Here is a 56,620-nt window from a genome sequence, read left to right as displayed (position 1 = left end):
TCCGTTGCCGACGTCGTCGCTCTCGTCGGTGTCCGTCGTGTCGTCCGTCGCCCCGTCGTCCTCGGGCGCGGTGTCGTCGTCTTCGTCGTTGCCGCTACAGCCGGCCACCACGGCTGCTGCACCCGTTGCACCAATTAGGAACTTTCTACGATCCATGAAATCAATGTATGTTCATAGATAAAAAATATACCGGTGACTAGATGAATAAATGGGATGGTTCGCCACTATCGGGGGTGTTCGTCGCTCGCGATCCGGATTTTCCGGCTTTCGGTTGGGGAACGACCGAACGCTGAAGCGGCCGACGGCGAGTCACGGTCCGATCTCCTCCCCGGTCAACGCAGTGCTTACGCCTCGATCTGCCGCAGTTAGGGATGCGAAGAGTGCGCCCAGGAGGCGTCCGGTACGAACCCGATTCCTCGCCGTCGTCCTCACGCACCTCGAGTTCGGCCTCCGTGCGAATCGCGAGCAGTCGGTCGGTCCCTTGCCCGTAGACGGTTCCCTCGACGAGAGTCGCGTCCAGCCGAGCGACCCGCTCCGGGGCGTCCGGAACGACGGATCACCTCACGGAGCCGTCCTCGTCGAACACGAACAGGCCGTGTTCGTCCTGCCCTTCTGTCTCCTGACTGCCGTCGATACCCACGTAGATGCCGTCGGCCGCGACGACCGGCTGCTGGGCGTGTTTGATCGGCTGGTCGGGATCCCACACCTGCTCGCCCGTCTCGCGGTCGAAACCGGCCGCGTCGTACGTCGGGTTCGTGTAGACCCGATCTTCGGTGATCGTCGCCGGCCTGTCTCCGTCGTACCACTCTCCTTCCTCGCCGGTTTCAGCGTCGTAGAGGACGACGTCGTCCGAATACGGCCCCTCACCGTCGTCCATGGCAACGGCAACGTGGCCCTCGGCTGCGATGATCGGGTCGTAGTCGACGAGCTGCTCCATCCCGTCGGGAATCTCAGTCGTCCAGCGTTCGGCCCCGATTTCGAGTTCGCGCGCAAAGACGTACGACTCGCTGCACGCGAACACCGCGCCGGCTGCGATGGGTGTGCCGCCGTTCGCGAGGAACTCCTCGAACAGTCGTACCGGGATGCGGACAAGACGGGAGGAGCTGACGGCGACGAACCGGTCGATCGGACCTGGACGGACCGGGCGGGGAGATCGCTCCTTCGCCGCCAGCAGCGCGCTCGGTGGCCGTTCTCTGCAACGGGACCGTCCCTACAACTCGTCGAACCGATCCACGGTCGGTCGTTCGAACGAACGTAAAACAATTGTCACGAACTCAGCCGAACGCTCACCGGACGATCGTCACCGGAACTGGCGATCGTCGGGCGACCGTCTCGGCAACGCTGCCCAGCAGGATTCGACTCGCACCGGTTCGGCCGTGGCTGCCGAGCACGACGTGATTCACGTCGCGGTCCTCGGCGAAGTCGACGATCGTCTCCGAGACGTCGCCGATAACGTACTCGGTCTCGAGTTCGACGCCGGCGTCTTCGGCCCGTCTCCGTGCGGTTTCGAGCAGGTTCTCCGCCTGCGTTTCGTGCTCGTTGCGGACCCGTTCGTAGTTCGACAGCGTCCCGGTCTCGAGTCCGGTCGCCGTGTAAACGTCGCCTGGATCGATCACGTGCAACGCCGTGAGCTTCGCCGAGGAGTGTTCCTCGAGGGCGAACTCGAGGGCGGCCGTCGATCGATCGGAGTCGTCGACGGGAATCAGTACGTGGGAGGCCATACCGCTGGTTCGGTGTGCGCAAAAATAAAACTCCATCCCGTTGTTTTGTCACCCGCACTCGGAGCTTTCGCCTCGACTACGGAACGCCGGCGATGACAGTCACGCTCGGCACGAAATGTGCTAAGTATTCTCGAGAGGTACGTCCAGACATACCATGGACACCATCATCATCGCAGTGGTGGTCATCCTGCTCGGCGCGTGGTGGGCCCGACTTCTGGTTCGCCAGCGCGACACCGAGAACGACGACACCGCTCCCGACTCCGGCGACGGCGAGAACTCCATCGACGGGCTCGCGTCCGGCGGGTACCAACCCGCCGGCGTGGAGTACTGGAGTCAGACCCACGAGCGACCGGTCGAGTCCCAACCGCTCGCACCGGGTATCTGTCCGACCTGCGAGACCGAGAACGACCCCTTCTACACGTACTGTCGGAACTGCGTCGGTCGGCTCCGTCCCGCCTAACTGTCGCCTTTCACTAAGTCAGTCTTTTATGCGGCGTGTCGGACTGACGGCTGCTGCGACGAGCGCAGTTGGCGTCGGCCAGGCGAGATCGAACAATAATGTAGATTTCTCGGTTAAGAAAGGTTCGTAGACGACCGCGTAGACTCTTCCCTACTCTTCTCCCTTACTTCGAGTCGCAGACCTATCACGAACGACGATACCTCATACGGATTGTTGTAGCGTTCTACCGGTGATCGCTCGGGCGGGGACAGCGATCACCGGTAAAGAACTACGATAGTCCGTATCAGAACGCGACACCGGATCGAACCGTTTCTCACCCGTCACGCGCCGGACCGCCCTCGGCGTCCTCGGCACCAGCGCGGTCGGCCTCGGCGCAGCCGGTACCGCTAGCGCGGACGATCACGAGGACGGATTCCCGTATCGAGGACGACGGATCGAACTCGGCCCCGATGGTCGCCGCGGACGGCGACGGCCGGTACACGCTCGAGGCCGTCGACCACCCCGACGAGCTGACCCTGCCGCCGGCCGAGAGCGGCGACGAGATCCCGATCACGCAGGCGCCGCTCCACGAGATTCCGAGCGAGTTCTTCTTCGTCGTCGCCTACCACTACGACAACCGGACCTGGGGCCCCAGCCGGGCCGTTCTGGGTTCCGCAGCTGGTCGTCAACCAGTTCGATCACTGAACGGTTCGTTCGCTCGACGACCCGTCGTGGGTCCCGCGGCGATCCAGCTCAGTCGTTCGAACGGTGGGACCGACTGCGAAACCCCGTTATACACACAGCGCGGAGGAGACGACGATGAATACCGGATCACCGTCACGACGAACACTTCTCCGTGCCACGGGCGCGGCCGCTACCGCGGCGATAGCCGGCTGTCTCAGCACGCTCCGCGAGGACGACCCGGAGAACTACGCGACCCCGGCGGCCGCCGAGTTCGAGGACGTCGTCGACAGCGGCTGGCTCGAGGACAACCTCGAATCCGTGAGGCTGCTCGACGTGCGAGACGAGTCCGCGTTTACCGAGGGTCACGTCGCGGGCGCCCACCGGCTCCCCGACACCGAGTTGATGCGGGATCACTACGAGGAGACCGACGACGGCTACGAGGCCTCGCCGGAGGTGATCGCCGAGATTGCGGCCGACGCCGGAATCGAGCCCGACGACGACGTCGTCGTCTACGGCGAGGGGTCGAACCTCTGGGAGACGTACGCGATCTACACGCTCCGGGCGATCGGCCACGACGGAACCGTCGCCCTGCTCGACGGCGGATACGCCGTCTGGGAGGCCGCCGACGGAGCGATCGAGACCGGAACCCCCGACGTCGAGTCCGCACGGTACGAACCCGAACTCGACACGGACGTCGTCGCAACGCGCGCACGCGTCGCGGAGCGGGTCCACGAGGACGGCGCCGACGTCCAGCTGGTCGACAACAGGAGCCCCGAGGAGTATCGCGGGAAGGACGACGACGACCGCGTGACCCGTCACGGCCACATCACCGGCGCGATCAACGTCGACTTCCCGCAGAACCTCGTCGACGACGGCGCGCGGCTGCGTTCGCCCGAGGAACTCGAACAGTTGTGGTTCGAGGACGCCGGCCTCGATCCCCGCGAGGAGACGATCAGCTACTGTACGACGGCCGTCCGGGGCTCGGTCGGCTGGTTCGTGATGCAACAGCTCGGCTGGGAGGAGTGTCGGAACTACGAGGGCAGCTGGCTCGACTGGGGGTTACTCTCGGAGGACGACGGCTACTACTACAGCTCCTGTTCGAATGCCGGAACCGTGGTCGACACGTTCGCCGACTGATACGGTTTACTGTAAGTCATTACCGGCGCAACCGCGACCCGTGCGGCGGTTGCGCCGGTAAATCGTTACAGCAATCCGTATGAACCACTCTCCGTTTGTTTCGAACGGAGAGCGACTGCAGCCCTCGAACGACGAACGTGGACGCGGTGTTTATAAGACGTGGGTCCGCTACGATCGAGAGTATCGAACCGCCGGAGTCGTCGTCTACACCAACTGGATGATGTTCCCGTTGTGGGTGACGTGGAGATCACGTCCCATCTTGTACCCCTGGTTGGCTGCGAGGTCGACGTACCCCGAAAAGCCGCTCATGTTCTGGTGAGCGGGGATGAGATGCTGAGGCTGCAGGGCGTCGAGCATCTCGTAGTGGCCCTCCCGACAGAGGTGACCCGAGACGTGGACGTCGTCGTAGATGCGGGCGCCCTGCATACCGAGTAACTTCTCGGCCTGGTAGCGCTGGCCCTCGTTCGTGGGCTCGGGGATGACTCGAGCCGAGAAAACGACCTTGTCGCCCTCCTCGAGGTCGTAGGGGGTCTCGCCGCGGGCCATCCGGGTGAGCAGCGCTCGCGGCTCGCCCTGGTGGCCGGTGACGACCGGCAGGAAGTTGCCCTTGCCGTCGTTCATGATTCGCTCCAGGGTCTGGTCGATGGACTGGCGGTAGCCGACCATCTCGACGTCCGAGGGGAAGTCGACGCCGATCCGCTTTGCGGTCCCGGAGTACTGCTCCATCGAGCGCCCGAGCAGGATCGGCTGACGGCCGATCTCCCGCGCGAACTCGATGATGGATTTGACCCGCGCGATGTGACTCGAGAACGTCGAGGCGACGATCCCGCCGTTGTAGTCCTCCATACTGTAGAGGACGTCCCGCAGGTGTTCGCGGGCGACGCTCTCGCTGGGGGTTCGGCCCTTCTTGTTCGCGTTGGTACAGTCCTCGATGTAACACAGCACGCCGTCGCCTTCGCGACCGATCTCGCGGAACCGTTCCATGTCGATCGGGTCGCCGATAACGGGCGTGTGGTCCATGCGCTTGTCCAGCCCGTAGACGATCGCTCCCTCGGGCGTGTGCAAGACCGGGTTGATCGCCTGGACGATCGAGTGGGTGACGTTGACGAACTCGAGTTCGCAGCCGTGGTCGCCGATCGACATCGTCTCGCCGGCGTCCATCTCGACGATATCGTTGTCGAAGCCGAACTTCTGTTCGTCCTCGACCTCCTCGCGGACCAGTTCGCAGGTAAACGGCGTCGCCACGACCGGCGCGTCGTAGCGGTGGGCCAGCTTCGAGATGGCGCCGATGTGGTCCAGGTGGCCGTGGCTCGGGACGATCGCCTGCACGTCGCCCTCGAGGTCGCTCATGATCCGATCGTCGGGAATGGCACCCATGTCGATCAGATCAAGACTGTGCATCCCCTCGGTCCGGAGGTTGTCGTGAATGAGGACCTTCGACAGGTTCAGCCCCATGTCGAAGATCACGATGTCGTCGCCGGCACGAACCGCGGTCATCTGTCGGCCGACTTCCTCGTATCCGCCAATCGTTGCAATTTCGATTTCCATTGGTAGACCCGATCAGAGCAGTCCCAGCGGACAGCCCCGCAGCGGAACGGCTGCGGTCGAGGAACGAAACGGCCGGTGACGTGAGAATTCACGTCCTTGGCGTTACCCTGTTCCCGACTGTGCCAAGGACAGCGCCTCTTTCGGTTACTCGGACGGTGACGCCCCAGACGTAAGTACCCCCTGGTTCGACAGAGAGAGACACGCAGCGACTCCCTCACTCGAGCCACGCGACGAACGGCCCGTCGGCCGTCGCCCGGCGGATGTACGCCCGTTGCATCCCCGTTACTGCGCTCTCGAAATCCGCCCCCTCCTCGAGCCGGCGTCGGACCTCGCGGCGTTTCCACCCGCTCGGGGACGTCCGGGCCGCCCACCGCGCCTCGATCGGCTCGAGCAGGGCGTCGACGCGGTCGGGATCGATGCCCCGGTCGTCGAGCCCGCGCCGGGTCAGCACGAACAGCTCCTCGTAGATCTCGGCCGGCTCGCCCGTTCGGATTCCGTCGCGGGTGATCCACTCGAGATCAGCCTCGAGCCCGTCCTCGGCGGCCGCGTAGAACGACTCGCGGGCGGCCGCCCAGGGCAGCGTCGCTACGGGGTGGTCGGTCGCGACGATGCCGTGGACGAGGCCGACGACCAGCGTCTGGAGGCCGATCGCGTCCGCGACGGTGGGTTGGGCCGCGAGGGGGCGGTACTCGAGGCGCGGCCCCTCGGGACCGAGGATCGGTCGGATCCACCGCCAGCAGGTGCCCTGCTTGTGCAACAGCTCCCAGTAGTCGTCGGCGAACCCGTCGCGGGGCTCCTCGACGAGCCACTCGCGCAGGGCCGGCACGCACGGCCGGTCCGCGACGATCCGATCGATCGCGTCGGCCGCCGTCTCGAGATCCCGAGGAAAGCGGACCTTCCCCGGATCGCGGACGTTCATCGACTCGAACACCGGTATCCGGAGTTCGACCGGACCCTCGAGGGCCGCCCCGACGTCGTCGTAGAGCTCCGCCGGCAGCAGCGGCGCGTTCGCCGCCAGCGCGAGCACCGGCCCCGCCGTGCGCAACGCGGCGTTGAAGTAGTCTGGAAAGCGCGGGGTCGGCACCTGGAGGTGGACCTGCATCGAGGCGGCGAGCGACTCGACGAGGATCGTCGGGAACGACCGCCGACAGCCGGCTACGTCGAGTTCGACCGGCCCGTGAGCGGTAATATCCGCATCGAGGGCGTAGTAGCGCGGCCTGGGTGCGACGTTCGTCGGAACGGGGGTCCCGTCCCGGTTGCGGTCGACCGCGCTCAGGTAGGCTCGAGCGCCCTCCGGCGAGGGGATCGTCCACACGCCGTCGGTGACGAACCGCAGCTCCTCGCGTTCGCACACCCGACCGACCGCGCCGACGCGATCGGCGAGTTCGACGGCCTGGGTCTCGAGCCCCGCCGAATCGAACCGGGAGGCGGGCGTGTTCACCTCCGCGTTGTGCCGCCCGAGTTCGCGCTCGCAGACGCCGTCGAACGCGGGCTCGGGAACCGCCGCGAGCCGTCCCGCGGAATCGACGGCGTATCCCTCGAGCTCGAGCCCGATGCGGAACCTACCCTCGAACGCGCCCGCGGCGAACTGCTCTCGAAGCGCGTCGGCCTGCTCGTCGACTCGGCGGACGAACTCGGCGCGGTTACGGTCCTGCCGGGTCGCACGGACGAACTCCCCCGGATCCATCCTCGTATATGATGCACGTTAACATATGAATCTGTTCCGTCCGGGTCGCCGACCGGAGAGATCTCGACGGTACGGACCATCGAGATCCACTTCGGTCCGGACGGCTACTGTCAGGACACGGAGGTCAACACGGTCCGCGACGAGGGCGGCCATGTCGACCTCGACGGCGAGGAGTGATCGCTCGAGGCGCTGCTTCGGACTCGAGAACTGAAAGCGGCGTTCGGCCGGAGACCGGATCCGAACTCGCCGAAAGCGACAGAGAGAGACGCGCTCATCGCCGTCCTCCGATGGAACGGCTGGAGAGTCTTAGTAACCGAAGTAGACGTCGAGCGCGAGACCGGTCGAAACGAGGAGCGCGAACGCGACGACGAACGCGAGCAGAGCGGTCTGGCGCTGGAGAAGCGGTTCGTACGGTTCTACATCAGGAGTGCCCGGAAGATAGGGTTTTGTCCTCATACACGGATAAGGGAACTGCAGGCATAAAGTACTATTTTGGGTTCCGTCACCAATAGTCATTTGCGAAGCAGTGTTTCGAGAAACGTCAACATAGATCAAACCCGGCGGTTAGTAATCGATCGAGGCGAACACGATCAGAAAGATTACGCCCGCGAGAGCGCCGATGCCGAGAAACGCCTCGTCGAAGTAACCGCGCTCGGCGACCGCGCCGAACGCGACCGGGCTCGCCGCACCGATCGCGAGGTAGACGGTTCGGAGCGCACCCAGGTTCGTTCCCTGCGTTCCGTCGGGCAGTCGCTGCGTGAGATCGGAGATCACGACCGTCTCGAATCCGAGGAGGCTACTCGCGAACACGGTTACGAGGACGAATCCTGGAACGGTCCCGACGAAGGGAAGCACGACGAGGGCTAGCCCGGCAGAACTCACGACCGCCAGCAGCGGGACTCGGACGCCCAGGCCGTCGTAGGCGCGGCCGGCGATCGGCTTCAACAGAATTCCGAGCGCGAAGAAAAAGCCGAACAGGGCGGCCGCCGTCTGCGCCGAGAACCCCCGTTCGTCGATCAGGTACGTCGGGTAGAACCCCATGAACGCCTGGATGATCACCCCCCACAGCACGAGCAACAGAGTTCCGCGAAGCACCACCGGCTGCGAGAGCGTCGGGGCGACGTCCTCAAGCGCGAACTGCTCGCGCAACGGCGTCGACGCGGTCGGCTGGCTCGGAAGCGTCCACCAGAGCCCGACCGCGGCGACCGCAAAGAGGGGGACGGCGAACCCGAACCCGTACTGCCAGCCGGCCGTGACCGCAAGCAACCCCGCGAGCGGCGGCATCACCGCGTTTCCGACGTCGCCGGCGGCCATCGTCGCGCCCGTCGCCGTACCGAGCTGGTCCGGGTACACCTTGTCGAGAATCGTAAAGCGGGAGACGCCGTACAGGGCGGTTCCGGCCCCGAACAGGGCCGTCGCAGCAAAGAGGACGAACGCCGAGTCCGCGAGGACGACGAGGGCGAGCATCGTCGCCGCGAGCACGGAACTGACGATCAGCAGGATGCGCTCCCCGGCCCAGTCGGCGAGGATGCCGCCGGGAAGCTGTCCGAACGCGTACGCGATCCACAGCACCGTCAGGAGGAAGCCGGCGGTCGTGAGCGTGAGCCCGTAGGACCCGCGGATGTGTGGCAACAGCGTGGGGTAGATCATCCGAACGCTGATCGACAGGAACCAGCCGAAGGCGACGGCGAGCAGGATCTTCCCGCGTCCGTCGCTTCGGAGGTCGGCGATCGCGTCCGTCACCGTCGATCGATAATCCACGAGCGGTGAACGCTCGGTTGCGGTATTGAGTCTTGCGACCTCCGTCGGCCACCGGCGGACGAGCCGGCACCGCGTTCGCTCAGTGTCCGCTTCGGCGCATCGTCCAAAGGTCGTCGAAGTCGATCACTTCGACGTCGTCGCCCTTCCCGTCGATGTACTCGAGCAGTTCCTCGTACTCCGATTCGGACACCGTGTTGTGCTGATCGAAGGCGTGGAAGTTCAGGATCGTACACTGACGGTGGGCCGCGGCGCGGTCGATACACCGCTTGGCGATCCCCAGGTCGTGGCCGATCGTCCGGGGCATCGCCAGCGGATCGAAGCCGGCGACGCCGGTGAGGTTGACGTCGCCGGCCTGGTTGAACCCGCCCGCGTAGTAGTAGTTCGAGACGATATCGAGCACCCGATCGTCGAAGTCGTTGTGCGGGAAGACGATGTAGTGGCCGCCCTCGAGTTCGGCGTTGACGGCCCAGTTCTTGTCCGTGCGCAGTCTGTCCTCGAGGTTCTCGTCGCTGAGGTCGGTAAACTCGGTGTGGGTTCCGTGCGCGACGATCTGGTCGCCGGCCTCCTGGCGCTCCCTGAGTTGGTCGATCGTCATGATCCCGTCGCGCTGGCCTCTCGTCCACTGACGAACGGCGGCCTGAACCGCATTGACGCCGTACTCGTCGTGCATCGGACTCGCCGTCTCGTAGAAATCCTCGAACCCGTCGTCCCAGCACAGCACCACGTACCCCTTCTCGGGTTTCGGGTGGGTGCGCACGTCGTCGACCCAGACCTCCGCGTCGCCGGTGTTGTGGACGGTGATCCGGACCGTATCGATGGCGTCGCGCTCGAGCGGGGTCGAACTCTGTTCGAAGAGGCCGGGGCAGGTTCGAAACCAGCCGACGTCCGACGTGCGGTACGTGACCGAGCGGAGCTGGTGGCTGGCGTACCCGCCGTAGAGATCCAGGAGCTGGATATCGATCGCGACGTTGCCCGGCGTCGACGTTCGAACGGCCATCGAGAGGTCGAGGTCGGTCATGTCCGTCGTCTCGATCTCGGTTTCCACGACGGCGTTTCCTCCGTCTTCGGCCGTCAGCCTGAGACTCTGGGAGCCGTCGAAGTACGTTCCCTCGTCCGGTTCGGCCGTCCCGTCGACGACCTCCCAGTCGTCCATCGCTTCGAAATCCACGAGCTGTTCGCCCGGTTGGTGGAACTCCTCGCGGCTGTCGTACTCCGTTTCGACCGCGAGTTCGGGCGATTCGACGTCGTCTTCGGTTCCCGGTTCGGTACCGTTCGTCTCCTCGCCGTTACCGTCGTCGTCGTCGTCGCCGTTGCCGTCCCCGCCGTTCGGAAGCGCGGAGTTCATCTGGTCCATGCACCCGGCCACAGCCGCGAACGCCGTCGCACTGGAGGCGGCGAGGAACCGTCGTCGGCCGTTGGATTTCTCGGTCATCGATACTGGTAAGATCCTCGAACAGTTTCTTTGTTATACAGTAATTAGCCGGTAGTGATACGTTCCTTAAATATCACTAATCAAAATCGGGAAAAGTGGACTCGTGAAACATCTCGCGGAAGATACCCGGGACAGTGAGTTCGAGTTTAACAGACACTACTGGCGTTAATTCTTCTCTAAGTATGTGTAGCTTCGAACTCACCGAGGCCGTGGAAGTCGGTACGCTCTCGCTCCGAACATCACCCGACCGGTGACCACGAGCGTGTGCCGGATCGTGGCGAACCCGCCGAAGCGTCTATCCGAAGGGGCGTGACCACACCGGTCGTCGTCTCGAACGTCGGCGAGCAGGAACGCTCGAGACGCGTCCCCCGTTCCCGGCTCGAGTTCGGTGTAGACGCCGCGCTGGTCGAGGACGCCGACGGCGTCGGCTCCCGCCTCGAGCGCGGCGATCCGTGCGGGACCCTCGTAGCGCCACCGCTCGGACCGATCGGCGCCGTACGCGGTTACGGTCCCGTTCAGGTCGCCGACGTACAACGCGTCGTCGGTGCCCTGGACTGCCTGCACGAAGCCGTCGGTCTCGTCGTCCCGGACGTCGTCCGTCCGGTCGCTGGAAATCCGGCCCCGAATCGATCCGCTTTCCGGATCGAACGCGACCAGCGTCCCGTCTTCGCGGGGGAGCCACGCGTTCCCGGCGAACGAAACCGGCCTGGAGCCCCAGCCCAGAGTTCCCTCGAGGTCGGTCTCCCACTGTCGGCCGCCCGTCGCGGGATCGACACCGATCACGGTTCCCTCCCGCGTGGCGACGACAACCGTTCCCTCGAGCAGCGCGAGCCCGTTCGAGACTGGCGCCTCGAGCTCGATTGCCCACCGGGGTTCGCCACCGTTCGCCAAGACGCCGACGACGGCGTTCGATCCCTCGAGCGCGTCGTGATTCGGGTCGTTGACGGAGGCGACGACGACGTCATCGTGGACGAGCGTCGCGACGCCCATGTGGCCCTCGACGTTGCCACCCGCGTCGAATACCCACTCGAGTTGTCCGGTCACGCGGTCGAACGCGAGCAGCCTGTTCGCGCCGGTCGATGCGAACACGCGGTCGTCGGTCGGTCGGGGGCGTCCGATCCCGCCCGCGAGTTCGCGCCTGGTAACCCACTTCGGCTCCCCGCTCGGCTCGAGCGCGAGCAGTCGAAACATTCGGGACCCGGAGCTCCTCCGCGTGATTCCCGCCCCGCCGCCGACGAAGACCGTCCCGTCGTCGACGACCGATTCCGACCAGGCGTCGAACGTCGACTCCCGGAACTCCCGGGCCGGCTCGAGATACTCCGGGCAGTCCAGCGCGCCGGAGTCGCGAACGAACCAGTATCCGCCTCCGGCAAGTCCCGCAGCGCCGGCACCGAGGGCGCCGAGGAGCTGCCGTCTGCTGAGCGACTCCATGCGCCCGGAACCATTCGATCACATGAATATCTTCTGAAGGAACTGGTGAGCAGGTGGATGAAACGGGAGGGCGCACGCTGAACCCCGCCCGCCACGAAACGCCGGCGAACGTTTAAGCCACTCATTCGTGATTGATCACGCATGCTCCGTGCGAAGGGTCCATTGCTGACCGTCGACGTCGGCGAGCGAACCGCGACCGAGACGACCATCGACGAACAGCTCGAGGCGTGCGTCGGCGGCCGGGCCGTCGCGACGGCGCTGGCTCACGACCGCATCCCGTTCGAGGCGGATCCGTTCGGACCGGAAAACCGGCTCTACCTCTCGACCGGCCCCCTCCAGCAGTCGAAGATGTCGTTTACCGGTCGGATGAACATGACGGGGCTGTCGCCGCTGACCGACGGGCTCGTCTCGACGAACGCCGGCGGCTACCTCTCGCGGAACTTCGTCGAGACGGGATACAGCGTCCTCGAGATCGTCGGCGAGAGCGACGAGCTGCTGGCCGTCCACGTCACCGAGGACGGCGTCGAGTTCGAGGCGGTACCGGAACTCGAGGGGGCGACGGTCCCGGAAACCTCCGACTACCTGGAAGAGCGCCACGACCTCGGCTCCGACCACTGCATCGCCGTCGGTCCGGCCGGCGAGAACCGGGTTCGGTTCGCCTCCGTGATGACGTACGATCACCGCGCGTTCGGCCGCGGCGGGCTGGGGGCGGTTCTGGGCTCGAAGAACGTCAAGTGCGTCACGTTCGCGGGCGACGCGGCCCCGCCGGTCGAGATTCCGGACCCCCCGGAGATGGATATCCACAGCGAGGCGGCCCAGTCCGAGGACCTGATGCGCCGACAGGGGACGACCGGTAACACCGAGATGATCAACGAGGCCTTCTCGCTGCCGACCCGGTACTTCGAGGCGTACAAGTTCGAACACGCCGACGCGATCGGCGGCGACGCCGTCGAAGACAAGAAGTACAAGAAAGGCGCCTGTTCGGCCTGTGCGTACGCCTGCAAACTGCCGACTCGAGACGAGGAGAGCGGACTCGAGACGGAAGGCCCGGAGTTCGAGACGGTCTACGCCTTTGGCTCCCTGCAAGGCGTCGGCGACATCGTCGACGTCATGAAGAGCAACGACCTCTGTGACACCCTCGGGATGGACACTATCTCCGCGGGCGTCACCGTCGCGGCCTACCTCGCGAGCCAGGACGAGTTCGGCAACGCGGAACTCGCCCACGACGTAACCGAGCGGATCGCCTCCCGGGAGGGGATCGGCGACCTGCTCGCCGAGGGCGTCGAGCGCTGTCACGACGAACTGGGCGTCGACAGCTACGCCGTCAAGGGCCTCGAGCTTGCCGCACACGACGGGCGCGTGCTCAACGGACAGGGCCTCTCCTACGCCGTCGCGAACCGCGGCGGCGATCACATGTACGAGTCCCGCGTGATGTCCGCCGAGTACGGCGGCCGAATCGATCCCGAGGGAACGCTCGGCAAGGCCGAGGCGCTCGTCGAGGGCGAGAACGAAGCCGCGTTTCGGGATACGGGAATCGTCTGTGCGTTCGGCAGCGGGTACGTCACCGACGAGCGCCTGGGGGCGCTGTTCGACGCCGACCACGAGGACCTCCTCGAGATCGGTGCGCGAACGGTCGAACTCGAGCGCCACTTCAACAACCAGCGCGGCTTCGACCGAGACGACGACCGGCTGCCCTACGACCTCCCCGACCTCGAGGCGGCTATCTCGGAGTACTACGAGGCTCGCGGCTGGAACGACGACGGAACGGTTCCGTCCTCGGCGATCGATTCGGTGACGGCGGCCGACGACTGACAATTAGCCGTCGATTCCGCTACCGAATCACCATACGAAGTATGTGATCTATGGCGATAGTATTGTGTGTATAATGAATACCATCGCGCTTCCGGTAACGAAGCAGTCGATCGGTTCGTTCAACGTGTATTCCGCTCTTCTGTCGCCTTACTCCCTCAAACCGTCGGTCGTGGTAGCGCCCGACTCGGGTGGGGATTCCCCGTCCCTTTACTCGAGGAAAAACCGATCCGGAACATCGATCTCTACGGGTTTGAGACTCCGACCGGAGTGATCGTCCACGAACCACTTCACATCGGCTGTCGTGTTTTATACGCCCTTTACTAGAAACAACCATCTTAAAATAGAATGTATATTGATATATAGGGGCGCTATCGAACCGTCGAACGTTCGTGGTCCTCGAGGTGAACCGTTTTGTACGCGGGAGCGAGAGACGTGGCCATGAGCAGCGTACTCGTCCTCGCCGACGACTTCACGGGCGCGATGGACACCGGACACGGGTTCGCCGCACGGGGCCGTGCCGTTCGGGTCGTCGTCACGAAGCCGAACGCCGACGACACCGACCGACCGTCCGCGAGTGACCCGGACGTCCTCGCGGTCGATCTCGACAGCCGCGACCTCGAGCCCGAGACCGCCGCCGCGGCCGTTTCCTCGTTTCTCGAGGGCGGCCCCGTTCCGGAGGTCGTCTACAAGAAGATCGACTCGACGCTGCGGGGAAACGTCGTCAGGGAGGTCGACGCCGCCCTCGCGGCCACCGGGCGGGAGCTGGCGGTCGTCGCGCCCGCCTTCCCCGGAACCGGCCGTGTGACGGTGAACGGTCGCCACCTCGTCGACGGACGGCCGCTCGAGGACGCCGGCTACGGCACCGACTCCGACCTTCCAGCGCTGTTCGAGAGTTCCGAGTACGACGTCGCGACCTTCTCCCTGGAGACGATCCTCGAGGGGGCCGACGCCGTCGCGACCGCGCTCGCCGATCGCGGCCGTGACGGACCGGAGATCGTCGTCTGCGACGCGGTCCACGATCGCCACCTCGAGGCCATCGCGATGGGCGCCCGACGCTGCGATCGCGAGGTCCTCTACGTCGGCAGCGGCGGGCTGGCGAGTGCGGTGTCGGTACCGGATTCGTCGCGGTCGCCCCCGAAGGCGACCCCCGAAGGCGAGAGCGTGCTCGGGATCGTCGGCAGCGTCAACGAGCGCACGCTCGAGCAGCTCGAGGCCGTCCCCGACGACTGGCTCGTCGAACTCGATCCCGCCGCGGCCGTCGCGGATCCCCGCGAAACGGGTCGGGAGGCCGCGACGGAACTCGAGTCGATCCGTCGGAAGCACGGGCGGGCCGTCCTCACGGGGGCGACCTCTCGAACCGACGTAGATCGCGCGAGCGAGGCCGCAGTCGAGCACGACGTCGAGGCGGGCCCGCGGGTCGCGCGGGCGCTGGGCGTTGCGGCCGCGGAGACCACCAGGAGTGCTCCACCTAGGGGACTGCTGCTGACGGGCGGAGCGATCGCTCGAGCCGCCCTCGAGGAGCTCTCCGCGAGCGCGATCGAGCTCACCGGCGAGGCGGTCGTCGACGGTATTCCGGAAGGCGTGATCGAAAATGGCCCCGCCGCGGGAACCCCGATCGTGACGAAGGCGGGTGGGTTCGGCGACCGGAGGAGTATCGTTAACTGTCTGAACTTCCTTGATCGAGTCGATGAGCGAGAGTGAGCGACCAGTCGTCGCTGTAACGATGGGCGACCCCGCCGGCATCGGAAGCGAGATCATCGCCGCCGCCTACCCGGCGTTGCTCGAGCACGCGAACCCGATCGTCGTCGGCGACGCGAGCGTGATGCGCGCTGGCGTCGACGTCTCGGACGCCGACCTGGAGATCGAGGCCGTCGACGCCGTCGCGGACGCGACGTTTTCCGAGAGCGCGGTTCCCGTTCTCGATCTCGACGCCGTCGACGACCTCGAGTACGGCGTCGTCCGCGAGGACTACGGCGAGGCCAGCCTCGCGTACATCGAACGCGCGATCGAGCTGGCCGTCGACGGCGAGATCGACGCGATCGCGACGGCGCCGATCAACAAGCAGTCGACCCGGCTGGCCGGCAGCGAGTACGCCGGCCACACCGGGATGCTCGCCGACTACACCGACACCGAGAACTACTCGATGATGCTCGTCGAGGACGACCTCGTCGTCACCCACGTCAGCACCCACGTCCCGCTGCGGGAGGCCTGCGACCTGGTAACGACCGAGAACGTCCTTGAGACGATCCGGGTCACCGACGAGGGGCTGCGCGATCTGGGGATCGAGGAGCCGACGATCGCCGTCGCGGGCCTCAACCCCCACGCCAGCGACGGCGGCCTGCTGGGTTCGGCGGACGACGCCGAGATCCGCCCCGCCGTCGAGCGCGCCGCCGCGGAGGGGATCGACGTCCACGGGCCCGAGTCGCCCGACACCGTCTACGTCCAGGCCGCCCGCGGGAGCTACGACTGCGTCGTCTCGATGTACCACGACCAGGGTCACATCCCCATCAAGACGCTGGGCTTCTCGAGCGACGCCGCCGTCTCCGGGGTCAACGTCACGATCGGGCTGCCGATCGTTCGGACCAGCGTCGACCACGGCACCGCCTTCGATATCGCCGGCGAAGGGATCGCCAGCGAGGCCAGTCTGATCGACGCGGTCGAGGTCGCCGCCGACATGGCCGAGCGACGACGCGAGCGGGGCGGGGCGCCGCCCAGGGGTGAGGGATGAACCTCGAGTTCCCCGACGCCGACGTCCTGCAGGCGACCAACGACCACACCGTTGCGGACCTGCCGCGGTTCGCCGTCGCCCGCCGAAAACGCGATCTCGAGTCCGTCGACGACGTCGAGGCCGCCGCCAGGGCCGCGGTGGACGAGATCGATGCCTTCGACTCGCTTCCGAAGGGTTCAGAAGTCGCCGTCACGGCCGGCAGCCGCGGGATCCACGACATGCCCGCGACGCTTTCCGCCGCCGTCGACGAACTCCAGAAGCGGGGATTCGACCCCTTCATTATCCCCGCGATGGGGAGCCACGGCGGCGCGACCGCCGAGGGCCAACGCGAGACCCTCGAGGCGCTCGGCGTCACGCCCGATCGAATGGGGTGTGAAATCCGCTCGTCGATGGCCGTCGAGGCCGTCGGCGAGGACGAACTCGGTCGTCCCGTCTACGCCGCGAAGGACGCCCTCGAGGCCGACGCCGTCCTCCTCGCGAACCGCGTGAAAGTCCACACCGACTTCAACGGCGCCGTCGAGAGCGGGCTCTCGAAGATCGCAGTCATCGGCCTGGGGAAACACCGCGGGGCCGAATCGCTGCACAACGCGGCGATCGCCACCGAGTTCGCCGACGTGATCCAGGACCGGGCCGGGATCCTGCTCGAGGAGACGCCGATCGTCGGCGGCATCGCCCTGCTCGAGAACGCCGCCGACCGCGCGGCCCACATCGAGGGCGTACCCGCCGCCGAGATCCCCGAGCGCGAACCCGAACTGCTCGAGAAGGCGCGGGGCTACTTCGCACAGCTCCCCGTCGACGATCTCGACCTGCTCGTCGTCGACGAGGCCGGGAAGGAGAAATCCGGCACCGGGATGGACACGAACGTCCTCGGGCGCTACTCCTTCCACGGCGAGGACGAACCCGAGTCCCCCTCGATCACGCGGGTGTACGTCCGCTCGCTGACCGAGCCGTCCCACGGGAACGCCCTCGGGGTCGGACTCGCAGACTTCGTCCACCGAGAGTACGTCGCGGACATCGACTTCGAGGACACGTACGTCAACATCGTCACGAGCGGCGAGACGGATCGGGCGAAGATCCCCTTCGTCGTCCCCGACGACGCGACCGCGTTCGTCGTCGCCTGCTCGACGACCGGGATCGCGGGACCGGAGGAGCTTCGAGCCGCCCGGATCCCGAGTACGATGGAGCCCGACTCGCTGGTCGTCTCCGAACCCATCGCCCGCGAACTCGCCGAGCGCGAGGACGTCGAGGTCGGCCCGCTCGAGCCGCTCGAGTTCGAGAACGGACGGCTGCCGCCGGACCCGTATTTCTAGACGTTGCCGACGTCGACCGACGACACACCGAACTATCATCGTCCCACTGACCCGCTCTCTCCGGAGACGTACGTCGAGACCGGACGACTTCACACGAGGTGTGCGGTCTTCAACAAAAGGGCCCGAAAAACGGTGTTCGACCTTCGCTCACGCCAGCGGCACGAGTAGCTGGAGGACGAACACCAGGATCAGACCGCTGACCGACATCACGGTACAGACCGCCGAGTACGTCTTGAACGTCTCGAGCTGGGTGATGCCGGCGACCTCGCTGACGACCCAGAAGCCGCTGTCGTTGTACCAGGGGGCGATCATGCCGCCGAAGCCGATCGCCATCATCAGGTAGACGGCGTTCGCGTCGAAGTCACCCGCTAGCGGTGCCATAATTCCCGCACCAGTAAGGATGGCCACGGTACCGGAGCCCTGCGCGACCCGGATGACCGCGGCGATGGCCCAGCCGGTGAACAGCAGGCCGAGACCGACCTCCTCCAAGCCGCCCGCGATCCACTCGCCGACGCCCGCGATGGCGAGCATCGCCCCGAACGTCCCACCGGCGGCGGTGATGGCGATGATGTTACCGCCGCTCTTGATCGCCTCGGTGAGTTCGTTGTTGAACAGATTGCGGTCGCCCTGCATCTCCATGCGGTAGTAGGTGTACGCCGCGAGAATCGCCGCGGCGGTGAGTGCGAAGTTCGGGTCGCCGAGGAACGAGGCGGCCGCGTCGATCGCGCCGCCTTCCGCGATGATACCCTGGTCGGCGAGGACGTCCGCAGTGGTGTTTCCGGCGATCAGCACGACCGGCGCCGCGATCGGCAACGAGGACTCGAGCAGTCCCGGCAGCTCCGAGGTGGGTCGGTCGGTACGCTCCTGGAGGTCTTCCGGATCGGAGCCCATCGCCTCTCGCAGGGGGAACTCCTCGCGACTGTTCAAGAATCGGCCGTAAACGATTCCACCGAGCATCGAGGTCGGGAACGCGACGGCCGCGCCGACGAGGATCGCGAGCCCGAGGTCGACGTCGAGCTCGGCGGCCATCGCCAGCGGTCCCGGCGTCGGCGGCACCAACATGTGCGTCGCGAGCGCACCCGCGGCCAGCACCGAGATGTACAGCGAGAACTTCACGCCCGTTCGAGCCTTCATCGATCGCCCGAGCGGAGCGAGCAGGTAGAACACGTTGTCGAAGAACACCGGGATGGACAGTACGTAACTGCTGCCCATCAGCGCGTACTCCGAGCGCTTCTCCCCCGTCCAGGAGAGGAAGCCGCGGACGACCCGGTCCGCGGCCCCGCTGTCCATCAGACACTTCCCGATGATCGCAGCCATCAGGATGGGGATCCCGATACTGACCATCACGCCACCGAACTCCTCGGCCGTCTGTGCGGCGACCTCCCCCGTCGCTAACTCCGGCGTGGTCAGGCCGATCGCCATCGCGGCGATGATCAGACCGACGAACGCCGGCAGTTTCAGCCACACCAGTAAGGCCACCACGACGACGAGACCAACCACGAACGGCACGATTGGGCTTTCCAGTACCATCGTGCTAGGCAGTAACAACTATCTATAATAAAGATTGTGTGTAGCGTGAGTGTCACTATCCACGATCATCCGTGGCGGGCGAGGAGCGACGACACCAGCCGAGCGCGGTCCCCTCGAGCGCGAGACGCCTACTCGAGACCCAGACTCCGTAACTGTAGCCGGACTTCGTTTGCAGTCCCGACGGTCAGGTCGGGCAGCGTCTCCGTGAAGTACTCCCCCTGAAGGCGGTTCTCCGGACCGGCGACCGCAATCGCACCGTACAGCCCGTCCTCGAGGACGACCGGGCTGGCGACGGCGCGCCAGCCGTCGATGTTCTCGCCGTCGTTGAGCGCGTACCCCCGCTCGCGGATTCGGTTGCGGGCGTCCTCGAGTTCGTCTCTGGTCGTAATCGTTCGCTCCGTCTGGCGCTCGAGCCCGTGCTCGGCGACGATCTCGTCGACGCGGTCGTCCGGTAGCGCCGCGAGGATCGCCTTCCCGCCCGCGATGGTGTGGAGGGCGCTTCGCGTGCCGATCGAGGCGTAGGGCTGGAGCGCGTCGGTGCCGATCCCCTTCCCCGCGTAGACGCCCTTGCCGCGCTCCTCGACGATGTACCAAACGATCTCGCCCGTCTCGTCGGCGAGTCGCTCGAGGGCGGGCTCGACGCGATCCGCGTAGGCGACGCCGTTTCTCGCGTAGGTTCCGTGCGTGAGAAACGCGAGGCTGAGATCGTACTCCCCGCCGTCGTTCGTCAGATACCCCAACCGGGTGAGCGTCGTCACGTAGTCGTGGACTGTACTCTTCGGTAGCTCGAGCGCGTCGGTTAGCTCGCTCACGCTGGCCCCGCCCGCCTCGCGGATGTGCTCGAGTATTTCGAACGCCCTGGCGGCAGTTGTCAGCGGCACATCGGCGGTCATTGCGCGGTTCTGGCTTGCTCGAGTCAATAAGCGTTCCGTCTTTGGAGGGACCATTTATCCGGATATTCCGGACAGTATCTTCGCTCTGCTCGGTTCGCCGTCGAGCGTGCTACAATCCGAGGATCGAAGCTTACACCCATATGAACGTAAACTATCCGTCCCGGTTCCGGAACTGGCGAACGTGCACCCTTACGAACGCCGTCCTGCGCCGGATTCTCGATCCGTCGGCCCGTTCGAGAACCGCGGACGGAGCCACCAAAATGGGCGCGTCGCTGGCATCCCCTCAATCGCCCGAGCTTCCGTCCGGCCATTCCGGACGCTCCGTGACGGCGATCTCCGCGAGACGCACACGGGCGCCCACTGCGTGGCGAGGCGTCGTGACTCCTACGTTTCCTCCTGGGCGTCGACCGTTGCGACCGCCGCCAGGTTCACGATATCCCGAACGTCGTCCTCGCGCTGGAGGACGTGGACGGGCCGATCCATGCCGGCGAGCATCGGCCCGACCGCTTCGGCGCCGCCCAACCGCTGGAGTAGCTTGTAGGCGATGTTGCCCGCCTCGAGGTTCGGAAGGACCAGCACGTTCGCGGGCTCGTCGAGGTCGGAGAACTCGAAGGTGCCCTCGAGGAGATCCTCGACGACGGCGGTGTCGGCCTGCATCTCGCCGTCGACCGGGAACTCGATCGCCGGGTCCTCGCGGAGCTGGCGGGCCGCCCGCCGGGGTTTGCGAGTCCCCTCGTTGTCGACGCTGCCGAAGTCGGAGTACGACAGCAGGGCGGCCCGCGGCTCGACGTCGAACCGCCGGGCGATGGCGGCGGCGTGGCGAGTGACCTCCGCGAGCGTTGCGGCGTCGGGGTCCTGGTTGACCGTCGCGTCCGCGAGGAAGACGACGCGGTTCTTGAAGGTGAGCATGTAGACGCCCGCGGCGTACTCGACGTCCTCGGCGGTGCCGATTACCTGCAGCGGCGGGCGAAGCGCCGACGGGTAGTGGTTGGTCAGCCCCGTCAGCATCCCGTCGACGTCACCCTGCTGGACCATCACCGAGGCGAAGTAGTTGCTGTCGCCGACGAGTTCGGTCGCCTCGCGTCGGATGACCCCCTTGCGCCGTCGCTGCTCGTAGAGCGCCTCGGCGTACTCGCCGTTCGTCCCGTCGTCGGGGTCGACGACCTCGGGGTCGAACGCAAGGCCGAGGTTCGCCGCGGTGCGGTCGATCTCGGCCTCGTCGCCGATCAACACCGGCTCGGCGAGCCCCCGCTCCTCGAGCTGGTAGGCCGCGCGGATGATCTTCTCGTTGTGGCCCTCGGCGAGCGCGATCCGCTTGGGGTCGCTCTTGGCTTTGTTCCGGACGATCCGGGTCATTTCGCGGGATTTCCCGAGGCGGGCCTCGAGCTCCTCGACGTAGGGCTCGCGCTCGATCTCGACGCGGGCGGCCCCCGACTCCATCGCGGCCTCGGCGACCGCGGGCGCGAGTTCGAACAGCACGCGGGGGTCCATCGGCTTCGGCAGGATGTACTCGGGGCCGAACTGCAGCGGTTGGTCGCCGTAGGCCTCCCGAACGCTGTCGGGGACGTCCTCGCGGGCGAGCGCGGCCAGCGCCTCGGCCGCGGCGACCTTCATCGGCTCGTTGATCTCGGTCGCGCGGACGTCGAGCGCACCGCGGAAGATGAACGGAAACCCGAGCACGTTGTTGACCTGGTTCGGGTAGTCCGACCGGCCAGTGGCCATGATGACCGTGTCGTCGCGGGCGGCCTTGGCCGTCTCGTAGTCGATCTCGGGGTCGGGGTTGGCCATCGCGAAGATGATCGGATCCTCGGCCATGGACCGCACCATCTCCGCGTCGACGATTCCACCCGCCGAGAGCCCGACGAAGACGTCGGCACCCGCCATCGCCTCGGCGACGCCGCCCGCGGGGACGTCGCGGGAGAACTCCCGGCTGTGGGGGTCGAGATCGCCCGACTCCGCCCGCTCGGTCGTGAGGATGCCGTCGATGTCGGCCATCGTGATGTTGTCGCGCCGAACGCCAAGCGAGACGTAGAAACGGGCGGTCGCGACCGCCGCCGCACCGGCGCCCGCGAACGCCACCTCGAGCTCCTCGAGTTCTTTCCCCGCGATCTCGGCGGCATTCAACAGCGCGGCGCCGCTGATGATCGCCGTGCCGTGCTGGTCGTCGTGAAAGACCGGAACGTCCATCCGCTCGCGCAGGCGCTGCTCGATCGTGAAACACTCCGGGGCCTTGATGTCCTCCAGATTGATCCCGCCGAACGTCGGTCCCATGCCGGCGACCGACTCGATGAAGGCGTCGGGGTCGTCGTGCTCGAGCTCGAGGTCGAAGACGTCGATGTCGGCGAAGCGCTTGAAGAGGACGCCCTTCCCCTCCATCACGGGTTTCGAGGCCTCCGGGCCGATATCGCCCAGCCCCAGCACGGCGGAGCCGTTCGAGACGACGCCGACGAGGTTACCCCGCGCGGTGTAGCGGTAGGAGTCGTCGGGATCCTCGTCGATCGCGCGACACGGACCGGCGACGCCGGGCGAGTACGCCAGGCTCAGCTCCCGCTGGGTGTTGGTCGGTTTGGTCGTCTCCACCGCGATCTTTCCGGGCGGGTCGGCCTCGTGATACTCGAGCGAGTCGTCTTCTAGTGACATGGGCAGTCGTTTCCCGTAGACCGACAAAAACGTACGGTTGATCTCGTCGTCGCTCGACGGCTGTCGGCGAATACTGCGTGTATGTGGGCATTCAACACGCCCGTAGTGGCGACAACGAGAGCGGGAGTGATCGATCCGATCCGCCTCATCGACTCCGTATCGGTCATCGTCTCTGAACGGAAGATAATCCCACATTCACACACTCCCAAATCGGAATTTGGGAACGGAATACTCGTTCGGAGCTACCAGTTTGATACGAACTCGCTAATCTGAGAGCCTGTTATACCGGCCATTTGTGGGACCTAAACGGATTTCACAAGCGAGAAGCGGATCGGTTGTCGGCTTTCTGTCCGAGAAGGTCGCGACCTCCGGACGACCATTATTATTGTATTATTCGCCCACACCTACGTCGATCTGCGAAGGTACAATTTATCGCCGCTGGTTCGACTGCGCTACTGCGAGCGCGTCTAGGCGAGACGCATCAAACTGGTCCGCCTCGAGCACACCCGCACTCGAGAACCGACCCGTTACTCCTCGCTCTCGTAGGGCTCGCCGACCGACGACGGCATTCGCGTCTTCCCCCAGACGGTCAGGACGACGATGACGCCGACGTAGGGCAACAGCCCCATCAGCCGGCCCGAGACCGCGATGTCGACGGTCTGGAACTGGACCTGCAGTCCCTCGAGCCCGCCGAACAGCAGGGCGGCCAGGGCGGCCCCGATCGGGTTGTAGTTCCCGAACAGGTAGGCGACGATCGCGATCCAGCCGCGGCCGTCGACCATCGTGTCGCCGGTGCCGATGAACGTTCCCGCGTGGGCGAGCAACACCGCGCCGCCGAGGCCGGCCATCGCTCCCGAGAACAGGACGGTGGCGTACCGAACCCGGTTGACGTCGATCCCGGCGGTGTCGAGCGCCGTCGGATTCTCGCCGGCGGCCTGGATCCAGTAGCCGTACCGGGTGCGGTAGAGGACGACCCAGGCGGCGACGACCACGACGAGCGTCAGCACCACGAGCGGCGACTGATCGAAAACGATCGGCCCGACGACGGGAATCTCGGCGAGGTACGGCACCGAGTAGCGGTTCATACTCGCCAGTCCCGGGCTTCGGACGGTCCCCCACAGCAGCGAGGCGAGGAAGGGCGCGAACCCGAGGCCGATGAACCACACTGCGAGTCCCGCGACGATCTGGTCGGCCTTGTACCGGATCAGCAGGACGGCGTACCCCCCCGTCAGCGCCACCGAGACGCCGACGGCCGCGACGATGGCGAGCCAGACGTGGAGCTGGCTCGAGGCGCCGACCAGCGACAGCGTCGCCGCGGCGGTGATCGCCCCGAAGATCATGAACCCCTCGAGTCCGATGTTGAAGACGCCGCTCTTCTCGGCGTACAGCCCGCCGACGGCCGCCAGTGCGATCGGCGACGCCAGCATCAGCGTCCGGTTGAGAAAGCCGACCGTGAGGATCCGCTCGAGGGGGACGTCGAACCGGACGACGAGCACCGCGGCGAGCGCGACGGCCGCGAGAGCCGCGAGCCCGCCCAGCTGGAGTCGCCGTCGGCTCATCGCCGTCGCGAGACTCACCGCTTCTCACCTCCCAGGCCCGTTCGCTTCGCGAGCATCCGGAACAGCTCCGGCGCGGCGACGAACAGCACGACGATCCCGACGATCCCGTCGATCAGCTGGACGGGGACGTCGCTGTGGATCTGGACGTGCGAGCCCGAGGACTCGAGCGCGCCGAACAGCAGCGACGCGGGAACGACGCCGACGGGGTTGTTCGCCGCGAGCAGACTGACGGCGATCGCGTCGAACCCGTACGTGCCGATCCCCGAGGGGTCGATGAAGTAGCCCTGGATCATGATCGCGAACACCGCGCCGACGAGGCCGGCGACCATCCCCGACAGCGTCATCGTCGCGACGATCGTTCGCTTGGGATCGACCCCGGAGAACGTCGCCGCGCTGGCCTGGTAGCCGCTGGTGACCATGTCGTAGCCGAAACTGGTCCGGGTCATCCCGACGGCGACGACGCCGACGACGGCCAGCGCCAGCCCCAGTCCGAGGACCGAGAAGTTCGGATCCGAAAAGACGAGCGGCGGCAGTCCGACGCCCTCCGGGAGGTACTCGGTTCGAACCGACCGGGCGTCGTCGGGACGGAGGGGGCCGTCGACTGCCCAGCCGACGATCCCGATCGCGATGAAGTTGAGCATGATCGTCGTGATGATCTCGTTGGCGCCGTAGTAGGCCTTCAACACGCCCGGAAGCGCCGCGTACAGCCCGCCGGCGACGACCGCCGCGAGCAGCCCGACGACCGTCAGCCCGACGCCGCCGACCGCCCCGCTCGGGACGAACGGCGCGAGCCAGAGGATCGAGAGCACGCAGGCGATCCCCCCGACGATCAGCTGCCCCTGAACGCCGATGTTGAAGACGCCCGCCCGGAAGGCGATGGCGACGGCGACCCCGGCCAGAATGAACAGCGTCGTAAAGCGCAGCGTGCGGGTGAACGCGCCCGTGCTCCCGACCGAGCCGACGACCAGCTGCTGGGCGAACAGCAACGGGTTGTGTCCGGCCACCGCAACGAACATCAGGCCGATCAGCAGCGCCAGCCCGGTCGAGCCGACGGCGATGCCGACCCGCTCGTACACCGACGCGTCGAGCAGTCGGGCCGCGACGCGGTCCAGCCCCGTTCGGAGCCGACCCGTGTCGTCGCTCATCGCTCGCGGTCACCTCCCGACCGTCGGTCGACCGTCGCCTCCGCGTCGGGCTCCGAGTTCGCCCGCTCGCGGCTCGAGCGGTCCCCTTCGGAGTCGAGGTGCTGGCCGGCCATCAGGAGCCCGAGTTCGGCGTCGCTCGCCCCGGTGGGGTCGACCTCGTCGATAAACGTTCCCTCGTACATGACGACGATGCGGTCGGCCAGCGCGCGAAGCTCGTCGAGCTTCGAGGAGATCAGGACGATCGCGAGCCCCTCCTCGCGGAGTTCGAGCAGGCGGTCGTGGATGAACTCGAGCGAGCCGACGTCGACCCCACGGGTCGGATGGGCGGCGATCAGCGCGTCCGGATCGTGGCCGATCTCGCGGCCGACGACGAACTTCTGCTGGTTCCCGCCCGACAGCGAGCCCGCCGTCGCCGACGGATCCGGCGGGTGGACGTCGAACTCCTCGATGATCTCCTCGGCGTGGGCCTCGACCGCCGACCAGTCGAGCCAGCCGTCGTTCGCGTACGGTGGGACCGTCTGGTTGCCCAGCAGCGCGTTCTTCACGAGGTCGTACTCCTGGACCAGCCCCTCGGCGTTGCGGTCCTCGGGGATGGCGGCGATCCCGGCCTCGAGGTCGGCCGGTGCCTCGGCGCGCAGGCGGTCGCGTAGACCGTCCATCCCTCGGCGAGAAACGCGTGGGCGGCCGAGCGGCCGATACCGGAGCAGCCGGTGATGAGGACCGCGTTCGTCATGCCGAACGGACGGCGGGGCGAGACAGAACCCGGGTCGACTACCGCAACCGCCCACGGTCTACCCGAACTCGAGGACGTCGCGGATCCCGGCCTCGATGCGCTCGGCGTCGGGCAGGTAGTCGTCCTCGCGGGCGAACATCGGCATCGGCACGTCGTACCCGGTCACCCGCTCGATCGGCGCCTCGAGGTAGAGAAACGCCTCCTCGTTGAGCCGTGCGATGATCTCGCCGGCCATCCCCGCGGTCTTGGGGGCCTCGTGGACGATCGCACAGCGCCCGGTTTTCTTCACGGAATCGACGATCGTCTCGGCGTCGAGCGGGTACAGCGTCCGCGGGTCGATCACCTCGACGCTCGCGTCGATATCGTCGACGGCGTCGAGCGTCTCCCGCAGCATCGACCCCCAGGCGATCACCGTGACGTCCTCGCCGGGCTCGACCACCCGGGCCTCGCCGAGCGGGATCTCGTGGTCGTCGGGGACCTCCTCGCGGAACGAACGGTAGAGTCGCGTCGGTTCCATGAAGATAACGGGATCGGAACTCCGGATCGACGAGGTGAGCAGCCCCCTCGTCTCGGCGGGCGAGGAGGGGAAGACGACCTTCAGGCCGGGGATGTGGGCGAACCCCGCCTCGAAGCTCTCGGAGTGAAGCTCCAGGGCGTGGATCCCGCCGCCGTAGGGCGTCCGGATCGTCATCGGACAGGTGATCGTCCCGCGGGTTCGACTCCGCATGCGCGCGACGTGCTGGGCCAACTGGTGGAACCCCTGGTAGAGGAAGCTCTGGAACTGGATCTCCGCGACGGGACGCATCCCGGTCGCCGCCAGACCGACGCCCGCTCCGACGATGCCCGCTTCGGCGACCGGCGCGTCGAACACCCGGTCGGGATGGTCGTCGATCAGCCCCTGGGTCGCCCGGAACACGCCGCCGGCCTCGCCGACGTCCTCGCCGTAGACGACGACGTCGTCGTCGCGTGCCAGTTCCGCACCGAGCGTGTCGCGGACGGCCTCGACCATCCGGAGTCGCTCGCTCATTCGCCCTCACCTCCCTTTTCGGCCTCGAACGCCGCGAGCTGTCGCTCGAGTTCGGGCGGCAGGTCCTCGTAGACGTGCCGGAACATGTCCGCGGGATCGAGCTCCTCGCGCCGTTCGTTCGCCTCGTCGATCGCCGACGCGAGCTCCTCCTCGATCCGCTCGGCGATCGCCTCTTTCGTCTCCTCGTCTAGGATCCCTCGGTCCTCGAGGTACCGCTGGAACCGAAGGATGGGATCGCGGGCCTCCCACTCGGACTCCTCCTCGCTCTCGCGGTAGGCGGAGGGATCGTCGGAGGTCGTGTGCATCGATCGGCGGTAGGTCAGCGCCTCGATGAGGACCGGCTCGCCGTTGCGGGCCTTCTCGACGGCCTCCCGCGCGACGCGGTAGACCCCGAGCACGTCGTTGCCGTCGACCTGCACGCAGTCGATCCCCGCCGCGATCGCCTTCTGGGCGAACGTCTCCGTCGCGGTTTGCTTCTCGATCCCCGTCGAGATGGCGTACCGGTTGTTCTGACAGACAAAGACCGTCTGGGCGCCGTAGACGCCGGCGAAGTTCATCGCCTCGTAGACGTCGCCCTCGCTGGTCGCGCCGTCGCCGAAGTAGGTGATCGCGACGTTCTCCCGATCCTGGAGCGCCTCGCCCCAGCCGATGCCGGCAGCGTGCAGCGGCTGCGAGCCGACGGGGATCGCCGGCGGAAGCGCGCCTTCGCCGTCCGGAATCTCCGTGCCCTCCTCCATCCCCTTCGCGTACTGGAGGATCGCGTCCGGTGCCGTGCCGTGAACCAGGAGTGCAGGCTGTTCGCGAAACGACGGGACGAGCCAGTCATCCTCGCCGAGGGCGAACGCGGTGCCGACCGGCGAGTCGGCGGTCAGTGGCGATCCCGTCGTCGTCATCGAACGGTGGTCCCGAAACCGGTCGATCGGCCGTCCGAAGCTCGCTCGCTCCGCGTTCGCGACCTTATATTGTCCATATCTGTAGGTATACGTCCGACCTTCTCGATGGAGGAATGAAAAGTAACGAATCGTAAACGATCACTGTTTAGTGCCTTCATACGCACTCTGTTCGTATGAATCACTTCGAAATGCGGACGGACAGTCTCGTTTTACTTTCCGTTTGTAAACTCATGTATGTGGGTTCGAGCGGTGGAGGGGAGCGACCGTGACCGATCTCGTTCCGACGACCTGCATGCGGTGTGCGGTCGGCTGCGGCCACGTCCAGCGGGCCGTCGATCGGGGGTACGGCCTCGAGAGCGTCCGCGGCGACGCCGCCCACCCGGTCTCGAACGGGCTCGCCTGCCAGCGCGGGATCAGCGAGAGCGCCGATCCCGACGGCGAGTGGCTGACCCGCCCGCTCGTTCGCCGGGACGGGGAACTGGTGGCGACCACCTGGGAGACCGCCCTCGAGCGGGCCGCCGAGGGACTCGATACGGCCCTCGAGGGCGGCCGCGACCGCGTCGCGGTGCTCGGCAGCGGCCAGCAGACCAACGAGGCCGCCTACGCCCTGGGTAAGCTCGCCCGCGGCGGGATCGGCACGCGGTACTACGATGCCAACACGACGCTGTGTATGGCCTCGGCGGTGACCGCGTACTACGACGCGTTCGGCAGCGACGCCCCGCCGCCGACCTACGACGATGTCCCCGAAGCCGAGACCCACCTCGTCTGGGGGGCGAACCCGGCCGCGGCCCATCCCGTCCTATTCCGGTGGATCAACCGGTCGGCCGACGCCGAGGACTCGGAACTGATCGTCGTCGATCCGATCGACAGCGAGACCGCCGAGGTCGCCGACCACCGCGTCCCGCTCGAGCCCGGGGGCGACCTCGCGCTGGCCCGCGCGGTCCTGGCTCGAATCGTCGAGACCGAGCGGGTCGACGAGGCGTTCGTCGCCGAGGCGACGGCGGGATTCGACGAACTCCGCGAGGAGTTGCCGGACCCCGCTCGAGCGGCCGAGCGCGCGGGCGTCTCGATGGCCGACGTCGACCGCCTCGCTGCAGCACTCGAGAACCGAACCCTCGTCTACTGGGGGATGGGGATCAACCAGAGCGTCAACGGCACCGACGCCGCGGGCGCGCTGATCGATCTCTGTCTGGCGACGGGCAACCTCCGTCCGGGCTCGGGACCGTTCTCGCTGACCGGGCAGGCGAACTCGATGGGGACCCGGGTCTGTTCCTCGAAGGGGACCTGGCCCGGCCAGCGACCGTTCGACGACCCCGGGGCCCGCAACCTCGCCGCGGAGACCTGGGGCGTGCCGGCCTCGCGGCTGCCGGCCGACCCCGGGCCGGGACCGGTCGGGATCGTCGACGCCATCGACGAGGAGGTCGACGCGGTCTACGCCGTCGCGACGAACCCCGTCGCGGGGATGCCCGACGCGACGACCGTCCGCGAGCGCCTCGAGGACGCCTTCCTCGTCGTCCAGGACGCCTTCCGCAGCGAGACGGTCGAGCACGCTGACGTCGTCCTGCCCGCCGCAACCTGGGGGGAGTCCGAGGGAACGGCGACCAACATGGAACGGACCGTTTCGCGGGTCCGGGCCGCGACGGAAACGCCCTCGGGCGTGCGGACCGACCTCGAGCTGATCGGTGCGCTGGCCGACCGGCTCGCGCCGGGGCTGTTCGACGAGCCGCCCGAACCGGAACCCGTCTTCGAGGAGCTCGCGGCGATGACCGAGGGGACCCCCGCGGATCTCTCGGGGCTCTCGTACGACCGCCTCGAGGCCGAGTTGGCGGTGCGGTGGCCCGCGCCCGAGCCCGACGCCGCGGGCGGGTATCGGTACCACGAGGGGTCGGAAACGGGGGCGGAGGACGGCGAAGCGGAGACGTGGTCGTTCCCGACGCCGTCGGGCCGCGCCCGCTTCTCGGACGGACAGGCCGAGCCGCTGCCCGAGCCGACCGACGACGACTACCCGTTCACGCTGACGACCGCGCGCCGTCCCGACGCGTACAACACCGGCGTTCGGACCCGCGAGGACGACCCGCCGACCGCGCGCGTGAGCCCGGCGACGGCCGTCGCCGTCGCGGACGACCTCGAGCAGGGTACGGACGGCCGGTACGGACGCGTCGTCTCGAGGCGGGCGTCGATCACCGCCCGCGTCGAGGCCGACGAGTCGATCCCCGACGGCGTCGTCTGGTTGCCGATCCACCACCCCGCCGTCAACGACCTCACGCTCCCCGCGGTCGATCCGCGCTCGAGGGAGCCGAACGTCAAGCAGTGTGCGGTCCGGCTCGCCCCGCCCCGCGACCGGGAACTCGAGGCCGTCGTCGAGGCGAGCGCCTGATTCGTCTGCGGTTTCCGTTCAGAGCAACTCGACGGTCTCGAGGGCGTCGATGCGACCGGCACCGGTTTCGGGGTCCCCGCGGCCGTCGCCCGTCGCGCCGCGCTCGATAGCGTTCTCGACCTGGTTGGGGTTGGCGTCCGGCTCGAGTTCGCGCACGAGCGCGCTGAGTCCGGCGACCTGCGGTGCGGACATCGAGGTTCCCGAGACGCTCGCGTACTGGACACCGGGGAGCGCCTCGTTGTCGGGATCGAACGTCGAGAGGATCTCGGCGCCCGGCGCGCCGACCGAGATCTCGTTCGCCCCGTAGTTCGAGAACTCGGCGAGTTCGTCGTCCTCGGTGGTCGCGCTGATCGAGGAGGCCCGGGGAAGACTCCCCCAGAGACTGATCCAGCCGCCCTGCTGGAGGTTTTGACTGTCATTACCTGCACTCGTCACGACCGACGTCCCGCGTTGAGTGACGCTCCGGACTACCTGCTGACGGGCGATCCGGTATCCCTCCTGGTTGTCCTCGGGCGGTTGCGGCGGGCTCCCGATGCTCATGTTTACGACGTCGAGACCCTGCTCAGCCGCATAGTCGAGCGCGAGGAACGTGTCGCCGACGCCGGCCAGAAGCGGCCCCTCGGACGGGAAGTTTCGAAGCGAGACGATTTCGGCGTCCGGAGCGACGCCGGTCACGCCCGCGTCGCCGGTCGCCGCCGCGATGCCGGCGACGTGTGTGCCGTGATAGTGGACGTCGCCCGTGTGTTCGCCCTCTTCCCAGCCGACGAACGCCCGGCTGGCGTCCGTGTTGACGTTTCCGAGGTCGGGATGGTCGTCGGCGACGCCGGTGTCGATGATCCCGATTCGAGTTCCCTCGCCGGTCGCGCGCTCGTGGGCGTCGAACGCGTTGATCAGGTGCTTGTCCCACTGCTCGTCCTCGAGTTCGCCCTCCGCGCTCTCGTCGGCCGGCTCCGCGGGTTCGTCGAGCCCGTACGTAAAGTCCTCGAAGGCAGCGTTCACGCCGTTTACGCTCGACGGGTCCTCGCCTGCGGGACCGTACACGAGGTAGACGTTCGCGCCCGTGATCTCGTGGGCCACCGTGTAGCCCGCCCGCTCGAGCCGTCTCGGATTCCCGCCGGTGACGATGTACTGCGCCTGCTCGTCCGCGCTGACCCCGACCGCGCCGACCGTCGCCAGTCCGATCCCCGCCAGTACTGATCGCCGTTCGATATTGTCTACCATACAATTACCGAAATTAGAGAGATCATAGATAATTATTTCCACTGGTTTCGATAATTGATCGAGAGCTGTACTTTTACGCACCTCCAAAACCTTTGTTAACAATAGGCAAGGATCGCAAGGGGCGGAACGCGAACGGCTCGAGCGACGGCTACCGCCCGTCCGTTCGATCGCGGAGCGCACTCAGTTCCTCGCCAGCCCCGACGACCGCCGGGAGGCGAGCCGTCGCGTCGACGGTTCCGCGTTCGGCGTCCCACGAGACGAGTCCGCGGTCCGCCAGCTCCGGTAGCTGGGCGTGGACCAGCTCGAGGCGGACCGATTCCGTCGGCTCGCCCTCGAGCGCGGCGATGCGAGCGGCGAGCGTCTCGACCCCGATCGGCTCGTCGGCGTCGAGTACCGCCTGGAGCGCGTCCCAGGCGTACGGGCTCGTCGCGACCGACGCGAGCGACCGGGCCTCCGGGGAGAGGGCCTCGAGTTCGAACTCCCGGGCGAACTGCCCCGTCTCGTCTTCGAACGCCGGAATCGACTGCCGAGTTGCCATTGCCCCGAGCAAGCCGACCACGCCGCCAGTCGAGAGCCCGATCAGGAACAGCAGCGAGCCGTCCGCGACGGCGTCGCCGGTGACCGACTCGCCGAACAGGAACCCGCTGACGAGCGCCCCGCCGATCAGCCCGCCGACGAGACACCACGTCGCGACCGTCCACCGCTCCGCCGCCGAAAACCGGCGTGACGCGGTCCAGTATCCGCCGTAGACGATGAGCGCGGCGGGAACGCTCACCAGCAGGAGTTCGAGTATCTGGACGGCGGTCGGTTCGGGATCGGTGTACACGTGTACGAGCCCGCCGAGGCCGAGCGCGATCCCGGCAACGACGATCGTTCGGGTTGCATCGTCGGGCCTATTCTTGGGTTCCGGATAGCTGTTGGTCATGGAGACACGTTCTGGGAGACCGTTCGCGGCCGAGGCTGAGAAAGCTTTCTCGAGCGGCCGCGAGATCGCCTCGCGGAGCGAAACCGAAACGCGGACTCGACCCCCTGCTCGTAGCGGCCCGAGCGTATTTCGGGCTTCGATTCGACGGGTCGGATATGCCCGGGCTCGTCGTCTTTCTCGTTACCGCCGCGATCGTCTCGTAGGTGCCCGCTAGCGTGGTGATCTCCCTCGATGCCAAGCGACGAAACGTCAGGTATTCTCGAGGCGCTCGGAACTCCCTCGAGAGTCGGAAGCGGAGACGGGGTGAAGCGCTAGTCGTCGCTCGAGACGACGGCTCCGTCCGCTGGCGTCTCCGTGTCGACGAGCCAGCCGTCCTCGGTCGCGCGCTCGGCGACGGCGGGCTGGAACACCCAGGCGGCCAGCGCGACGATCGGCAGCATCGTGACGGCGACGACGGCGTAGCCGAGGTGGAGGTTCGGGAGGAACGGCGCGGCAAACACCAGCGGGTAGACGGTGCCGCCGATCGTGCCGATTCCGCCGACGACGCCGGCGACGCTGCCGGAGCTGTCGGGGAACATCGCGGGCACCTGCGCGAAAATCGCACCCTCGGAGAACGCACAGCCGACGCCGACGAGGAAGCCGGCGGCGACCGCGAGGTAGATGTTCCCGGAGAGGCCGGCGACGGTCATCCCGACCATCGCGACGACGACGAAGACGAGCGTCGCGAACGTCCACTGCTCGCGGTAGCGGCCCTCGAACCAGGGCAGGATGTCGCGTTCCCGGCGCGCGACGACGTCGCTGGTGTAACCGCCGAGCGGCCGGAGCAGGCCGGCCGCGATCGAGAACGTCGCCGCGAACGTGGCCGCGATGACGATGTCGCCCTGGCCGAATCCCTCGCGGTAGTACGTGCCCAGCCAGCCGTTCATCGCGACCTCGAGGCCGAAGGTCATCACGTACGCCGCCGCGAGCACGACCGCGCCGTGGCGCGTCCCGACGTAGAGGAACTGTTTGAAGCTCGCCTTCTCCCTGGTCGCCCGCCGCTTGGCCTCGCTCTTGGCGGCGTCGCCGAAGGCGTAGTAGACGACTCCGAGGACGACCGCGAGCACGCCGGTGTAGAAGAAGGCGGCGCGCCAGTTCGTCGCGAACAGGGGTCCCGCGTACCCCTCGCCGAAGATCCGGGGGAGGGTGAAGTACGCCCCCAGCCCCGCGCCGGCGTTGCCGACGCCGGCGAAGACGCCCTCCGCCAGTCCGAGGTTCTCCTCCTCGAACCACTCGGCGACGTGCTGGATCCCGATGACGAACGTGATTCCGGCCAGCGAGGCGATCACTCGCGAGGCGGTAAACACCTCGTAGGTCGTCGCGAACGCGCTGACGATCGAGAAGATCCCGACGATTACGAGGGTCACGCTGGCGGTCACCGGCGCGCCGTACTTGTCGGTCAGCGGCCCGATCAGGATCCGACCGGCCGGGACGGCGATCACGGCCGCGCTCGAGACGAGCCCCAGCTGGGCGACCGAGAGGCCGAACTCGTCGGCGATCCCGCCCGTAAACGGCGCGAACGAGAACCAGATGACGAACCCCAGGTTGAACATCGCCGTCGCCAGCAGGAGGTTCTTCCACTTCCCGTGGATCACGGCCGACCGCCTCCGCTCTCACCTGCGGACGTGTGTCCGAATCTGCTACGTTCAGGTTTACAATTCGATTCCAGAACCGGACCAGGAGTTACGTTCGGACTCACGTATCTACGCTATCTGGACGTACGACACCGTATAAGCCTACTTATTACCCAGATCAAACAATCATATTGCCACCGGTGACCAGTAGTAAGTATATATTCCCCTATGGATTCGACGTTCGGCGAAAATTCGGAGGGCGTATTCCAATACCGGAAGCGAAACGGCTGCGATCGGAGTCGATCGGCAGTTCTCGTCGATCGTCCGGCTCAGTCGCCGTCCGTCCCCTCGTCGTCGGTTCCCCACCTGTCGTCGGGGTCGACGGGTTCGACCGCGCGAGCCAGCTCCGCCTCGGTGTACTCCCGGTCCTCGAGGCGCATACTCTGGAGACGCCACTGTCGACTCAGTTCGGGCTCGCCCTCGGGACCGACGCGGGCGCCGTGGGTCCGGAAGAACCGACCGCCCCGACCGAGCGCTTTCCCCTCGTAGGTGTGCTGGTCGAACGCGACGTCGTAGCGCCCGCCGGGCTCGAGTTCCTCGACGGGGTGGTCGTACCGCGGCTCCCGTCCGTCCTCGCGGGCGGCCGCACGTTCGGCCGAGAGTTCGCCGAAGTAGTCGTCGGCGTGGGAGGCCTCGCGGCTCGAGGGCGCCCGGGCGGCCGCCAGCGCGGCGTGGACCGCACAGAGCCGTCCCTCCCAGGAGGCCTCCGACCAGCGCTCACGAGCCAGCTCCTCGTAGCGGGCGATAAGCAGCGCGACCTCGTGGCCCGCCCGAAGGTCCTCGACGACGTAGAGGTTGATCCGGTCCCAGAAGTTCCAGGCGAACCCCGATCGGACCAGCTCCCAGGCGGCCCACGCCGCGACCTCCTCGTCGGATCGCCGGACGGCCTTCTGGAGCAGGCTCGAGACGTCGTAGCGGTTCGCGCCCGACTTCGTCTCGTTGTCGCCGCGCTCCTCGCCGAAGTCGTTTGGCTCCGAGGCCGCGTCTTCGCTCTCGGAACGATCCTCGTCGTTGTCGGTTCGAAGCTCCCCTTCGGAGCCGAACGTGGCCTGTTTCCCGTCGTCGTCCATACACCACTCTCGTGACGGTCGAGGGAAATAGCTGACTCCGTACGATGCACCGCCCGACTCGAGGAGCGCAGCCTTCGAACCGGAACGGACCTCAACGATCGCGTGTTCTTCTCGAGACTGTTATAATCGAAAGACAGTTTACCGATCTCCCCGTTCCTCCGGGTAGCATGCGAACGACAGCGCGGTTCGGCGTTGTGGGTCTCGTGGCGGTGCTCGCGATCGGACTGCTCTCGGCGGGCGCGGTCGCCGGCGGCGGCGGTGCCGGCGACGTGACCCAGGTCGGTAGCATCGACGCCACGATCGAGAACGAACACGTCGAACTCGACGGACTCGAGCTCTCAGCAGACGGGCTCCCGTCCTACGAGATCGACGAGCGGACGTACGACCTCGAGTCGGCCGGCATCCAGAGCGACGGCGTCACCGTCGACGTCAACGACCGAACCTACGAGATCTGTTCGGTCGATATCTCGCTCGAGAACGTCTCGGTGACGGTGTCGGACGTCTCGATCAACGGCGACGAGTAGGCGGCATCGGGCGGCTTCGCCTCGAATTTTCCGCGGGAACCGATCCTCGAGTAGCCCGGCGTCGGGTCGATCGTCCTGCCCGACGAGACGGTCGCGTTCGACAACGGTCGGGGCGAACGCGTCGAGCTGGGAGGCCGAACGTTCTGGCGCTCGACGGTCGAACCCGGCTGGCGGTTCTCGAGGGACAACGCCCCCGAACTGGAGACGGATCGCTGTCCGAGCCCGCATCGCCTCTACGTGGTCGCCGGGCGCGTGGACATCGAGATGGACGACGGTGCCCGCGAGACCCTGCAACAGGGGGACGTCGCGCTGATCGCGCCGGGACACGACGCGTGGGTCGACGGGGACGAACGGGTCTCTCGAGCAGCCGGAACGGGTTCTCACTCGCAGAAGTACCAGTACTGTCGGGCGCCGATACCGTTAAGATATGTCGTGACCATTGATAGCATGTGACGTGATCTGAGATGCCAACCTGCCACAACTGCGACACCCCGATTTCGGCGAACTTCGTCCGCGTTTTCGGCGACAACGACGGCTACCTCGAGGGCTGCATTCACTGTCTGAGTTCGGCGGAACTCACCGGCGCCGACGAGGAGCACGACTCGCCGGCGCTGTTCGCCTGACCGTCGGGCTCGAGCGAAGGGGCGTTGTTCGATCGCCGGTCGACGCCGAGAGCGGACGGTCCTGAACCCCGCTGAACGATAGTAATTTCTATGGACGAGTACCGAGACGGCCCCGGTATGGGCACCGTCTACGAGTGGCCGTCGCCGACCCGCGATCGACTTGGAATCCTCCTGGTCGTCGTCTCCGCGGTCGGGTTCGGAACGCTCGGTATCTTCGGGCTCTACGCCCAGCAGGCCGCGCTCTCGATCCCGACCGTGCTCGCGTTCCGGTTCCTGCTCGCGGCGGTCCTCGTCTGGGCGCTGCTCGCGGTACAGGGACGGCTGACGGTGCTTCGCGGACGAACGCTGGCGATCGCGCTCGGGCTCGGCGCGTTCGGCTACGCGACCCAGAGCGGGCTCTACTTCCTGGGTCTCGAGTACATGACGGCGGGGCTCGTCGCGATCGTGCTCTACACGTACCCGGCGTTCGTCGTCGTGCTCGCGATCACGGTGATCGGCGAGCGCGCGACCCCCGTGATGGTCGTCGCGCTCTGTCTGGCCATCGGCGGCGTCGCGCTCGTGACCGGAGCCGACCCCGACGGCGCCTCGCTGATCGGCGTCGCCATCGTCCTCGGCGCCGCGACGGCTTATGCCGTCTACATCACGGTCTCGCGGGCGCTGCTCGATCGGGTCGATCCGCTGGTGTTGACCGCCTACGTGCTCCCCGCCGCGGGCGGAACGTTCCTCGCGATCGGGACGGCTACCGGCGAGTTCGCGATTCCGACCGCGCCGTCGGCCTGGCTGATCCTGCTGTGTATCGCCGTAATCGCGACGGCGTTGCCGGTGGTCACCTTCTTCGCCGGCATCAAGTACGTCGGCGCGAGCCGTGCGGGGATCATCAGCACCGTCGAGCCGCCGGTCACGGTCGCGCTCGGCGCCGCGCTCTTCGCCGAACCCGTCACGACCGCGACGCTCGTCGGCGGCGCCTTGATACTGCTCGGCGTCGTCCTCCTCGAGCGCGAGTAGCGCAAGATGCGCATCGGTCACAACATCAATACGGTACCGCTTCGTAACGGAAGTATGGACACTGAGAGCAGGACGCAGGTTCGGGAGATAATGTCGACACCGCTCGAGACCGTTTCGAAGGACGCGACGCTGACCGAGGCCGCAACGGCGATGCGCGACAACGAGATCAGCGCGCTGGTCGTCCGGACGGACCCGCCCTCGATCGTGACGAGCACCGATCTGGTCGCGGCCGCCGCGGAGGGCCACGATCCGACGACGATCGACGTCGAGGCGGTGATGACCGAATCCGTCGAGACCGTGCCGCCGGATCTCTACCTCGAGGAGATCGCCGCCATGATGACCGGACTGGGCATCACCCACCTCCCGGTCGTCGACGGTAACGACTACGTCGGCATGATCTCATCGACCGACGTGACGGCACAGCTCTCCTGAGACGGATCGTTGTCGCGTTTCACCGGTGAGCGCTCCGGCGGGACAGCGATCACCGGTACGGACCGGACGAGCAGTCGGACGATAACTATTGTGTGCTGGCCCTCGAACTACCGTCCATGACCGATCAGTTCTCCCTCCTCGGCGTGTACGTCAGCCGACCCGTCGCCGACGCGCTCTCCGAAACCGCCTACGAGTCGGCCGGCGTTCTCGACCTCGAGGACTACTTCGCGGACACGACGGGCCCGATCCCGGCGGGCGATCCCGGTGCCGAAGCGACCGACGAGGTCGTCGCCGACGTCCTCGCCCGGTTCCCCGGACTGTACGACGCCGCCGAGTTCGACGCGGCCGAGCGGCTCGAGCCCGACGCCTTCGACCTCGTCCAGCTCGCGGCCGCACCCGACCGGGTCGCGAACGTCCGAGAGCGGTTTCGGGCGGCAGCGACGGTTCGGGACACGGATCTCAGAACGGTCCAGACGGCGATCCTCGCGGCTGCGCTCGAGGTCGACCCCGCTCCCACGCAACGCGACGGAAACTGAGTTCGGCGGATGCCGGGAGTCGATCCGTGGCGCTCAGGTCGGGGAGCGATGCCGTCGTATTGTCTCGACAAACGCGCAGGTAGCGGGTCGAGTGCTCCAAAAGGGTGGGGAACGGAGCGGGATCGCGCTGGGGAACGCGACCCCGGCAGACGACAGGGGTATCACGCGGCGTGGGAGCGGGGCACCGCGTTCGTGGTGGGTGGATGGGTGGTGGGTGCGTGTGAACGACGGTACTGAAGTCGTTCGGCTGGCAGGGTAGCCATCGGTGGGTGGTGGGTGGGTGTGGGTAGGTGGTGGGGAGTGGCGTCCTGCCGATTACGGGTAGGAGCGGGATCGTAAAAACGCTCATTCCAAACTGTGTTGGTACTCCACTACGTCGGATCCCGACGTATTCGATTTCGAATCCGAGAGCGGTAGCACCGCGCGTGTTCGCCGTCGCTCGAGTTTGTCGCCTCGAGGGAACCCGACCGCACAGTCATCTCTGCGAATAGGAACGTATATAGCGAAAACAGTAAATCAGCTGGTTCTTACGATATAACTACAAAAACTATTATAATTAATTCTGTTGTATGGATACTGGCATGCAAGAGAATCCGAGTATGCTGAACAGGCGGCGGTTTCTGGCCGGAACGGGCGCGGCCGCGGTCGGCGCAGCCGCCGCATCGGGCAGCGCCAGCGCACGAACGGGAGACGAGGCCGAACGCGACGACGGCCGGAAGGATCGAGCGACGGTGATCGCTCATCGCGGGTTCGCCGACACGTATCCGGAGAACACCGTCGCCGCGTTCGAGCAGGCGGTTCGGGGCAGTTCGAACGATGCGGCCGATCGGCGCGGCGCCGACTGGATCGAACTCGACGTCTTCCCGACCTGCGACGGCGAGATCGCCGTCTTCCACGATACGGAACTCGGCGATCTGACCGACACCGACGGTGTACTGTACGAGACGCCCGCCAGCGAGGTGTTCGCCGCCGAGGTGCTCGAGAGCGGCCAGACCGTCCCCTCGCTGACCGAGGCGATGGAGGCGATCCCGCCCAACGTCGGCGTGAACATCGACATCAAGGAGGGGTCGCCCGACGTCGAGTTCGGCCGGGTCGACGACCCCGAGGCCGAACGCGAGGAGTGGGAGTGGCTCGAGACGGTCGTCGACGTCGCGACCGACTACGACAACGAACTCCTCCTGTCGACGTTCTGGGAGGGCGCGCTCGCGACGGTCCGCGATATCGCCCCCGACGTTCCGGCGGCCTACCTGCTCTACGACTCCATCCAGGAGGGGCTCGACGTCACCGACGAGTACGATACCGACGGCGTCAACCCGCCGCTGGAGATGATCTACGGCACGCCGTTTTTCGACGACGAGACCTACGAGGAGATCGACGTCGTCGCCGAAGCCCACGCCCGCGACCTGCCGGTCAACGTCTGGACGATCAACACCTGGTACGAGGTCGAGCAGCTGATTGAGGCCGGCGTCGACGGGCTGTTCCTCGATTACTCCGAGATCGTTCGGTGGGGTGGACTGCAGAGCTAGGCTCGGTAGTCGCTTCCGTTCGGCTCGAGTCGGCTTCGGTCCGGAGGGGAACGACTGTCCTATATTTCGAGTATCGGAGTCGATACCGCTCCTCTCCGATCAGCTAGGTCTTCACCGGGGTACCCCTGACGTTCGCGTGAGATCCCGTCTATCGACGCTGCCAGCGTCTTCTCGAGGTCATAGCGGCTCTGTCTTCGGCCCGGTCCGCGATCGTTTCGAATACGTCCCAGGGACGACCGTCGATACTACGAAGCGGGGTTTCGGGGCTCGTACAACCGATTAAACCCGTTGTAGGAAGACGAGGGCTACTCGAGCGCTCGCTACCGAAGGTCTCGGTCGTACAGGGTAGTATCAAAAAGCCCGTCTGTACTGATCGCTGTTAAGGAGGGAGTAGCTCGAGTTCGGCGTTCCGTTCGCACGGTCGGACTCTCGAGCGTGGCTCGAGTCGGAAGAAGGGATCGATGCGGGGGTTAGCTCACCTTCTTTCGCAGGTAGGCCGAGACGACCTCGCTGATGATCACGATTCCGAGGATCGCGATCAGGATCGTGAGGACGTTCGACCACTGGAAGAAGTTGATCGCCGTATCGAGGTAGACGCCGATCCCGCCGGCGCCGACGAAGCCGATCACCGTCGCCTCGCGGACGTTGATGTCCCAGCGGTAGGTCGCGACGCCGACGAACGCCGGTTTGATCTGCGGGACGATCCCGTAGACGACGACGTCGAGCGGCGAGCCCCCCATCGCGCGGATCGCCTCGACTTGCCCGGCGTCGATCTCCTCGATCCCCTCCGCGATCAGCTTCGAGACGAAGCCGATCGAGCGGAACGCGACGGCGAGCACGCCCGACAGCGCGCCGGTACCGAAGATCACGACGAAGAACAGCGCCCAGATGATCACGTTCACCGAGCGGGTGCCGACGATGAGGAACTTCCCGAGCGCGTAGGTGGCGGCGTTCGGCGTCGTGTTCTCGGCGCCGATGTAGGCGATCGGCAGGGAGATCAGGATCGCCAGCCCGGTCCCCAGGATCGCGATGTTGACGGTCTCGACCAGCGGTGGGAGGATCTCCGCGCCGTAGGCGAGGTTCGGCGGGTACATCCGCAGCAGCAGGTCGCCGAGGTTCCGCGGCGCGTCGACGACGAACGTGTACTGGATGTCGAGCGCGCGCCAGGACAGCGCCGTGATCGCGATCGCGACGACGATCGCGACGTACCTGATCGCACGGGCTCGCCCGTCGTGTTTCTGCCAGGTGGTGGAGCCTTCGTAGGACATTACTGGACCCTCCGTCGGGCGACCGCGCTCAGGATCTCACCGAACATGACGACGGCGATGATCGCGAGGATGATCGCGAGACTGAAGTCGTACTCGTACCGGTCGAAGGAGTTGAGCAGGGTGACGCCGATCCCGCCGGCGCCGACGATCCCGACGATCGTACTCGCCCGGATGTTGATGTCCCAGCGGTAGATGATCAGCCCGATCATTCGCGGAATCACCTGCGGGGCGACGCCGAAGATCAGGACCTGCAGCGGACTCCCGCCGAGCGCGCGGATCGCGTCGGCCTGTCCCTCGTCGATGTCCTCGAGTTCCTCGGCCATGAGCTTCGCGAAGAAGCCGGGCGTCGCGATCACGAGAGCGATGACGCCCGCGAGCGGGCCGAGGCCGACGGCGACGACGGCCACGATCGCGAGCACGAGCTCGTGAAGCGACCGCGAGATCGAGACCAGCGCCCGACCGACGTAGTACACCGGCCGCGGGACGAGGTTCTCGGCCGCCATCACCGCGATCGGGACGCTGATCGCGACGCCGATCACCGTCGCGACGATCGACATCGCGATACTCTCGAGCATCCCGTTCCAGATCCGCTCGCGCGCGTCGGGCGTGAAATCCGGCGGGAACATCGTCGCCAGCAGGCTCGTCGCCGCGTCCGCGCCGCCGATCAGGCGGGCGGGACTCGGCCGAAGCTCCCAGGCGCTCCACAGCACGAACAGCCCGATCGCGCCGTAGATGAGGTACTTGACGTTCTTGTCGTAGAACACCGTCGGGCGCTCCCAGCTCGAGGGGTAGCCGCCGGTGCGCTCGGGATCCGCACTACCCATCGATCTCACCGCGAACGTGCGCTCCGATCATGTTAGAACGACTTCTCCTTGCTGGCGTCGGTGATCTCGCTCGAGGACGACTCGCTCTGTGCCTGGGCCTGGCTCTCGGTGCCCGTCTCCGCTCGAGATTTCCCGGACCGGTAGATCGTGTCCCGCGCGCTCTCGTCGAGTTCCGCCGGGGTGCCGTTGAAGACGACCTTCCCGTCGGTCAGCCCGACGATCCGGTCGGTGTAGTCGAGGGCTAACTCGACCTCGTGGATGTTGATCAGCACCGGGATGTCTTCCTCCCGGGCGATCTCGGTGAGCATCTCCATGACCTCGAACGACGTTTCGGGATCCAGGGCGCTGGTCGGCTCGTCGACGAGCAGGATCTTCGGGCGCTGCAGGATCGCTCGAGCGATCCCGACGCGCTGGCGCTGGCCGCCGGAGAGTTCGTCGACGCGCTTGTTCTCCATCCCGCCGACGCCGACGCGGTCGAGGATCTCGTAGGCGTTCCGGATGTCCTCCTCGTCGAAGTTGCGTCGGAAGGCGTCCCAGCTGCTCATGTAGCCCAGTCGACCGGAGAGCACGTTCTCCATGACGGTGAGGCGCTCGATGAGGTTGAACTCCTGGAAGATCATCCCCATGTCGCGTCGGGTCTTTCGGAGGTCCTTTTTCGACAGCGTCGTGAGTTCCTCGCCGTCGAGGACGATCGAGCCCGACGTCGGCTCGGTGAGCCGGTTGACGCACTTGATGAGCGTACTCTTGCCGGCGCCGCTGGGGCCGATGATCGAGACGACTTCGTTCCCGTCGACCTCCATCGAGACCCCCTGTAGCGCCTTGTCGCCGGTCGGATACACCTTTTCGAGATCAGTTATCGTAAGCATACGTTGAGTTAAATTTCGAGAGTCGGTCGCCGCGCTGTTAGTCGATCGCGCCCGGGTCGGTCAGATCCACGTCGTTGGCCTCGTGGGTGACCAGGATATCGTGCCAGTGGGTCGCGTAGTCGATCTCGGTGAACTGGCCGCGCCCGTCGAACTCCTCGGCGAGTTCCGTATCGGAGTAGTCGTACTCGAGGAACGCCCGCTCGATCCCCTCCTGGACGTCCGGCGGCAGGTTGTACCGGTAGGAGAACCCGGTGGTGACGATCGGGTCGCTCTGCCAGACGACCTTGATGTCGTCCGGATCGATGTCACCGCGGTCGGCAACGCGGGTCACGCAGTAACTGCAGACGGGGGCGACCTCGTGGTCCCGGTGGTAGACCGACAGCACGAGGTTCTCGTGGCTCCCGATGTGTTCGACCTCGTAGTCCTCGCCGGGCTCGACGCCGAACTGATCGTCGAAGATCGCGCGCGGCATCAGGTTCCCGGAGTTCGAGGACGGGTCGCCGTGTGCGCCGTTCCGCCCCGCGAAGTCCTCGACGGAGTTGATGTCGGTGTTGCTCATGTGGGTGATCGCCCAGAGGAAGTAGCCGGCGTCCTCCTCGGAGACCTGGATCGCGAACGGAACCGCACCCGCGAGGTTGACGGCGAACGGCAGCGGCCCCGTCGAGAACCCGGCGATGTGGAGCTGTTCGCTGCGCATCGCCTCGACCTGGGCCGCGTAGTTCTCGACCAGGTTGTTCTCGACGTCCCGGCCGGTCTCCGCCTCGATGTTCTCGATGAGGGGATCGAACATCCCCTCGTAGGCGGCCGGATCCTCCGTCGGCGTCATCGCGAACAGCAGCGTGTCCGGATCGATCAGTTCGTCCTCGTCCTCGGGCGTCTCCTGTACCGGATCGCCGTATACCGGTTCGTCGCGCTCCTCGAAGCCCTGAATGTCCTCGACGGTCCCGTTGTCGTAGTCCATCAGCGTCGACATCCGCTGTGGGAACTCGGGGTTCTCGGGGTCCCACTCCGGGAAGTCCTCGTCGGCGTCGTCCGGAACGCCGCCGTCGTCGTCCTCGCTCACACAACCCGCCAGTGCACCCGTCGCTGCAACCCCAGCCCCCGCCAGCAGATCACGCCGGCAGATGCTACAGCACGGTACGTTCTCTCGAGCCATTGCGAAATGGTATTGATAAACCTGATATTTATAGCTACCGGTTTAAAAGGCAGTCAGGGCCTCGCTCGCGGACGGTATCGGTCGGGCCGGGCCGACGGCTCCGGCGCTACGACAATCGGGACTTGAGCCGGGCGCTCAGCGGCTTCATCTGCCGGTAGGACCGCCCCTCCCAGACGAGGTCGCCGTCGAGGTCGATCGCGTAGAGGGGTTTCTTCTCGAGGGCCTGGCTCAGATAGACGATCCATCCCTCGTCGCTCGAGTAGAGGCGGGCGTGGCGGGGACTAGCCCACTCGCTCGTGTGCGTCAGCCGGACCGTACCAGCAGTAACGTCGATCAGATACGTCGTCTCGTCCGGCGGCTTCGTCCGAACGACCGCGACCCGGCCGTCTTCGGAGAGGTCGACGTCGGAGACGTTCGCGTCGAACTCCCGGACGAACCGCGATTTGCCGTCGGCATCGAACACGCGAACCGTGCCGTCCAGCCGGTCGGCGGCCCCACCCTCGAGGATCAGGACCGTCCCGTCGTCGGCGACGAGCCCGAGCGTCGGGTGCTCGAGGGGAATCGTCCACTTGAGAGCGCCCTCCCGGAACAGAAAGCCCCGGGATTGTTCGTCTTTCCCCGGAGTACCGTACGCGATCGACCGGTCGCCGTCGGCCGACGTCGTGTGGCGACAGACGTACGTCTCGCCGTCGTGGTCGACCGTCGTCCGGTCGGATCGCCCGGCGTTGTCGAGCCAGGGTCCGTCCCGGTCCCACTCGAGTCCGGGCGTCGGATCGTCCTCGTTGCGTCCGAAGAGCATCGATCGTGCTGGAGTATCGGGTCTGCCGGCAAAACGCTGCCGATGATTCGGAACCGGACTCGAACGGGATTCCTTTCACGCCTACAGCAGTAACACCGGCGCACCGAAGACGACCCCGACGCCGATCAGGACGAGGTTCCAGAACAGCACCGGGCGAACGAGTTCCCGCGAGATGCTCGCGGCGAAGAACGTCTTGACCAGGATGCTGGCCGCGGTTCCGGCGATCACGCCCGCAACGGCGGCGTTCTGTGTGATCTGGCCCGTGCTGACGAGCGTGACGGCCGTCGTCGTCGCGGTGCCGCTCGAGATCAGTCCGGCCAGAAACGTCGTCGCGATAAACCCGGTCGTACCGAACAGTTCCTCGGCGCCGACCGAGAGCAACAGGACGCCGAGAAACAGCGCGCCGAAGGTGAGCGCGTTCCGGAGGCTGAACGGCGAATTGAGGTCGGCCTCGAACTCCGTCCGCCAGTCGCTCTGCCAGATCGCGATCCCGACACCCGCGAGCGCGATCGCGCCCAGCGGAGCACCGACGACGACGGCGGCCTCGGGAACGAAGGCGACCACGATGACGGCGTTTCGAACCGCCATCGCGGCGTTGGCGAGCAGGATCGCGCCGACGGCCAGCCCGAGCAGCCCCGACTGGTTGGTCGCGCGCTTGCCCATTTCGGCGACGACCGCCGTCGAGTTGACGAGCCCACCGAAGAAGCCGGTGACGGCGATCCCGCGACCCTGGTACTTCTTGACGAGGACGTAGTTGACGAACCCGATCGCGCTGACCGCGATCACGAGCGACCAGATCAGCCGCGGCTGGACGGCCCCCCAGGGATCGACGGTCTCGTCGGGCAACAGCGGGTAGATGACGAACGCGAGGATGACGAACTCGACGGCGCTTCGCATCTCCTCCCGGGAGAGCCCCCACGCGAACTCGTGGAGTTCGCGTTTCAGGACGAGCAACAGCGAGGAGAGCACCGCCACCGTCACGGACTCGATCAGGAACCCGTTGGCGACGAGCGCGCCGATGCTGTAGGCGACGAGCATCGACACCGACGTCGTCAGCGAGAGCCCGTCGATGTCGTCCTCGATGAAGCTCTGGGCGGCCAGCAACACGGCGTGGGCGATGATCAGGAGCCCGCCGACGAGCAACAGCCCCTCGTGGTCGACGATCGTGAAGACGGCCGCCAGGAGGCTGATCAGCGCGAACGTACGGATCCCCGCGGACTTCTGGGACCACTCGCGCTCGAGTCCGAGGAACATCCCGAGTAGCGTCGCGATGACGATCTTCGCGACGTCCTCCTCGAGGTGGACGAGTACGTCGACGTCGATCATGGCTGCAGAATCGATCCGACTTCGCCGAGCGAATCGAGGACGGACTCCGGCTCGATCGCGGACGCCGAAACCGCGTCCCGATCGGTACCGGAGCGGACCAGCGCCGTCGTCATCCCGGCCGTCGGTCCCATCTCTACGTCGGTCTCGAGTCGATAGCCGGGGTAGACGGTTCCGTCGAGGTCGATCACGGACCCCTCGAGCGCGTTGGTGCTCATCACGGGGCTTTCCCGTCCGTCGCTCGCCTGCTCCGAGATGATTCGCCGTGTGGATACGAACGCGTGTTCACGAACTGGTGTATGATCGACCGGCGCACCTATATCTTGCTATATAGTACTATATATTTCACTGTCGGAATCTTCGCGACCGCAAATCGCTCCGTCGCCCGATTTCCGCGGGGATAAAGACGAATCCGCCGGTGTATCGGTCGTCGCCAGCGACCGGGCTATCGGGGGAAACCGAACCGCCTCGTCGGAGTTCACGGCCCCCGTCGAGCCCGTCGGCAGATCGAACGCCGGCGTTCGAACCGACAGTTTTCCCGCCAATAGCGTCCGTTCGAGACCTATCTCCGGGGTGACGGTTCCGCCTTCTCACTCGGACGGGAGCGAAATCGAACGTCCGCTCGAGCGATCGGCGCCTATCAGCCTAATAATTTAATATGTAGAACATTACTGAATTAGAATATGCTCGCCGAAGTAACAGCTCCGGGAGCGGGCACGTTCGTCCTAATACGGTTCTGCAGACGTCACACGGTCGATATTACTTCCAGATATCTCCGGCAAGCAGCGGTACGTTTGGATATATAGTACTATATAGAACTCTGTTACAAAAGTATGTATGTAAGACACGAACAGCCGCACGACGTTACGATCGGGACGGACTCGCGAGCGCTCCTCCCAACATGTCCGATACGAACCACTACGCATCCGAACGGGTATGATAGATATATACTATTTCTTACCACAATCTGTTGGATTTAGTCTTGGCGGTATTGCGTGCTATGAGAATATCTCTCCCACAAGTACAGAAATTGACTCGAGAATACACGTTATAAAGTACCGGTATAGTACGCTATCGGTGCAAATACGATCGGGTTCGTAGATAACTCGGTGAGTAGTGTTGTCCATTTATATAATATCTATCTCGTGGGATCGTTCTAGCTACTTTCTATCTGATCATTCGTAGTCTCGATATCCCGCCAGAATTATAGGATTTAATACGTATTCGGCGTCCTCTTTCGCCATCACACGCGACTCGACCGGCGACGAGCGACGGCTCAGCACGAACTCGCGGTCGTCGTCTCGAGACCGTACTCGGAGACGGCGATCTCGGTTCGGGCGTCCGCGCAGTCTGCCGGTTGCGTGACCGACGTCTCGCTCCGCCCGGACTCGGTCTCGACGACCAGGTCGTAGGTCCCGGTCTCGAGCAGCGTAGCCTCGAAAGCGTCCGCCGCCGGGAGCGTCTCCGTCCGCTCGAGGACCGTCTCGCCGTCGCGGCGGAGTTCGATCGCGACCGTCCGCTCCTCGGGACCGGCGTTTCGGACGATCACGTCGGTCCCATCCTCACCGTCACCGTCTCCGACGACCGGGCGGTCCGCCGACGGTTCCTCCGTCCCTTCGGTCCCGGACCCGGTCGCGTCCGAAAGCGTCCCGAGACAACCGGCAGCTGTCGTGATTCCGACTCCCGCTGTTAGCCCGATCAGGGTGCGCCGATCCATACTGGGGAGACACGGTCTTCGATAAAATCCTCTTTTCACGAGATCCGGACTGTCTGCCCGCCGAACCAGGGTATCCAACACGTTCCGCGGACGATCGACGGGGGTCGAACCGGGCAGAACGGGACCGTTCGGACGGAGAGCATCCCTCGGAACCCGCTCGAGACGACTACGGGGAGTCACCGCGGTGATTCGGCACGGCAGCGGTGACCCTCTGGCAACGGCGATCGCGATTCGGTGGGGAACCCCGCAAGACCGACACGCACTTTCCGACCGAGGAACTTTCGTGGTCTGTCTCCAGTACGAGATAGTGCGACATATTCAGGTTACGGTGCCGGTGGGCAAACGGGAGGCGGTACTCGATGTCCTGGAGGAGGAGGGGGTCGAGTACGTCGTCACGGAGGAACACGGTACCCGAGAGTACGATTCCGTCGTCTCGTTTCCGCTGCCGACGAACGCGGTCGAGCCGATCCTCGACTCCCTCCAGGAGGTCGGCATCGAAAACGAGTCGTACACCGTCGTTACGGATGCGGAGACCGTTATCTCGAGGGACTTCGACGAACTCCAGGAGGAACACGCCACCGAGTCCGTCCAGGACGAAGAGATCTCGAGACAGGAGCTGTTGACTCGCGCGGAGGAGCTGACGCCGACCTACAGCGTCTTTTTCGCGATGACGCTGATCAGTGCGATCGTCGCGACGGTGGGGCTCCTGCTCGACTCGCCGGCGGTCGTCGTCGGTTCGATGGTGATCGCGCCGCTGATCGGACCCGCGCTGAGCGCGTCCATCGGGACCGTCGTCAACGACCGCGATCTGTTCTTCAAAGGACTCCGCTACCAGTTCTCGGGCGTCCTCGGCGGGATCGTCATCGCGGCGATCGTCGCGTGGCTCTTTCAGTCGATGTTTCTCGTTCCACCCGGTGCCGAACTCACCGAGATCGACGAGGTCGCCGAACGGATCGCCCCGGAGCTGTTGCTGTTGCCCGTCGCTCTCGGAGCCGGTATCGCGGGTATTCTCAGTCTCGCAACCGGCTTCTCCGTCGCCATCGTCGGCGTGATGATCGCCGCCGCGCTGGTCCCCCCGATGGCTGCGGCCGGCATCGCCCTGGCCTGGGGGATGCCCGCCGCCGCGCTGGGTTCGACGGTGCTCGTGCTGGTCAACCTCCTCGGGGTCAACCTCGCCGGCCTCGCCACGCTGTGGTACATCGGCTACCGACCCGACAGCGGGTTCGGGATCTCGATCGCACAGCGCCGCGTCCTCAAACAGGCCGCCGTCTTCCTCGCCGTCATCCTCGTCCTCTCGCTGTTCCTGACCGGCGTCACGTACTCCTCCTATCAGATGGCGGATTTCGAAGAGACGGCGACCCAGGAGTCCGAGGCGGTGTTAGCGGAGTACGACGACGCCTATCTGCTCGAGGTCGACGTCCAGGTCCGTGAGGAGGGGCTCCCGGTCGATAGCTCGCTCGATGCGACCGAGCAGATCGACGCCGTCGTCATCGAAGTCGGCGGTCCGCCGGGGACCTACGATACGGAGCTGATCGACAGGCTCGACGAACGGATCAACGAGCAGACGACGGGCGACACCGCGGTGCAGGTTCGTTTCGTCGCGACCGGCGGCAACGACGCCTACCTCGAGGGCGACGAGCCCGGAATGGCCGACGCGGACGCCGACACCTGATACGGTTTACTGTACGTCAGTACCGGCGCAACCGCCGCACGGGTCGCGGTTGCGCCGGTAAATCGGTACAGCAATCCGTATGAGTCGTCTCAGACGGGTTCGGCGTCGTCGGATCCACACCGCGGACACCGCTGGAACGCGGAATCTTCGAAGCTCGTCCCACAGCCGCGACACGAATCGCGGCTCGTCTCGACCCCGCTCGTGCCACAGACGCCGCACTGTCGACGGGTCGCCTTGAAGTGGGCGTTGCAGGACCCACACCGATACGTGCCTCGCATAGTGCGACGTCAGTTCGAACGGCAAAAGGCGTTCTGCCGTCGCGGGCGGTCCTCGAGGACGTAACCGTTCGTCTCGACGCTCGAGTCCTGTCCATCGCTCGCGCAGCCGGCCGCGAGCGGACCGAAACGGAACCTACACCGGTTCGAACCGGTAGCCGTCCCAGTCCTGGCTGTCGGGTTCCCTGATGCCGGCGCCGGGCTCGCGGAGCTCCTCGGTGTAGACCGGTTCGACCTCGTCGCCGGTTTCGGCGTCGCCGTCCGCGAGCTGGACGAGCGCCCGAACGGAATCCTCCCCGTCCTCGACCGCGTTACTGAGGTCGAACTCGACGATCGCGAGGTGGTTCGGTTCCCGAACTCCCGGCGGCGTCGCGGTGCTGGTCGTCCAGGTCACCACTTCGGCAGTGTACTCGCTCAGATCGATCGTTCCGACCGGTTCCGCGCCGTTCCGGCTTCGCGGGTGGCCGGGGTAGCTGATCGTACCGTCGTCGTATCGGGTCGCTTCCATCGTCATCGTGCTGCCTCCATAATGGTCGTGATAACGCAGTTGCCGAAGCCGCCGACGTTACAGGCGAGTCCGACTTCCGCGTCGACCTGCCGATCGCCGGCTTCGCCGACGAGCTGTTCGTAGATCTCGACGCCCTGGGCGACGCCGCTGGCGCCCAGCGGGTGGCCCTTCGACTTGAGTCCGCCGGAGGTGTTGACCGGCAGCTCGCCGTCTCGCTCGGTGTAGCCGTCCTCGACTAACTCCCAGGCTTCGCCCTGTTCGGCGAACCCTAACCCTTCCATCTGCAGGAACTCGAGGATGGTGAACATGTCGTGGAGCTCGGCGACGTCGATATCCTCGGGGCCGTAGCCGCTCATCTCGTAGGCGCCCTGCCCGCTCTCGACGACGCCGCCCATCACGGTCGGGTCCTCGCGCTCGTGGACGACGTGGGTGTCGGTCGCGCCGTCGACGCCCGCGACGATCGCGTACTCGTCGGTGTACTCCTTGGCCACGGACTCCGGACAGAACAGCATCGCCGCGGAGCCGTCGGTGATCGGACAGAAGTCGTACAGCCGCAGCGGATCCGCGACGATCGGCGACTCGAGAATCGTCTCGACGTCGACCTCCTTCCGGAACTGCGCGTGGGGGTTGTCGACGCCGTTCTTGTGGTTCTTCGCCGCGACCTTCGCCAGGCTCTCTCGAGGCGCGTCGAAGCGCTCGAGGTAGTGACGCGCGGTCATCCCGGCAAAGGAGGGAAGCGTCACGCCCACCTTGTACTCGACGGGGTGGGCGATCGAGGCGATGATATCGGTTGCCTCGCCGGTCGTCCGGTGGGTCATCTTCTCGCCGCCGACGAGCAGCGTCATCTCGCTCGCTCCGCTGGTGATCGACTGCCAGGCCGCGTAGATCCCCGCCCCGCCGCTGGAACTCGTCTGGTCGACGCGCTGGGTGTAGGCCGGGATCGCGCCGATGTCGTGGGCCAGCGCGTTCATCACGCCCGTCATCCCCTCGAACTCGCCGCTGGTCATGTTCGAGACGTACAGGTGCTCGACCTCGTCGGCCTCGACGCCCGCATCCGCGAGACAGTCGAGGCCGGCCTCCGCGAGCAGGTCGAGGATCCACTCCTCGCGCTGGCCGAACTGGGTCATCGAGGCGCCGATCACCGCGACGCGGTCCGACTCGCGTCCCGTCATTGTCGTCCCTCCAGGAGCGTCGCCTGCCCGGATCGGCCCCTCTCGTCGGTCGGGTCGTCGACCGCGATCCCGGTTCCTTCGGCCGCCGAGAGCCACTCTTCGACGGTGTACGTCCGATCCGTATCACCCGTTCGATCCGTGTGCGGGACGACGCCGCGAACCGTCGCCGTCTCGTCGGACTCCCCTCCGTTCTCGCCCTCGTAGAGCGCGAGGGTGACGATCGGAACGCGAACGCGCTCGCCGGGGTCGGAGCCCGGACAGAGCGGCGACGCTGGGAGCTCCCGGCGTCGGAACGCCGGCTCGAGCGAGCGATCTCGTCGCTCGGCCCAGCGCTCGAACGCGGCGACGATCTCGCCGCGCGCCGATTCGCGGCCGTCGCCGGCGACCCCGTTGGGCGGCCACCGGACGATCCGGTAGTCGTCGACGGTGCCGTCGTCTTCCAGTCGCTCGAGGCGCTCGACGACCCGATCGATCGCGCCGTTGGCGGCGGTCGAGACTGTCGGGCGAACGTAACAGTCGACCCGAAGCCCCTCCTCGAGATCCGTCGTCGCGGTCGGAACCGCCGTTCGCTTACCGGCTGACATACGTCCCCTCCCTCCGCTGGGCGTACCCCTCCGCGACCAGCGACGAGAGTATCGGCAGCAGCGTCAGTTTCGACAGCCCCAGCAGCTGCTGGAGGTCGTTCGCCGTCGCCTCCCCCGCTTCGAGCAGCGCCAGGTAGACGAGTTTCGCCTGCGGCGATCCGAGGTCGTCCGGGATCGATAGCTTCTGTTCGCCCGCGTATTTCTGTTCGCTCGTGGACATCACAGAGGACGGCAACGGCCTGTGATATAAATATTGGCTGAACTGTGTCCACGAACACCACGGCTGTCGATATCGAACGGCAGGAGGGGAGAGGATCGGTAAAGGGGTGATGTCCACGAGCGACCGCCGTTGGCGGCCAGTCGTGTGCGGCAGTTCCAGAGAGCACCTGGATAGTCCGCGTCCTACCGCACGAAGGGAAGGGATAAATTTCCCACTCCAACACAGTTTGGAGGTACGGCTGCCGGGTCCGCCTCCGAAGGAGGGACATCGGCGTCTCGAGCCCGTTTGCCTACTCCTCGAGCAGTCGCCCGTCGCGAAGCGTCACGGTTCGATCGAACAGCCCCTCGAGCGACGGGTCGTGGCTGATCGTCACGAGCGCGGTGCCCGCCGACTCCTGGACGTCGACGAGCAGCCCCGCCACGCGCTCGGTCGTCTCGGGATCGAGCTGGCCGGTCGGCTCGTCGGCCAGCACGACGTCCGGTCGGTTCGCGAGCGCGCGGGCGATGGCGACCCGCTGTTTCTCGCCGCCGCTGAGCGTCGCCGGATACCGGTCGGCCAGGTCGGCGACCGCCAGCGTCTCGAGCAGTTCGTCAACCCATGCCTCGTCGCGCTCGCCGCCGTGGTGCTGGGGCAACACGGCGTTCTCGCGGACGGTCAGGTCCGGCACCAGCTGGAAGTCCTGGAAGACGAACCCGATCGCGTCCCGGCGCAGCCGCGCCCGGCGGCGCTCCGAGAGCCCGCTCGCGTCCGTCCCGTTGACGAACACTTGGCCACTGTCGGGCGGCTCGAGCAGTCCGAGCACCGAAAACAGCGTCGACTTCCCGGCACCGCTTGGCCCCCGAACGAGCGTCCGCGAGCCGGACGGGATCGACAGGGACAGCTCCTCGAGGATCGGCTGGCCTCCGCGACGCACCGAAACGTCGATCGCGGCCAGCACGGGCTCGTCCGCGGTCACGGACGTCGGTTGGGCCCCCTCGCTCAAATAGCTGTACCTCTCGGCTGATTACAGCGATTCGAGGGTTCGCAGGGCGTTTACCCGTCCCGAGCCCAGTTCGGGATCGCCGCGGCCGTCCGTTCCTTCGGCGCCGTGAGCGATCGCACTCTCGACCTCACGGGCGTTCGTCGACGGATCCGCGTCGCGGACCAGTGCAGCCAGCCCGGATACCTGCGGAGCCGCCATCGAGGTTCCCATGAGCCAGGCGTAGGCCTCGCCGTCGATCGTCGTATCTACGTACGGATCGGGGAGAAGTCCCGTCTCCGGAACCGTCGAGAACACCGCGTTCAGCGGCCACGGGAACTCAACGTCGTCGGATTCGAAAGTCCGCTCCTCGTTCTCGTACCCGCCTCCCGGGGCACCGACGCCGATCTCGTTGGTACCGTAGTTCGAGTACAGCGTCTTCAGATCGGTCGGCGTCGTCGCGCCGATCGAGAACACGCCCGACAGGCTGTTCGGGAGCGTGAAGTACCCACCCTGCTGGAGGTTCGCGTCGCTGTTGCCGGCGCTGCCGACGAGCAACGTCCCGTCCCGCGTGACGGTGTTCGCAACGGACTGCATGAGTCGGTTGTAGCCGTCGGCGTGTCCCTGTGGCGGAATGGGTGCCGTCCCAATGCTCATGTTCGCCGCGTCGGCGCCGATTTCCGCGGCGTACTCCATGCCCGCGAGGATGTCTCCCCACGCACCCGTTCCGGGGCCGAGGATCCGCACCGAGACGACCGTCGCATCCGGTGCGGTTCCGACCATCGCGACGTCGCCGGTCCCTGCAACGGTTCCCGCGACGTGGGTTCCGTGGAAGCCCGAGTCGCCGATCTCCGGAACCGGCTGTCCGTCGGTGATCACGACGCTGTGATCCTCGTCGACGTCCAGATCGGGATGGTCGTCGTCGACGCCGGTGTCGAGGATGGCGACGGTCCGACCCGCTCCGGTGGCGTACTCGTGGGCCTCCCGGACCTGCTGTAGCTGCTTGTCCCACAGCAACTCGTCGTAGACGTCGTCAGCGTCCACGTCGACCGCGCTCGGTTCGACGTCGACCTTGACCGGCGCCGGACCCTCGAGTTCGACCTCGAAGTCGGGGACTGCCGTCGAGACGCCGGCGACTGCCGCGAGTTCGTCGGTCGCGTCCTCGGGACCCGCGACCAGCGCGACCGTCCCGTCGGCCAACTCCGCCAGCACCTCGAATCCCTCGCGTTCGATCGCGGCGGGGTCGCCGGTCCGAACGACGTACCGCGACCGCCCGTCGCTCGCAGACGCCAGCCCGACCAACGAGAGGCTCGCACCCGCAGTTCCCAGGAGCTGTAGCACCCGACGTCGTGATGTGGTCTCACGTGCCATACAATTTGATTCGACGAGACAGTGTTAATCCTTTCTCGGCAACTCAGGTACTGAATATTGTCCCTTCAGCTATTACTAACGCCAACGACGGGACCGGACGGTTCAGGGACGAGCCCGAACCCACCCGACGAGCCGTCAGTCACTCGAGTCGATCGCCGGCGACGAACCCCGTTCTGCTCCGGGGTGGTCGTGACGGTCGGTCGTCGTCGGCCCTGCCGAGGACCCGGACAGCAGCGAGGCCGGCGAGCGCCACAGCAGCGGCGCGGTCGCGACGAGTGCCGCGAGCAGGGTCAGGACGAGACCGCCGGTGAAGACGCCGAGCGCAACCGTCGCCGTCGGCCACGGGTCGAGCGAGATCCCAAAGGCCGTCAGCCGACCCGCTGCGGCGAGTCCCTCGAGGGCGCCGATCCCGATCCCGACCGCGGCGGCGGATGCGACGACCCCGATCCGCGCCGCGTCCCCGAGGACGACCGCGAGCACGCGTCCCGGCGAGGCGCCGGTTGCACGGTAGATCGCGAGCGTCCGGCGACGGGCGCGGATCGTCCGCGCGAGGACGGCGCTGGTCGCCCCGACGACGGTCACCGCCGCGAGCCCCGTCAGCGCGCCCAGCAGGACCTGGAGGTTCCCCATCGCGTACTCGATCGCCGACTCGACGCCCCCGTCGGATCGGTGGTGGCCGCTGGCGGCGAGGGCGCTCACCACGCGGTCGTCGCCGACGACCTCGTACTCGGCCGTCGCCAGCGTTCGGTCCCCGGCCGCGACGGCGACGGCGTGCTCGCCGGGGAGCTGGCGGGAAAGGGTGGCCGTCCGCGTCGTCGTCTCGCCGGGCTCGAGGGCGACCGTCGTTCGGTCGGTCGTTCCGGCCCCCTCGAGTTCGATCGAGGTCTCGAGCGGGCGGTCCCAGGGGTTCGCGAGGTCGACCGTCGCGGTCGGCTGGGCGTGGATCGAGGGCGACGACGGACTGATCGACAGCGACGTCGCCGGCTCCGGGTCGGCGTCGTGGGCCACCCGTACCGTCCCGTTTCGCTCGCGCTCGCCCGCGCGGACCGTCGCGTCGTACGTTCCCGGAGAGTCGGGGAGCTCGATCCGGGCGACGCCGTCGGTCCCGGTCTCGGCCGTTCGATTCCCGATCTCGACGGTCGCGTTCGGGACGGGGTGCCCGGTCGTCTCGCGGACGGGAACCGACAGCGAGGCGCCCGTCGGGCCCGACTCCGGCAGCGAGAGGGACTCGAGGGGCGGCGCGTCGGCGACGGTGATCGCGGTCTCGTCGTCGCCGACCGACAGTTCGTACTTGCCGGCCCGCGGCGCCGACAGCTCGAACGTCACGGTTTGGCGCTCGTGGCCCTCGAGGTCGACGCTCAGACGCCGTTCGTCCCCTCCGAGTCGTGCCTCGAACTCCCGCTCGACGGGATCGGTCGCGGGGTTCCAGACGGTCGCCTCGACGGCCACCGTCTCGCCGGGGCGGGCGTGGGTCGGCGCCTCGAGGTCGACGACCGTCGTCGTCTCCGCGTCGGCCGCCTCCGAGGCGTCGGACGCCCCGGTCGCGGACGTTCGGATCTGGTTCACCTCGTCCGCCTCGAGCCCCGAGAGGTGCCGGGCCGCCGGCAGCGAGACCAGCAGCTGGTGGTCCGCGAACCCGCCGGTTTCGACGGTGCCGACGACGGTCACTACCCCGACCGCGGGCTCGGTGCTTCCGCCGACCGCGAGCTCGTCGCCGGGTTCGACCTCGAGGGCGTCGGCCAGCTCGACCCCCACGACGGCCTCCTCGTCGCCCGCCGGCGGGCTTCCGTCGGCGATCCGAGCGCCGGAGACGCGCTCGAACGCGGCGTAGTCGACCCCGCGAACGAGGTACGGCTCCTCGTCGTGGCTCGCGAACAGCAGGATC

General features: G+C 66.5%; 50 protein-coding genes and 2 pseudogenes. 15 read left to right on the top strand and 37 right to left on the bottom strand.

Annotated elements, in window-relative coordinates:
* Positions 1-556: 556 nt before the first annotated feature.
* Positions 557-1,021, bottom strand: a complete 465-nt coding sequence (locus tag ACNA7R_RS02390) for a hypothetical protein (RefSeq protein WP_416281939.1) — start codon at positions 1,019-1,021, stop codon at positions 557-559.
* 265 nt (positions 1,022-1,286) lie between these two features.
* Positions 1,287-1,721, bottom strand: coding sequence for a universal stress protein (locus ACNA7R_RS02385; protein ID WP_416281938.1), 435 nt, complete (start codon positions 1,719-1,721; stop codon positions 1,287-1,289).
* Between the two features lie 154 nt (positions 1,722-1,875).
* Between ACNA7R_RS02385 and ACNA7R_RS02380 the strand changes: the two genes are divergently transcribed.
* On the top strand, positions 1,876-2,181 hold the full coding sequence (locus ACNA7R_RS02380) for a hypothetical protein (RefSeq protein ID WP_416281937.1): 306 nt from the start codon (positions 1,876-1,878) through the stop codon (positions 2,179-2,181).
* 313 nt (positions 2,182-2,494) lie between these two features.
* Here ACNA7R_RS02380 and ACNA7R_RS02375 read toward each other — a convergent pair whose 3' ends face one another.
* Complete coding sequence (locus ACNA7R_RS02375) at positions 2,495-2,734, bottom strand: hypothetical protein (protein WP_416281936.1); 240 nt, start codon at positions 2,732-2,734, stop codon at positions 2,495-2,497.
* 245 nt (positions 2,735-2,979) lie between these two features.
* Here ACNA7R_RS02375 and ACNA7R_RS02370 point away from each other — a divergent pair, with 245 nt between their 5' ends.
* Positions 2,980-3,981 carry a sulfurtransferase gene (locus ACNA7R_RS02370; protein ID WP_416281935.1) on the top strand — a complete coding sequence of 334 codons (1,002 nt, stop codon included), beginning with the start codon at positions 2,980-2,982 and terminating at the stop codon, positions 3,979-3,981.
* Positions 3,982-4,185: 204 nt separating this feature from the next.
* Here the strand turns inward: ACNA7R_RS02370 and ACNA7R_RS02365 are convergent, their stop codons facing one another.
* The 6 genes from ACNA7R_RS02365 to ACNA7R_RS02340 form a co-directional block, all read right to left on the bottom strand.
* Entirely contained in the window at positions 4,186-5,529 is a 1,344-nt protein-coding gene (locus ACNA7R_RS02365; RefSeq protein ID WP_416281934.1) for an RNase J family beta-CASP ribonuclease, read from the bottom strand.
* Positions 5,530-5,743: 214 nt separating this feature from the next.
* Positions 5,744-7,216, bottom strand: a complete 1,473-nt coding sequence (locus ACNA7R_RS02360) for a hypothetical protein (protein ID WP_416281933.1) — start codon at positions 7,214-7,216, stop codon at positions 5,744-5,746.
* A 306-nt stretch (positions 7,217-7,522) separates the two neighbouring features.
* Positions 7,523-7,672: a hypothetical protein gene (locus ACNA7R_RS02355; RefSeq protein WP_416281932.1), complete on the bottom strand. Its 150-nt coding sequence runs from the start codon at positions 7,670-7,672 to the stop codon at positions 7,523-7,525.
* A 108-nt stretch (positions 7,673-7,780) separates the two neighbouring features.
* On the bottom strand, positions 7,781-8,977 hold the full coding sequence (locus ACNA7R_RS02350; protein ID WP_416281931.1) for an MFS transporter: 1,197 nt from the start codon (positions 8,975-8,977) through the stop codon (positions 7,781-7,783).
* Between the two features lie 79 nt (positions 8,978-9,056).
* Positions 9,057-10,409: a polysaccharide deacetylase family protein gene (locus ACNA7R_RS02345; RefSeq protein ID WP_416281930.1), complete on the bottom strand. Its 1,353-nt coding sequence runs from the start codon at positions 10,407-10,409 to the stop codon at positions 9,057-9,059.
* 198 nt (positions 10,410-10,607) lie between these two features.
* Entirely contained in the window at positions 10,608-11,840 is a 1,233-nt protein-coding gene (locus tag ACNA7R_RS02340; protein ID WP_416281929.1) for a PQQ-binding-like beta-propeller repeat protein, read from the bottom strand.
* Positions 11,841-11,981: 141 nt separating this feature from the next.
* On the opposite strand from ACNA7R_RS02340, the gene ACNA7R_RS02335 reads away from it, so the two are divergent.
* From ACNA7R_RS02335 to ACNA7R_RS02320, 4 genes are all read left to right on the top strand, one after another.
* The gene (locus ACNA7R_RS02335) at positions 11,982-13,652 is read left to right on the top strand and encodes an aldehyde ferredoxin oxidoreductase C-terminal domain-containing protein (protein ID WP_416281928.1); all 1,671 of its coding nucleotides are present in this window, start codon (positions 11,982-11,984) and stop codon (positions 13,650-13,652) included.
* 438 nt (positions 13,653-14,090) lie between these two features.
* Positions 14,091-15,353 carry a four-carbon acid sugar kinase family protein gene (locus ACNA7R_RS02330; protein WP_416281927.1) on the top strand — a complete coding sequence of 421 codons (1,263 nt, stop codon included), beginning with the start codon at positions 14,091-14,093 and terminating at the stop codon, positions 15,351-15,353.
* Complete coding sequence (gene pdxA, locus ACNA7R_RS02325; RefSeq protein WP_416281926.1) at positions 15,340-16,380, top strand: 4-hydroxythreonine-4-phosphate dehydrogenase PdxA; 1,041 nt, start codon at positions 15,340-15,342, stop codon at positions 16,378-16,380. Before ACNA7R_RS02330 ends, pdxA begins: the two co-directional genes overlap by 14 nt.
* A complete protein-coding gene (locus ACNA7R_RS02320; protein ID WP_416281925.1) occupies positions 16,377-17,690 on the top strand; it encodes a DUF362 domain-containing protein in 1,314 nt (437 codons plus the stop codon). Before pdxA ends, ACNA7R_RS02320 begins: the two co-directional genes overlap by 4 nt.
* 147 nt (positions 17,691-17,837) lie before the next feature.
* On the opposite strand, the gene ACNA7R_RS02315 is transcribed toward ACNA7R_RS02320, so the two are convergent.
* The 9 genes and pseudogenes from ACNA7R_RS02315 to ACNA7R_RS02275 all read right to left on the bottom strand — a co-directional run bounded on the left by ACNA7R_RS02315 (position 17,838) and on the right by ACNA7R_RS02275 (position 28,110).
* On the bottom strand, positions 17,838-19,220 hold the full coding sequence (locus ACNA7R_RS02315; protein WP_416281924.1) for a GntP family permease: 1,383 nt from the start codon (positions 19,218-19,220) through the stop codon (positions 17,838-17,840).
* Positions 19,221-19,348: 128 nt separating this feature from the next.
* On the bottom strand, positions 19,349-20,113 hold the full coding sequence (locus ACNA7R_RS02310) for an IclR family transcriptional regulator (protein ID WP_416281923.1): 765 nt from the start codon (positions 20,111-20,113) through the stop codon (positions 19,349-19,351).
* Positions 20,114-20,497: 384 nt separating this feature from the next.
* Entirely contained in the window at positions 20,498-22,753 is a 2,256-nt protein-coding gene (locus ACNA7R_RS02305) for an NADP-dependent malic enzyme (protein WP_416281922.1), read from the bottom strand.
* A gap of 527 nt (positions 22,754-23,280) precedes the next feature.
* Positions 23,281-24,330, bottom strand: a complete 1,050-nt coding sequence (locus ACNA7R_RS02300) for an ABC transporter permease (protein WP_416281921.1) — start codon at positions 24,328-24,330, stop codon at positions 23,281-23,283.
* Complete coding sequence (locus ACNA7R_RS02295) at positions 24,327-25,457, bottom strand: ABC transporter permease (protein ID WP_416281920.1); 1,131 nt, start codon at positions 25,455-25,457, stop codon at positions 24,327-24,329. Before ACNA7R_RS02295 ends, ACNA7R_RS02300 begins: the two co-directional genes overlap by 4 nt.
* Positions 25,454-26,071, bottom strand: a pseudogene (locus tag ACNA7R_RS02290) (heme ABC transporter ATP-binding protein); the annotation flags it as partial. The gene ACNA7R_RS02295 and the pseudogene ACNA7R_RS02290, both read right to left, overlap by 4 nt.
* Before the next feature lie 14 nt (positions 26,072-26,085).
* Positions 26,086-26,190, bottom strand: a pseudogene (locus ACNA7R_RS02285) (oxidoreductase); the annotation flags it as partial.
* A 58-nt stretch (positions 26,191-26,248) separates the two neighbouring features.
* Positions 26,249-27,217 carry an alpha-ketoacid dehydrogenase subunit beta gene (locus ACNA7R_RS02280; protein WP_416281919.1) on the bottom strand — a complete coding sequence of 323 codons (969 nt, stop codon included), beginning with the start codon at positions 27,215-27,217 and terminating at the stop codon, positions 26,249-26,251.
* Complete coding sequence (locus ACNA7R_RS02275; protein ID WP_416281918.1) at positions 27,214-28,110, bottom strand: thiamine pyrophosphate-dependent enzyme; 897 nt, start codon at positions 28,108-28,110, stop codon at positions 27,214-27,216. The genes ACNA7R_RS02280 and ACNA7R_RS02275 overlap by 4 nt, the downstream gene beginning before the upstream one ends.
* 265 nt (positions 28,111-28,375) lie before the next feature.
* Between ACNA7R_RS02275 and nasA the strand changes: the two genes are divergently transcribed.
* The gene (gene nasA / locus ACNA7R_RS02270) at positions 28,376-30,487 is read left to right on the top strand and encodes an assimilatory nitrate reductase NasA (RefSeq protein WP_416281917.1); all 2,112 of its coding nucleotides are present in this window, start codon (positions 28,376-28,378) and stop codon (positions 30,485-30,487) included.
* 18 nt (positions 30,488-30,505) lie between these two features.
* On the opposite strand, the gene ACNA7R_RS02265 is transcribed toward nasA, so the two are convergent.
* The 4 genes from ACNA7R_RS02265 to ACNA7R_RS02250 all read right to left on the bottom strand — a co-directional run bounded on the left by ACNA7R_RS02265 (position 30,506) and on the right by ACNA7R_RS02250 (position 35,376).
* Complete coding sequence (locus ACNA7R_RS02265; protein ID WP_416281916.1) at positions 30,506-31,708, bottom strand: S8 family peptidase; 1,203 nt, start codon at positions 31,706-31,708, stop codon at positions 30,506-30,508.
* A 148-nt stretch (positions 31,709-31,856) separates the two neighbouring features.
* Positions 31,857-32,633 (bottom strand): hypothetical protein, encoded by a 777-nt coding sequence (locus tag ACNA7R_RS02260; RefSeq protein WP_416281915.1) that lies wholly within the window; start codon positions 32,631-32,633, stop codon positions 31,857-31,859.
* Positions 32,634-32,944: 311 nt separating this feature from the next.
* Positions 32,945-34,267, bottom strand: a complete 1,323-nt coding sequence (locus tag ACNA7R_RS02255) for an MFS transporter (RefSeq protein WP_416281914.1) — start codon at positions 34,265-34,267, stop codon at positions 32,945-32,947.
* A 308-nt stretch (positions 34,268-34,575) separates the two neighbouring features.
* The gene (locus ACNA7R_RS02250) at positions 34,576-35,376 is read right to left on the bottom strand and encodes a hypothetical protein (RefSeq protein WP_416281913.1); all 801 of its coding nucleotides are present in this window, start codon (positions 35,374-35,376) and stop codon (positions 34,576-34,578) included.
* A gap of 167 nt (positions 35,377-35,543) precedes the next feature.
* Here ACNA7R_RS02250 and ACNA7R_RS02245 point away from each other — a divergent pair, with 167 nt between their 5' ends.
* The 7 genes from ACNA7R_RS02245 to ACNA7R_RS02215 all read left to right on the top strand — a co-directional run bounded on the left by ACNA7R_RS02245 (position 35,544) and on the right by ACNA7R_RS02215 (position 40,022).
* A complete protein-coding gene (locus ACNA7R_RS02245) occupies positions 35,544-35,900 on the top strand; it encodes a hypothetical protein (protein ID WP_416281912.1) in 357 nt (118 codons plus the stop codon).
* Positions 35,901-36,164: 264 nt separating this feature from the next.
* Positions 36,165-36,353, top strand: coding sequence for a hypothetical protein (locus ACNA7R_RS02240; RefSeq protein WP_416281911.1), 189 nt, complete (start codon positions 36,165-36,167; stop codon positions 36,351-36,353).
* Between the two features lie 11 nt (positions 36,354-36,364).
* On the top strand, positions 36,365-36,523 hold the full coding sequence (locus ACNA7R_RS02235) for a hypothetical protein (RefSeq protein ID WP_416281910.1): 159 nt from the start codon (positions 36,365-36,367) through the stop codon (positions 36,521-36,523).
* Between the two features lie 117 nt (positions 36,524-36,640).
* A complete protein-coding gene (locus tag ACNA7R_RS02230; RefSeq protein ID WP_416281909.1) occupies positions 36,641-37,528 on the top strand; it encodes a DMT family transporter in 888 nt (295 codons plus the stop codon).
* Between the two features lie 90 nt (positions 37,529-37,618).
* Entirely contained in the window at positions 37,619-37,960 is a 342-nt protein-coding gene (locus ACNA7R_RS02225) for a CBS domain-containing protein (protein ID WP_416281940.1), read from the top strand.
* Positions 37,961-38,076: 116 nt separating this feature from the next.
* Positions 38,077-38,496 carry a hypothetical protein gene (locus tag ACNA7R_RS02220; protein ID WP_416281908.1) on the top strand — a complete coding sequence of 140 codons (420 nt, stop codon included), beginning with the start codon at positions 38,077-38,079 and terminating at the stop codon, positions 38,494-38,496.
* A gap of 581 nt (positions 38,497-39,077) precedes the next feature.
* Positions 39,078-40,022: a glycerophosphodiester phosphodiesterase gene (locus tag ACNA7R_RS02215; RefSeq protein ID WP_416281907.1), complete on the top strand. Its 945-nt coding sequence runs from the start codon at positions 39,078-39,080 to the stop codon at positions 40,020-40,022.
* A gap of 470 nt (positions 40,023-40,492) precedes the next feature.
* Here ACNA7R_RS02215 and phnE (ACNA7R_RS02210) read toward each other — a convergent pair whose 3' ends face one another.
* The 8 genes from phnE (ACNA7R_RS02210) to ACNA7R_RS02175 form a co-directional block, all read right to left on the bottom strand.
* A complete protein-coding gene (gene phnE, locus ACNA7R_RS02210) occupies positions 40,493-41,290 on the bottom strand; it encodes a phosphonate ABC transporter, permease protein PhnE (RefSeq protein WP_416281906.1) in 798 nt (265 codons plus the stop codon).
* A complete protein-coding gene (gene phnE / locus ACNA7R_RS02205; protein ID WP_416281905.1) occupies positions 41,290-42,114 on the bottom strand; it encodes a phosphonate ABC transporter, permease protein PhnE in 825 nt (274 codons plus the stop codon). The genes phnE (ACNA7R_RS02210) and phnE (ACNA7R_RS02205) overlap by 1 nt, the downstream gene beginning before the upstream one ends.
* A 32-nt stretch (positions 42,115-42,146) precedes the next feature.
* Positions 42,147-42,980 (bottom strand): phosphonate ABC transporter ATP-binding protein, encoded by an 834-nt coding sequence (phnC, locus tag ACNA7R_RS02200; protein WP_416281904.1) that lies wholly within the window; start codon positions 42,978-42,980, stop codon positions 42,147-42,149.
* A gap of 37 nt (positions 42,981-43,017) precedes the next feature.
* Positions 43,018-44,043: a phosphate/phosphite/phosphonate ABC transporter substrate-binding protein gene (gene phnD, locus ACNA7R_RS02195; protein ID WP_416281903.1), complete on the bottom strand. Its 1,026-nt coding sequence runs from the start codon at positions 44,041-44,043 to the stop codon at positions 43,018-43,020.
* A 199-nt stretch (positions 44,044-44,242) separates the two neighbouring features.
* Entirely contained in the window at positions 44,243-44,935 is a 693-nt protein-coding gene (locus ACNA7R_RS02190; protein ID WP_416281902.1) for a hypothetical protein, read from the bottom strand.
* 81 nt (positions 44,936-45,016) lie between these two features.
* Positions 45,017-46,261, bottom strand: a complete 1,245-nt coding sequence (locus tag ACNA7R_RS02185) for an MgtC/SapB family protein (protein WP_416281901.1) — start codon at positions 46,259-46,261, stop codon at positions 45,017-45,019.
* Positions 46,258-46,476, bottom strand: coding sequence for an HAD hydrolase-like protein (locus ACNA7R_RS02180; protein WP_416281900.1), 219 nt, complete (start codon positions 46,474-46,476; stop codon positions 46,258-46,260). The genes ACNA7R_RS02185 and ACNA7R_RS02180 overlap by 4 nt, the downstream gene beginning before the upstream one ends.
* Before the next feature lie 1,058 nt (positions 46,477-47,534).
* Positions 47,535-47,975 (bottom strand): hypothetical protein, encoded by a 441-nt coding sequence (locus tag ACNA7R_RS02175; RefSeq protein WP_416281898.1) that lies wholly within the window; start codon positions 47,973-47,975, stop codon positions 47,535-47,537.
* Between the two features lie 307 nt (positions 47,976-48,282).
* On the opposite strand from ACNA7R_RS02175, the gene ACNA7R_RS02170 reads away from it, so the two are divergent.
* A complete protein-coding gene (locus tag ACNA7R_RS02170) occupies positions 48,283-49,647 on the top strand; it encodes a TIGR00341 family protein (protein ID WP_416281897.1) in 1,365 nt (454 codons plus the stop codon).
* Positions 49,648-50,058: 411 nt separating this feature from the next.
* Here ACNA7R_RS02170 and ACNA7R_RS02165 read toward each other — a convergent pair whose 3' ends face one another.
* From ACNA7R_RS02165 to ACNA7R_RS02135, 7 genes are all read right to left on the bottom strand, one after another.
* Complete coding sequence (locus ACNA7R_RS02165) at positions 50,059-50,436, bottom strand: nucleic acid-binding protein (protein WP_416281896.1); 378 nt, start codon at positions 50,434-50,436, stop codon at positions 50,059-50,061.
* Complete coding sequence (locus ACNA7R_RS02160) at positions 50,433-51,602, bottom strand: thiolase family protein (protein WP_416281895.1); 1,170 nt, start codon at positions 51,600-51,602, stop codon at positions 50,433-50,435. The genes ACNA7R_RS02165 and ACNA7R_RS02160 overlap by 4 nt, the downstream gene beginning before the upstream one ends.
* Positions 51,599-52,186, bottom strand: a complete 588-nt coding sequence (locus ACNA7R_RS02155; RefSeq protein ID WP_416281894.1) for an HTH domain-containing protein — start codon at positions 52,184-52,186, stop codon at positions 51,599-51,601. Before ACNA7R_RS02155 ends, ACNA7R_RS02160 begins: the two co-directional genes overlap by 4 nt.
* On the bottom strand, positions 52,173-52,406 hold the full coding sequence (locus tag ACNA7R_RS02150; RefSeq protein ID WP_416281893.1) for a helix-turn-helix domain-containing protein: 234 nt from the start codon (positions 52,404-52,406) through the stop codon (positions 52,173-52,175). The genes ACNA7R_RS02155 and ACNA7R_RS02150 overlap by 14 nt, the downstream gene beginning before the upstream one ends.
* A gap of 289 nt (positions 52,407-52,695) precedes the next feature.
* On the bottom strand, positions 52,696-53,361 hold the full coding sequence (locus ACNA7R_RS02145; RefSeq protein WP_416281892.1) for an ABC transporter ATP-binding protein: 666 nt from the start codon (positions 53,359-53,361) through the stop codon (positions 52,696-52,698).
* A 48-nt stretch (positions 53,362-53,409) separates the two neighbouring features.
* A complete protein-coding gene (locus ACNA7R_RS02140; RefSeq protein ID WP_416281891.1) occupies positions 53,410-54,735 on the bottom strand; it encodes a S8 family peptidase in 1,326 nt (441 codons plus the stop codon).
* A gap of 135 nt (positions 54,736-54,870) precedes the next feature.
* Positions 54,871-56,620: ABC transporter permease (locus tag ACNA7R_RS02135; RefSeq protein WP_416281889.1), on the bottom strand; the 1,750-nt coding region annotated here is incomplete at its 5' end.

The organism is Natronococcus sp., assembly GCF_047921035.1.
Lineage (GTDB): Archaea > Halobacteriota > Halobacteria > Halobacteriales > Natrialbaceae > Natronococcus.
Note: the sequence above shows the minus strand (reverse complement) of the source record. Positions and strands in the feature narration are given on the sequence as shown.

Bases quoted from the DNA above. Each gene is read 5' to 3' on its own strand.
- ACNA7R_RS02245 (WP_416281912.1), top strand. From the start codon at position 35,544: ATGCGAACGACAGCGCGGTTCGGCGTTGTGGGTCTCGTGGCGGTGCTC.
- ACNA7R_RS02280 (WP_416281919.1), bottom strand. From the start codon at position 27,217: ATGAGCGAGCGACTCCGGATGGTCGAGGCCGTCCGCGACACGCTCGGT.
- ACNA7R_RS02355 (WP_416281932.1), bottom strand. From the start codon at position 7,672: ATGAGGACAAAACCCTATCTTCCGGGCACTCCTGATGTAGAACCGTAC.
- pdxA (WP_416281926.1), top strand. From the start codon at position 15,340: ATGAGCGAGAGTGAGCGACCAGTCGTCGCTGTAACGATGGGCGACCCC.
- phnE (WP_416281905.1), bottom strand. From the start codon at position 42,114: ATGGGTAGTGCGGATCCCGAGCGCACCGGCGGCTACCCCTCGAGCTGG.
- ACNA7R_RS02165 (WP_416281896.1), bottom strand. From the start codon at position 50,436: ATGACGATGGAAGCGACCCGATACGACGACGGTACGATCAGCTACCCC.
- ACNA7R_RS02335 (WP_416281928.1), top strand. From the start codon at position 11,982: ATGCTCCGTGCGAAGGGTCCATTGCTGACCGTCGACGTCGGCGAGCGA.
- ACNA7R_RS02365 (WP_416281934.1), bottom strand. From the start codon at position 5,529: ATGGAAATCGAAATTGCAACGATTGGCGGATACGAGGAAGTCGGCCGA.
- ACNA7R_RS02155 (WP_416281894.1), bottom strand. From the start codon at position 52,186: ATGTCAGCCGGTAAGCGAACGGCGGTTCCGACCGCGACGACGGATCTC.
- ACNA7R_RS02235 (WP_416281910.1), top strand. From the start codon at position 36,365: ATGCCAACCTGCCACAACTGCGACACCCCGATTTCGGCGAACTTCGTC.
- ACNA7R_RS02160 (WP_416281895.1), bottom strand. From the start codon at position 51,602: ATGACGGGACGCGAGTCGGACCGCGTCGCGGTGATCGGCGCCTCGATG.
- ACNA7R_RS02320 (WP_416281925.1), top strand. From the start codon at position 16,377: ATGAACCTCGAGTTCCCCGACGCCGACGTCCTGCAGGCGACCAACGAC.
- ACNA7R_RS02275 (WP_416281918.1), bottom strand. From the start codon at position 28,110: ATGACGACGACGGGATCGCCACTGACCGCCGACTCGCCGGTCGGCACC.
- ACNA7R_RS02345 (WP_416281930.1), bottom strand. From the start codon at position 10,409: ATGACCGAGAAATCCAACGGCCGACGACGGTTCCTCGCCGCCTCCAGT.
- ACNA7R_RS02380 (WP_416281937.1), top strand. From the start codon at position 1,876: ATGGACACCATCATCATCGCAGTGGTGGTCATCCTGCTCGGCGCGTGG.
- ACNA7R_RS02215 (WP_416281907.1), top strand. From the start codon at position 39,078: ATGCAAGAGAATCCGAGTATGCTGAACAGGCGGCGGTTTCTGGCCGGA.
- ACNA7R_RS02265 (WP_416281916.1), bottom strand. From the start codon at position 31,708: ATGGTAGACAATATCGAACGGCGATCAGTACTGGCGGGGATCGGACTG.
- ACNA7R_RS02140 (WP_416281891.1), bottom strand. From the start codon at position 54,735: ATGGCACGTGAGACCACATCACGACGTCGGGTGCTACAGCTCCTGGGA.
- ACNA7R_RS02250 (WP_416281913.1), bottom strand. From the start codon at position 35,376: ATGGACGACGACGGGAAACAGGCCACGTTCGGCTCCGAAGGGGAGCTT.
- ACNA7R_RS02240 (WP_416281911.1), top strand. From the start codon at position 36,165: ATGGACGACGGTGCCCGCGAGACCCTGCAACAGGGGGACGTCGCGCTG.
- ACNA7R_RS02150 (WP_416281893.1), bottom strand. From the start codon at position 52,406: ATGTCCACGAGCGAACAGAAATACGCGGGCGAACAGAAGCTATCGATC.
- phnE (WP_416281906.1), bottom strand. From the start codon at position 41,290: ATGTCCTACGAAGGCTCCACCACCTGGCAGAAACACGACGGGCGAGCC.
- ACNA7R_RS02220 (WP_416281908.1), top strand. From the start codon at position 38,077: ATGACCGATCAGTTCTCCCTCCTCGGCGTGTACGTCAGCCGACCCGTC.
- ACNA7R_RS02330 (WP_416281927.1), top strand. From the start codon at position 14,091: ATGAGCAGCGTACTCGTCCTCGCCGACGACTTCACGGGCGCGATGGAC.
- ACNA7R_RS02180 (WP_416281900.1), bottom strand. From the start codon at position 46,476: ATGAGCACCAACGCGCTCGAGGGGTCCGTGATCGACCTCGACGGAACC.
- ACNA7R_RS02295 (WP_416281920.1), bottom strand. From the start codon at position 25,457: ATGAGCGACGACACGGGTCGGCTCCGAACGGGGCTGGACCGCGTCGCG.
- ACNA7R_RS02185 (WP_416281901.1), bottom strand. From the start codon at position 46,261: ATGATCGACGTCGACGTACTCGTCCACCTCGAGGAGGACGTCGCGAAG.
- ACNA7R_RS02230 (WP_416281909.1), top strand. From the start codon at position 36,641: ATGGGCACCGTCTACGAGTGGCCGTCGCCGACCCGCGATCGACTTGGA.
- ACNA7R_RS02310 (WP_416281923.1), bottom strand. From the start codon at position 20,113: ATGACCGCCGATGTGCCGCTGACAACTGCCGCCAGGGCGTTCGAAATA.
- ACNA7R_RS02315 (WP_416281924.1), bottom strand. From the start codon at position 19,220: ATGGTACTGGAAAGCCCAATCGTGCCGTTCGTGGTTGGTCTCGTCGTC.
- ACNA7R_RS02360 (WP_416281933.1), bottom strand. From the start codon at position 7,216: ATGGATCCGGGGGAGTTCGTCCGTGCGACCCGGCAGGACCGTAACCGC.
- ACNA7R_RS02385 (WP_416281938.1), bottom strand. From the start codon at position 1,721: ATGGCCTCCCACGTACTGATTCCCGTCGACGACTCCGATCGATCGACG.
- ACNA7R_RS02305 (WP_416281922.1), bottom strand. From the start codon at position 22,753: ATGTCACTAGAAGACGACTCGCTCGAGTATCACGAGGCCGACCCGCCC.
- ACNA7R_RS02260 (WP_416281915.1), bottom strand. From the start codon at position 32,633: ATGACCAACAGCTATCCGGAACCCAAGAATAGGCCCGACGATGCAACC.
- ACNA7R_RS02370 (WP_416281935.1), top strand. From the start codon at position 2,980: ATGAATACCGGATCACCGTCACGACGAACACTTCTCCGTGCCACGGGC.
- phnC (WP_416281904.1), bottom strand. From the start codon at position 42,980: ATGCTTACGATAACTGATCTCGAAAAGGTGTATCCGACCGGCGACAAG.
- ACNA7R_RS02190 (WP_416281902.1), bottom strand. From the start codon at position 44,935: ATGCTCTTCGGACGCAACGAGGACGATCCGACGCCCGGACTCGAGTGG.
- ACNA7R_RS02225 (WP_416281940.1), top strand. From the start codon at position 37,619: ATGTCGACACCGCTCGAGACCGTTTCGAAGGACGCGACGCTGACCGAG.
- ACNA7R_RS02175 (WP_416281898.1), bottom strand. From the start codon at position 47,975: ATGGATCGGCGCACCCTGATCGGGCTAACAGCGGGAGTCGGAATCACG.
- ACNA7R_RS02340 (WP_416281929.1), bottom strand. From the start codon at position 11,840: ATGGAGTCGCTCAGCAGACGGCAGCTCCTCGGCGCCCTCGGTGCCGGC.